This is a genomic window from Microbacterium sp. NPDC058389, assembly GCF_042722305.1.
Classification (GTDB): Bacteria; Actinomycetota; Actinomycetes; order Actinomycetales; family Microbacteriaceae; genus Microbacterium.
The window spans coordinates 56,046-110,706 of the sequence record NZ_JBHXJQ010000002.1; the positions used below are offsets into that span (position 1 = coordinate 56,046).

59 protein-coding genes and 1 pseudogene (2 of these 60 only partly in view) are annotated in these 54,661 nt (G+C 70.9%); 27 read left to right on the forward strand and 33 right to left on the reverse strand.

From position 1 onward, the window contains the following. From ACFWJ8_RS03065 to ACFWJ8_RS03075, 3 genes are all read right to left on the reverse strand, one after another. On the reverse strand, positions 1-44 hold the start of the coding sequence (locus ACFWJ8_RS03065; RefSeq protein ID WP_378808808.1) for a zinc-binding dehydrogenase. It extends 934 nt beyond the left edge of the window; only the first 44 of its 978 coding nucleotides appear in the window; its start codon is at positions 42-44; the stop codon falls past the left edge of the window. 30 nt (positions 45-74) lie between these two features. Further along, on the reverse strand, positions 75-641 hold the full coding sequence (locus ACFWJ8_RS03070) for a dihydrofolate reductase family protein (RefSeq protein ID WP_378808810.1): 567 nt from the start codon (positions 639-641) through the stop codon (positions 75-77). A 74-nt stretch (positions 642-715) separates the two neighbouring features. After that, positions 716-1,669, reverse strand: coding sequence for a DMT family transporter (locus ACFWJ8_RS03075; RefSeq protein WP_378808813.1), 954 nt, complete (start codon positions 1,667-1,669; stop codon positions 716-718). Between the two features lie 65 nt (positions 1,670-1,734). Here ACFWJ8_RS03075 and ACFWJ8_RS03080 point away from each other — a divergent pair, with 65 nt between their 5' ends. After that, positions 1,735-3,129: a PLP-dependent aminotransferase family protein gene (locus ACFWJ8_RS03080; RefSeq protein ID WP_378808816.1), complete on the forward strand. Its 1,395-nt coding sequence runs from the start codon at positions 1,735-1,737 to the stop codon at positions 3,127-3,129. 58 nt (positions 3,130-3,187) lie between these two features. Then, positions 3,188-3,700, forward strand: a complete 513-nt coding sequence (locus tag ACFWJ8_RS03085; protein ID WP_378808818.1) for a GNAT family N-acetyltransferase — start codon at positions 3,188-3,190, stop codon at positions 3,698-3,700. On the opposite strand, the gene ACFWJ8_RS03090 is transcribed toward ACFWJ8_RS03085, so the two are convergent. The 4 genes from ACFWJ8_RS03090 to ACFWJ8_RS03105 all read right to left on the reverse strand — a co-directional run bounded on the left by ACFWJ8_RS03090 (position 3,683) and on the right by ACFWJ8_RS03105 (position 8,531). After that, the gene (locus tag ACFWJ8_RS03090) at positions 3,683-5,410 is read right to left on the reverse strand and encodes a glycoside hydrolase family 13 protein (RefSeq protein WP_378808820.1); all 1,728 of its coding nucleotides are present in this window, start codon (positions 5,408-5,410) and stop codon (positions 3,683-3,685) included. The genes ACFWJ8_RS03085 and ACFWJ8_RS03090 overlap by 18 nt on opposite strands. A 99-nt stretch (positions 5,411-5,509) precedes the next feature. Beyond that, entirely contained in the window at positions 5,510-6,460 is a 951-nt protein-coding gene (locus ACFWJ8_RS03095; protein WP_378808822.1) for a 1-phosphofructokinase family hexose kinase, read from the reverse strand. Positions 6,461-6,540: 80 nt separating this feature from the next. Further along, positions 6,541-7,323, reverse strand: coding sequence for a class I SAM-dependent methyltransferase (locus ACFWJ8_RS03100; protein ID WP_378808824.1), 783 nt, complete (start codon positions 7,321-7,323; stop codon positions 6,541-6,543). Then, complete coding sequence (locus ACFWJ8_RS03105) at positions 7,320-8,531, reverse strand: FAD-dependent monooxygenase (RefSeq protein ID WP_378808826.1); 1,212 nt, start codon at positions 8,529-8,531, stop codon at positions 7,320-7,322. The genes ACFWJ8_RS03100 and ACFWJ8_RS03105 overlap by 4 nt, the downstream gene beginning before the upstream one ends. Positions 8,532-8,626: 95 nt before the next feature. Between ACFWJ8_RS03105 and ACFWJ8_RS03110 the strand changes: the two genes are divergently transcribed. Continuing rightward, on the forward strand, positions 8,627-9,277 hold the full coding sequence (locus ACFWJ8_RS03110) for a TetR/AcrR family transcriptional regulator C-terminal ligand-binding domain-containing protein (protein WP_378808829.1): 651 nt from the start codon (positions 8,627-8,629) through the stop codon (positions 9,275-9,277). Positions 9,278-9,301: 24 nt separating this feature from the next. On the opposite strand, the gene ACFWJ8_RS03115 is transcribed toward ACFWJ8_RS03110, so the two are convergent. After that, positions 9,302-9,613: a hypothetical protein gene (locus ACFWJ8_RS03115; RefSeq protein WP_378808832.1), complete on the reverse strand. Its 312-nt coding sequence runs from the start codon at positions 9,611-9,613 to the stop codon at positions 9,302-9,304. Positions 9,614-9,615: 2 nt separating this feature from the next. Next, entirely contained in the window at positions 9,616-10,362 is a 747-nt protein-coding gene (locus ACFWJ8_RS03120) for an EI24 domain-containing protein (protein ID WP_378808833.1), read from the reverse strand. A gap of 56 nt (positions 10,363-10,418) precedes the next feature. On the opposite strand from ACFWJ8_RS03120, the gene ACFWJ8_RS03125 reads away from it, so the two are divergent. Then, the gene (locus ACFWJ8_RS03125) at positions 10,419-10,802 is read left to right on the forward strand and encodes a hypothetical protein (RefSeq protein ID WP_378808836.1); all 384 of its coding nucleotides are present in this window, start codon (positions 10,419-10,421) and stop codon (positions 10,800-10,802) included. A 46-nt stretch (positions 10,803-10,848) separates the two neighbouring features. Here the strand turns inward: ACFWJ8_RS03125 and ACFWJ8_RS03130 are convergent, their stop codons facing one another. Then, the gene (locus ACFWJ8_RS03130) at positions 10,849-11,517 is read right to left on the reverse strand and encodes a hypothetical protein (protein ID WP_378808838.1); all 669 of its coding nucleotides are present in this window, start codon (positions 11,515-11,517) and stop codon (positions 10,849-10,851) included. A 212-nt stretch (positions 11,518-11,729) separates the two neighbouring features. Between ACFWJ8_RS03130 and ACFWJ8_RS03135 the strand changes: the two genes are divergently transcribed. Further along, a complete protein-coding gene (locus ACFWJ8_RS03135; protein ID WP_378808840.1) occupies positions 11,730-12,347 on the forward strand; it encodes a hypothetical protein in 618 nt (205 codons plus the stop codon). A 58-nt stretch (positions 12,348-12,405) separates the two neighbouring features. On the opposite strand, the gene dnaB is transcribed toward ACFWJ8_RS03135, so the two are convergent. Further along, complete coding sequence (dnaB, locus tag ACFWJ8_RS03140; protein ID WP_378808842.1) at positions 12,406-13,794, reverse strand: replicative DNA helicase; 1,389 nt, start codon at positions 13,792-13,794, stop codon at positions 12,406-12,408. Between the two features lie 493 nt (positions 13,795-14,287). Between dnaB and ACFWJ8_RS03145 the strand changes: the two genes are divergently transcribed. The 3 genes from ACFWJ8_RS03145 (at position 14,288) to eis (ending at position 18,703) form a co-directional block, all read left to right on the forward strand. Further along, positions 14,288-15,340, forward strand: a complete 1,053-nt coding sequence (locus tag ACFWJ8_RS03145; protein ID WP_378808843.1) for a hypothetical protein — start codon at positions 14,288-14,290, stop codon at positions 15,338-15,340. A gap of 133 nt (positions 15,341-15,473) precedes the next feature. Next, complete coding sequence (locus ACFWJ8_RS03150) at positions 15,474-17,111, forward strand: LPXTG cell wall anchor domain-containing protein (protein WP_378808845.1); 1,638 nt, start codon at positions 15,474-15,476, stop codon at positions 17,109-17,111. Positions 17,112-17,428: 317 nt separating this feature from the next. Further along, positions 17,429-18,703, forward strand: a complete 1,275-nt coding sequence (gene eis, locus ACFWJ8_RS03155; RefSeq protein WP_378808847.1) for an enhanced intracellular survival protein Eis — start codon at positions 17,429-17,431, stop codon at positions 18,701-18,703. 100 nt (positions 18,704-18,803) lie between these two features. Here eis and rplI read toward each other — a convergent pair whose 3' ends face one another. From rplI to ACFWJ8_RS03180, 5 genes are all read right to left on the reverse strand, one after another. Then, positions 18,804-19,256 carry a 50S ribosomal protein L9 gene (rplI, locus tag ACFWJ8_RS03160; RefSeq protein WP_345542316.1) on the reverse strand — a complete coding sequence of 151 codons (453 nt, stop codon included), beginning with the start codon at positions 19,254-19,256 and terminating at the stop codon, positions 18,804-18,806. Positions 19,257-19,267: 11 nt separating this feature from the next. Beyond that, positions 19,268-19,522: a 30S ribosomal protein S18 gene (gene rpsR, locus ACFWJ8_RS03165; RefSeq protein WP_045301896.1), complete on the reverse strand. Its 255-nt coding sequence runs from the start codon at positions 19,520-19,522 to the stop codon at positions 19,268-19,270. Positions 19,523-19,588: 66 nt separating this feature from the next. Next, complete coding sequence (locus ACFWJ8_RS03170; protein ID WP_345542315.1) at positions 19,589-20,113, reverse strand: single-stranded DNA-binding protein; 525 nt, start codon at positions 20,111-20,113, stop codon at positions 19,589-19,591. A gap of 5 nt (positions 20,114-20,118) precedes the next feature. Beyond that, positions 20,119-20,487, reverse strand: a complete 369-nt coding sequence (gene rpsF, locus ACFWJ8_RS03175; RefSeq protein WP_018173635.1) for a 30S ribosomal protein S6 — start codon at positions 20,485-20,487, stop codon at positions 20,119-20,121. 150 nt (positions 20,488-20,637) lie between these two features. Beyond that, the gene (locus ACFWJ8_RS03180; protein WP_378808851.1) at positions 20,638-21,837 is read right to left on the reverse strand and encodes an acyl-CoA dehydrogenase family protein; all 1,200 of its coding nucleotides are present in this window, start codon (positions 21,835-21,837) and stop codon (positions 20,638-20,640) included. Positions 21,838-21,868: 31 nt separating this feature from the next. Between ACFWJ8_RS03180 and ACFWJ8_RS03185 the strand changes: the two genes are divergently transcribed. Beyond that, complete coding sequence (locus ACFWJ8_RS03185) at positions 21,869-22,885, forward strand: hypothetical protein (RefSeq protein WP_378808853.1); 1,017 nt, start codon at positions 21,869-21,871, stop codon at positions 22,883-22,885. On the opposite strand, the gene ACFWJ8_RS03190 is transcribed toward ACFWJ8_RS03185, so the two are convergent. Then, the gene (locus tag ACFWJ8_RS03190; protein WP_378808855.1) at positions 22,875-23,669 is read right to left on the reverse strand and encodes a hypothetical protein; all 795 of its coding nucleotides are present in this window, start codon (positions 23,667-23,669) and stop codon (positions 22,875-22,877) included. The two genes, ACFWJ8_RS03185 and ACFWJ8_RS03190, sit on opposite strands and share 11 nt — an antisense overlap. Before the next feature lie 167 nt (positions 23,670-23,836). Between ACFWJ8_RS03190 and ACFWJ8_RS03195 the strand changes: the two genes are divergently transcribed. From ACFWJ8_RS03195 to ACFWJ8_RS03215, 5 genes are all read left to right on the forward strand, one after another. Beyond that, complete coding sequence (locus ACFWJ8_RS03195; RefSeq protein ID WP_378808857.1) at positions 23,837-24,463, forward strand: SGNH/GDSL hydrolase family protein; 627 nt, start codon at positions 23,837-23,839, stop codon at positions 24,461-24,463. Between the two features lie 7 nt (positions 24,464-24,470). Further along, the gene (locus ACFWJ8_RS03200) at positions 24,471-25,136 is read left to right on the forward strand and encodes a GntR family transcriptional regulator (protein WP_378808859.1); all 666 of its coding nucleotides are present in this window, start codon (positions 24,471-24,473) and stop codon (positions 25,134-25,136) included. A gap of 141 nt (positions 25,137-25,277) precedes the next feature. Further along, positions 25,278-25,685 carry a YciI family protein gene (locus ACFWJ8_RS03205; RefSeq protein WP_378808861.1) on the forward strand — a complete coding sequence of 136 codons (408 nt, stop codon included), beginning with the start codon at positions 25,278-25,280 and terminating at the stop codon, positions 25,683-25,685. Positions 25,686-25,747: 62 nt separating this feature from the next. Further along, complete coding sequence (locus ACFWJ8_RS03210) at positions 25,748-27,109, forward strand: RNA polymerase sigma factor (RefSeq protein ID WP_378808864.1); 1,362 nt, start codon at positions 25,748-25,750, stop codon at positions 27,107-27,109. Between the two features lie 452 nt (positions 27,110-27,561). Beyond that, positions 27,562-28,338, forward strand: a complete 777-nt coding sequence (locus ACFWJ8_RS03215; RefSeq protein WP_378809616.1) for a HupE/UreJ family protein — start codon at positions 27,562-27,564, stop codon at positions 28,336-28,338. A 158-nt stretch (positions 28,339-28,496) separates the two neighbouring features. Here the strand turns inward: ACFWJ8_RS03215 and ACFWJ8_RS03220 are convergent, their stop codons facing one another. After that, positions 28,497-29,600, reverse strand: coding sequence for a WxL protein peptidoglycan domain-containing protein (locus ACFWJ8_RS03220; RefSeq protein WP_378808866.1), 1,104 nt, complete (start codon positions 29,598-29,600; stop codon positions 28,497-28,499). An 89-nt stretch (positions 29,601-29,689) separates the two neighbouring features. Beyond that, complete coding sequence (locus ACFWJ8_RS03225; RefSeq protein ID WP_378808868.1) at positions 29,690-31,600, reverse strand: fibronectin type III domain-containing protein; 1,911 nt, start codon at positions 31,598-31,600, stop codon at positions 29,690-29,692. A 222-nt stretch (positions 31,601-31,822) separates the two neighbouring features. Here ACFWJ8_RS03225 and ACFWJ8_RS03230 point away from each other — a divergent pair, with 222 nt between their 5' ends. The 4 genes from ACFWJ8_RS03230 (at position 31,823) to ACFWJ8_RS03245 (ending at position 34,509) form a co-directional block, all read left to right on the forward strand. Next, the gene (locus tag ACFWJ8_RS03230) at positions 31,823-32,482 is read left to right on the forward strand and encodes a hypothetical protein (RefSeq protein ID WP_378808871.1); all 660 of its coding nucleotides are present in this window, start codon (positions 31,823-31,825) and stop codon (positions 32,480-32,482) included. A 252-nt stretch (positions 32,483-32,734) separates the two neighbouring features. After that, on the forward strand, positions 32,735-33,211 hold the full coding sequence (locus ACFWJ8_RS03235) for a hypothetical protein (protein WP_378808874.1): 477 nt from the start codon (positions 32,735-32,737) through the stop codon (positions 33,209-33,211). Between the two features lie 10 nt (positions 33,212-33,221). Further along, on the forward strand, positions 33,222-33,785 hold the full coding sequence (locus ACFWJ8_RS03240; protein WP_378808876.1) for a DUF6578 domain-containing protein: 564 nt from the start codon (positions 33,222-33,224) through the stop codon (positions 33,783-33,785). Positions 33,786-33,927: 142 nt separating this feature from the next. Then, entirely contained in the window at positions 33,928-34,509 is a 582-nt protein-coding gene (locus ACFWJ8_RS03245) for a dihydrofolate reductase family protein (protein ID WP_378808878.1), read from the forward strand. 27 nt (positions 34,510-34,536) lie between these two features. Here ACFWJ8_RS03245 and ACFWJ8_RS03250 read toward each other — a convergent pair whose 3' ends face one another. Further along, positions 34,537-35,553 carry a helix-turn-helix transcriptional regulator gene (locus ACFWJ8_RS03250; RefSeq protein ID WP_378808881.1) on the reverse strand — a complete coding sequence of 339 codons (1,017 nt, stop codon included), beginning with the start codon at positions 35,551-35,553 and terminating at the stop codon, positions 34,537-34,539. A 62-nt stretch (positions 35,554-35,615) separates the two neighbouring features. Here ACFWJ8_RS03250 and ACFWJ8_RS03255 point away from each other — a divergent pair, with 62 nt between their 5' ends. From ACFWJ8_RS03255 to ACFWJ8_RS03265, 3 genes are all read left to right on the forward strand, one after another. Continuing rightward, positions 35,616-36,812, forward strand: a complete 1,197-nt coding sequence (locus tag ACFWJ8_RS03255; RefSeq protein WP_378808884.1) for an epoxide hydrolase family protein — start codon at positions 35,616-35,618, stop codon at positions 36,810-36,812. Positions 36,813-37,180: 368 nt separating this feature from the next. Further along, positions 37,181-37,423, forward strand: coding sequence for a hypothetical protein (locus tag ACFWJ8_RS03260; RefSeq protein WP_378808886.1), 243 nt, complete (start codon positions 37,181-37,183; stop codon positions 37,421-37,423). A gap of 115 nt (positions 37,424-37,538) precedes the next feature. Next, entirely contained in the window at positions 37,539-37,907 is a 369-nt protein-coding gene (locus tag ACFWJ8_RS03265; protein ID WP_378808889.1) for a low affinity iron permease family protein, read from the forward strand. Positions 37,908-37,957: 50 nt separating this feature from the next. On the opposite strand, the gene ACFWJ8_RS03270 is transcribed toward ACFWJ8_RS03265, so the two are convergent. Continuing rightward, positions 37,958-38,575 (reverse strand): sugar O-acetyltransferase, encoded by a 618-nt coding sequence (locus ACFWJ8_RS03270; protein ID WP_378808891.1) that lies wholly within the window; start codon positions 38,573-38,575, stop codon positions 37,958-37,960. Between the two features lie 75 nt (positions 38,576-38,650). Between ACFWJ8_RS03270 and ACFWJ8_RS03275 the strand changes: the two genes are divergently transcribed. After that, entirely contained in the window at positions 38,651-39,406 is a 756-nt protein-coding gene (locus tag ACFWJ8_RS03275; protein ID WP_378808894.1) for a class I SAM-dependent methyltransferase, read from the forward strand. A gap of 92 nt (positions 39,407-39,498) precedes the next feature. Beyond that, positions 39,499-40,077, forward strand: coding sequence for a VanZ family protein (locus tag ACFWJ8_RS03280; protein ID WP_378808896.1), 579 nt, complete (start codon positions 39,499-39,501; stop codon positions 40,075-40,077). A gap of 26 nt (positions 40,078-40,103) precedes the next feature. Here ACFWJ8_RS03280 and ACFWJ8_RS03285 read toward each other — a convergent pair whose 3' ends face one another. Both ACFWJ8_RS03285 and ACFWJ8_RS03290 read right to left on the reverse strand, forming a co-directional pair. After that, positions 40,104-40,409, reverse strand: a complete 306-nt coding sequence (locus ACFWJ8_RS03285) for an NIPSNAP family protein (RefSeq protein WP_378808899.1) — start codon at positions 40,407-40,409, stop codon at positions 40,104-40,106. 161 nt (positions 40,410-40,570) lie between these two features. Then, positions 40,571-41,281 (reverse strand): SDR family NAD(P)-dependent oxidoreductase, encoded by a 711-nt coding sequence (locus ACFWJ8_RS03290; RefSeq protein WP_378808902.1) that lies wholly within the window; start codon positions 41,279-41,281, stop codon positions 40,571-40,573. 101 nt (positions 41,282-41,382) lie between these two features. Between ACFWJ8_RS03290 and ACFWJ8_RS03295 the strand changes: the two are divergent. Continuing rightward, positions 41,383-41,574, forward strand: a pseudogene (locus ACFWJ8_RS03295) (helix-turn-helix domain-containing protein); the annotation flags it as partial. A 188-nt stretch (positions 41,575-41,762) separates the two neighbouring features. After that, the gene (locus ACFWJ8_RS03300; RefSeq protein WP_378809617.1) at positions 41,763-42,227 is read left to right on the forward strand and encodes a hypothetical protein; all 465 of its coding nucleotides are present in this window, start codon (positions 41,763-41,765) and stop codon (positions 42,225-42,227) included. Positions 42,228-42,325: 98 nt separating this feature from the next. On the opposite strand, the gene ACFWJ8_RS03305 is transcribed toward ACFWJ8_RS03300, so the two are convergent. From ACFWJ8_RS03305 to ACFWJ8_RS03350, 10 genes are all read right to left on the reverse strand, one after another. Beyond that, positions 42,326-43,036 carry a lysophospholipid acyltransferase family protein gene (locus tag ACFWJ8_RS03305; protein ID WP_378808905.1) on the reverse strand — a complete coding sequence of 237 codons (711 nt, stop codon included), beginning with the start codon at positions 43,034-43,036 and terminating at the stop codon, positions 42,326-42,328. A gap of 84 nt (positions 43,037-43,120) precedes the next feature. Further along, positions 43,121-43,315, reverse strand: coding sequence for a hypothetical protein (locus tag ACFWJ8_RS03310; protein ID WP_378808908.1), 195 nt, complete (start codon positions 43,313-43,315; stop codon positions 43,121-43,123). Positions 43,316-43,466: 151 nt separating this feature from the next. Then, on the reverse strand, positions 43,467-44,258 hold the full coding sequence (locus ACFWJ8_RS03315) for an amidohydrolase family protein (RefSeq protein WP_378808911.1): 792 nt from the start codon (positions 44,256-44,258) through the stop codon (positions 43,467-43,469). Beyond that, positions 44,255-45,196, reverse strand: a complete 942-nt coding sequence (locus ACFWJ8_RS03320) for an aldo/keto reductase (protein WP_378808913.1) — start codon at positions 45,194-45,196, stop codon at positions 44,255-44,257. The genes ACFWJ8_RS03315 and ACFWJ8_RS03320 overlap by 4 nt, the downstream gene beginning before the upstream one ends. Next, entirely contained in the window at positions 45,166-45,957 is a 792-nt protein-coding gene (locus ACFWJ8_RS03325) for a ribonuclease activity regulator RraA (RefSeq protein WP_378808915.1), read from the reverse strand. The genes ACFWJ8_RS03320 and ACFWJ8_RS03325 overlap by 31 nt, the downstream gene beginning before the upstream one ends. Beyond that, entirely contained in the window at positions 45,950-47,989 is a 2,040-nt protein-coding gene (locus ACFWJ8_RS03330) for a hypothetical protein (RefSeq protein ID WP_378808917.1), read from the reverse strand. Before ACFWJ8_RS03330 ends, ACFWJ8_RS03325 begins: the two co-directional genes overlap by 8 nt. A gap of 3 nt (positions 47,990-47,992) precedes the next feature. Further along, positions 47,993-48,946, reverse strand: a complete 954-nt coding sequence (locus tag ACFWJ8_RS03335) for a carbohydrate ABC transporter permease (protein WP_378808920.1) — start codon at positions 48,944-48,946, stop codon at positions 47,993-47,995. Continuing rightward, a complete protein-coding gene (locus ACFWJ8_RS03340) occupies positions 48,943-49,896 on the reverse strand; it encodes a carbohydrate ABC transporter permease (protein WP_378808922.1) in 954 nt (317 codons plus the stop codon). The genes ACFWJ8_RS03335 and ACFWJ8_RS03340 overlap by 4 nt, the downstream gene beginning before the upstream one ends. 92 nt (positions 49,897-49,988) lie before the next feature. Then, positions 49,989-51,257 carry an ABC transporter substrate-binding protein gene (locus tag ACFWJ8_RS03345; RefSeq protein WP_378808925.1) on the reverse strand — a complete coding sequence of 423 codons (1,269 nt, stop codon included), beginning with the start codon at positions 51,255-51,257 and terminating at the stop codon, positions 49,989-49,991. Positions 51,258-51,336: 79 nt separating this feature from the next. Further along, positions 51,337-52,662, reverse strand: a complete 1,326-nt coding sequence (locus ACFWJ8_RS03350; RefSeq protein WP_378808928.1) for an alpha-L-fucosidase — start codon at positions 52,660-52,662, stop codon at positions 51,337-51,339. A 101-nt stretch (positions 52,663-52,763) separates the two neighbouring features. Between ACFWJ8_RS03350 and ACFWJ8_RS03355 the strand changes: the two genes are divergently transcribed. Both ACFWJ8_RS03355 and ACFWJ8_RS03360 read left to right on the forward strand, forming a co-directional pair. Further along, the gene (locus ACFWJ8_RS03355; RefSeq protein ID WP_378808930.1) at positions 52,764-54,014 is read left to right on the forward strand and encodes a hypothetical protein; all 1,251 of its coding nucleotides are present in this window, start codon (positions 52,764-52,766) and stop codon (positions 54,012-54,014) included. A 247-nt stretch (positions 54,015-54,261) separates the two neighbouring features. Further along, a protein-coding gene (locus ACFWJ8_RS03360; protein ID WP_378808933.1) for an FBP domain-containing protein crosses the window boundary here: on the forward strand, positions 54,262-54,661 show its 5' portion. 89 nt of this gene lie beyond the right edge of the window; the window shows 400 of its 489 coding nt (coding positions 1-400); the start codon lies at positions 54,262-54,264; its stop codon lies off the right edge, out of view.

A 54,661-nucleotide genomic window follows, 5' to 3' on the forward strand; every position in this document is an offset into this window, starting at 1 on the left:
ACCTGGGCCGGGTCGCCGAACTCGTGATGGACGATCGCACGCACGGGCAGAGCCTACGCTCCGCGGCTGGGCGGTCAGCCGAGCGGCGGCCGGTCGAGCACCGTCGGCACGTACTCCAGCAGCTGGCTGCGGCGGTCGAACGTGCGCGCCTCGACGAGGTCGAGCCGCACGTCGGGGTAGCCGTCGAAGATGCGCTCCTGCCCGGTCGCGCCCGTGATCACGGGGAACACCACGACGCGATAGCGGTCGACGAGCCCCGCCGTCAGCAGCGACCGGCACAGCGACACGCTGCCGAGTGTGCGCAGCGGGCGGTCGGACTCCTCCTTGAGCCGCCGGACGAACACGGCCGCATCCTCGCGCACGAGGGTGGAGTTCTGCCACGTCAACGGGTCTTCGAGCGTCGACGAGAACACGTACTTCTGCACGTCGTCGAGCACGTCGGTGCCCTCTTCGCCTCCGGCCGTGAGCTCGGACATCACCCGGTAGGTGGTCGCCCCCATGAGGATCGGCGCGTCCTGGTCGGGCAGTTGCTCCAGCCAGCCCAGGTAGTCGGGACCTTCGAGGCCCCACCAGCCCGGCCATCCCTCCGCGGCGCCGTAGCCGTCGAGCGACATGATGAAGTCGATCGTCAAGGTCTGCATCCGAGCCTCCTTCGCGGGCGGTTCCCCGCCTCTCGCGTGGGAACCTCGGTCGTGCGGCTGCCTCGCGCCCGAGCCTAGGCCGGTGTCCGGCGGCGCATAACCCCGGCCCGGGGCGACGGGCGTCGTTCATCGAACGTGGGCGCGGCGGACTCGTCGGACCTCGCGGCGGTCCAGCGGAAGCCGATGACGAGGCCCGCGACGATCAGCATCAGGCCCGCCCCTACGAGCGGTGCCGGCGCTGGTGCGCCCAGCAGCATCGCGGTGAGGACGGATGCCGGCGCCGCGGCCCCCGCGCACAGCCCGGCGCGGTCGGCGCCGAGCCGGGCGACCGCGGCGAACCACAGCACGAACGCGGCGGCGGTGACGGCGAGGCCGAGGTAGAGGACCGGCACGATGCTCCGCAGCAGCGCGGCAGCGTCCGGCCGCTCGACCACGACGGCGAGTGCGCCGAACGCGGCGGCCGCGACGATGCACGTCCACAGGGTGTAGGCCACGGAGCCGAGACGGGCGGCGCCGCGCCCGGCGCACAGCGTGAACGCCGCCTCGCACACGACGAGCCCGACCGCGCACAGCACGCCGACCGCGTCGGTGCGACCCCACCCGGTGACGAGCACAGCGCCCGCCGACACGACGAGCCCGCCCACCACGAGCCGCCCCGAGGGCGCTCGTCCGGCCGCCAGCGGCCCCGCGACGGCGAGCACGAGCGGTATGCAGGCGACCGCCGAGCCGAGCACGGCGGGCTCTGCGTGGCGGACGCCGACCAGCATCACGAGGTTGAACCCGACGAGTCCCACCGCGGCCCCCGCGACCGCCCACCCGACGTCGGCGAGCGCCGGTCGTGGCAGACCGGCGCCGGTGCGGCCTACGCGCCACCCCAGTGCCGCCGCGACGACGGTCGCGGCGAGCGCATAGCGGGCGGCCTGCAGCGAGAACGAAGGCAGGGCGCCGGTCGCGCCGATCACGGCGACGCTGCTGCCCGTGAGGGCCATGGCGAGGATGCCGCTGAGAGCGGCGGGCTTGGTGCGCATGCCTCCAACGTGGCGTCGGTCTGGTTCACTGACCAGGGCCACCGAGGGGTCGATAATCTGGTCCAGTGATCCTCGGACTCGACCCCGGAGATGCGCCGCGGGTGCGACGCGCGGACTGGTTGACTGCTCGGCTGCGTGCCGCGATCACCGATGGCACGCTCGCTGTCGGCTCATACGTGCCGGCCAGTCGTGCCCTCGCCGTGGACCTCGGCTGCGCCCGGGGCACGGTCGTCGAGGCGTACCAGCGCCTGGTCGAGGAGACCTTGCTCGTCGCCGAACCGCGTCGCGGAATCCGGGTCGCGGCGCGACCCGAGACGATGCATGCCGCGGACGGAATGAACCCCGCGACCTCCGCATGCCCGACCGCCGCGCCGTTCATCGATCTCGCGCACGGCGTGCCCGACGTGACCGCCTTCCCCCGCGCCGCGTGGCTGCGGGCCGAGCGCGAGGTGCTGGAGGCCGCGACCGTCGCACAGCTCGGGTACCCCGACCCCGCGGGCGCGCCCGAGCTGCGCACCGCCCTGGCCGAGTGGCTCGCGCGTTCGCGCGGGGTTGTGGCGCACCCCGACCTCATCCTCGTCACCGGCGGCGTCGCGGGTTCGCTCAGTCTGCTCGCGCAGGTGCTCGCGGCCCGCGGCGAGCGCTCGGTGGCGCTGGAGGATCCCGGTGCCGCCGGCTCGCGCCTCCTGCTCAGGCGATGGATGCCGCACCTCGACGGCGTCGCGGTCGACGAGGACGGGATCCAGGTCGATGCCCTGGCGACGACCGGTGCGCGCACCGCCGTCGTGACTCCCGCGCATCAGTACCCGACCGGCGTCGTGCTCGCGCCCGAGCGCCGCCGCGGGCTGCTCGGCTGGGCTCGCACGGTCGACGGCCTGATCGTCGAGGACGACTACGACGCCGAGCACCGCTACGACCGCCGCCCGGTGCGCGCGCTCCAGCCCGCCGAACCCGGACGGGTCGCGTACACCTCGAGCCTGTCCAAGACGCTGGCTCCCGCGCTCCGGATGGGCTGGCTCGTCCCGCCCGCGGGGCTGCACGCCGAGTTGCTCGACCTCCGGCGGGCGACCGACCTGGGACCACCGGCGATCCCGCAGCTCGCACTGGCCCTGCTGCTGCGCCGCGGCGTGATCGAGCGGCACCTGCGGACCGTCCGGGTCCGGCACCGTCGTCGCCGCGACGCGCTCGTGGCCGGACTGCGCGCCGGCCTGCCTGACATGCGGATCGGCGGTGTCGCCGCGGGACTGCACCTCCTCGTCGACGCCGCGGACGCCGACGACGTGGAGCTCGCCGCGCGACTCGCCGCGGAGGGAGTCGCGGTGCAGCCGCTGTCGCAGTTGTACGCCGACGCAGCACCGCGCTCCGGTCTCGTCCTGCACTACGGCGGGCAGCCGGAGCACGTGCTGGCCGCCGCATCCGTCCGCATCGCGTCCGCGCTGCGAGCCTCGCCGCCCGCGTGAGTCAGGACCCGACAGCACCGCCGCTCGTGTTGTCGGCGCTCCGGCGTAGCGTGTCAGCGTGACCTCGATCATCACGCTCCGCCCGTGGACGGATGCCGACCTCGGCATCCTCGTCGCCAACAACGCGCCCGAGATGACGGTCTATCTCGGCGGCCCCGAGACCGCCGACAAGGTGGAGCGACGACACCAGGTGATCCTCGACGGCTGGGCCAACGACGAGACGTGGTTCTTCGCGATCCTGGCCGACGGTGAGCCGATCGGATCGGTCGGGTACTGGCCGCGACTGCACGACGATACGCCGGTCTTCGAAGCCGGCTGGTCCGTGCACCCGGCATTCCAGGGGCGTGGCCACGGCGCCGCAGCGCTGGCCCTGTGCATCGAGGATGCCCGTACGCGCGCGACCGTCGATCGCCGCCTGCTCTACGCCTTCCCGCGGATCGACAACGGCCCCTCGAACCGCATCTGCGCGAAGGCGGGCATGACGAACACGGGACCGGTGCCCTTCGAATATCCGAAGGGCGTCCCGATCACGTGCCACGCGTGGGTGGTCGACCTACTCCCCGTCGGCTGAACGAGACCGGGCCGGCGCGAGCCACACCGTCGTCTCGCCGGCGACGACCCCGGCGGGCGTGTCACCGCTGGCCAGGACGACCTCGCCCTCGTCGAGCGGGTACGGTGCGACGCCGAAGTTCGTCACCACCCGCCATCCGTTGGGACGGGCGAAGGCGAGCACGTCGGCTCGGCCCGTCTCCAGCCACTCCAGGCGCTCGTCCGTCTGCAGCTCGTGCCGCAGCAGCAGCGCCCGGCGGTACAGCGCCAGCGTCGAGTCCGGATCGGCCTCCTCGACATCGACGGCGTGGCGGCCGAACCATTCGGGCTGCGGCAGATGGGATCCGTCGGACCCGAACCCGAACGCGGCGCCGTCGGCACGCCAGGGCAGCGGGACGCGGCATCCATCCCGTCCGATCTCGGCTCCCGCCGTACGGAAGAACGTCGGATCCTGACGGGCGGATGCCTCGATCTCGACGACCTCGTGCAGCCCGAGCTCCTCGCCCTGGTACAGGTACGTCGATCCCGGCAGGCCGAGCAGGAACAGCGTCGCAGCCGAGGCGCGACGCCGACCCTTCGCGCGGTCGAGCGGGGGCTCCGTGCCGCCCGAGAGCAGCCACGCGCCGCCGGGGCGCTCGTCGTCGTGCCGCCTGCCGTCGGCGTCCGCCGTGTTCGGCAGGCCGTAGCGGGTCGCGTGGCGCACGACGTCGTGGTTGGACAGCACCCACGTGCTCGACGAACCGGACTGCGCGGCCAGCGCGAGGTTGTCGGAGATGATGCGACGGAACTGTCCGGCGTCGAAGTCCGCGACCAGCAGGTCGAAGTTGAACGCCTGCCCGAGGCTCTCCGGCCGCGCATACAGGTGGATGCGCGTCGGGTGCACCCACGCCTCGGCTACGGCGGTGCGCGGCGGGTCGTACGAGTCGAACACCGCGCGCCACTCGGCGTAGATCTCGTGCACGTCGTCGCGGTCGATGAGCGGATGGTTGCCGTCCTGCGGGATCAGCGCCAGCTGATCACGCGAGGGGAGGGGTTCGGTGAGGTCCTTCGTGAGCATGTGCGCGACGTCGATCCGGAATCCGTCGACCCCACGGTCCGACCAGAAGCGCAGCGTGGTGAGGAAATCCTCGTGCACCTCGGGGTGGTCCCAGTCGAGGTCGGGCTGCTCCTTCGCGAAGTTGTGCAGGTACCACTGCCCGGGCGAGCCGTCGGGCTCGGTGACACGCTCCCACGCCGATCCGCCGAACACCGACAGCCAGTCCGTGGGCGGCTCGGCGCCGTCCGGCCCGCTGCCCTCGCGGAAGATGTACCGCTCGCGCGCGGCCGATCCGCGCCCGGCGGCCAGCGCCTCCTGGAACCAGACGTGCTGGTCGGACGTGTGGTTGGGCACGATGTCGACGACGACCTTGATGCCGTGCTCGTGCAGGGCCGCCAGCATCCGGTCGAAGTCCTCGAGGCTGCCCAGGCGCGGGTCGACGTCGCGGTAGTCGGCGACGTCGTACCCGCCGTCGGCGAGCGCCGACGGGTAGAACGGGCTCAGCCACACCGCGTCGATGCCGAGCTCGCTCAAGTAGTCGATGCGCGACGTGATGCCGGGCAGGTCGCCGATCCCGTCGCCGTTCGCATCGGCGAAGCTGCGCGGATAGATCTGGTAGACGACGGCCTGACGCCACCACGGTGCGGCATCTCCGGCGGGGCGGGTGTCGAGGGCGAGGTCGGGGGTGTTCGTCACGAAGGGTCCTTTCGAGTGCGTGCCGGAGGAGGAGTGGGCGGATGCCGACGGGTCAGCCCTCGACGGCACTGACGGCGCTGCGCGTCGGCGTCCCCTCCGTCACACGGGCGTGGGCTCGAGGCCCTGCTCCAGCCGCTCGACGTCCTCGGCACGGCACAGGTCTGTTGCGGGCAGCGACGACGTCGCGGAGCCGGCCGCGACGCCCGAGACGAACGCGTCGACCAGCGAGCGACCCTGTGCGAGCCGCAGCACGAGGGCGCCGAGAAAGCTGTCACCCGCGCCGACGGTGCTCTGCACCTCGACCTGGGGAGTGGGCAGGCGCAGCGCGCCCTCGGCGGTGACGAGCACCGCGCCGGCGCCGCCGAGCGTGAGCGCGACGACCTCGCACGAGCCGCGGCCGACGAGCTCGCGGGCAGCCTCGATGAGTCCGATCTCGTCGGACTCGGGGGCGCCGACCAGCTCGCGCAGCTCGCGCTTGCTGGGCTTGATGAGGTAGACGCCTTCGTCGAGGGCGGCCTGGAGCGCCTCTCCCGATGTGTCGACGACGCACCGGGTGTCGTGGTCGCGGGCGACACGGGCGATCTGCGCGTACAGGTCGGCCGGCACGCCCTGCGGCAGACTGCCGCTGTTCACGACGTACCCTCCGACCGGGAAGTCGTCCGCGACCGCCGACAGCAGCGCACGCCACTCCGGCTCGGACAGGTCGGGCCCCTGCAGCACGAACCGGAACTGCTCGCCCGTGAGCGTCTCGTCGACGGTGAAGCCTTCGCGGGTGGCATCCGCGATCCCCACCATGCGACTGGCGATGCCCTCGCGATCGAGCAGCTGCCGGTAGGCCTGCCCGGTCGGGCCGCCTGCCGTGTAGACGGCCAGCGAGCGCCCGCCGAGGTTGCGCACGACCCGCGAGACGTTGACGCCGCCACCGCCCGGATCGAGCCGCGTCGGCCCGCAGCGCATCTTGCTCTCGCGCATGACGCGCGGTGTCGACGTCGACACATCGAGCGCGGGGTTGGGCGTGACGGTCAGGATCGGCGAGTGCGCGAGAGCCATGGCCACAGACTACGAGGGGATGCCGCCTTCCGCGCCCCCTCCTGTGCGGGCGAGTTGCGCGAACCTGAGAAGGCCGGCACCTACCTCGGCTGCGGCTGAGCGACGATCAGCCGCAGCGACCCGTCGAACTCGGGGGTGGAGCGCAGGGCACCCCACCGCGCGTCCCAGGTCCCGCTCGCCAGGTCGGCGGCGAGCGCCCGGACGAAGCGCTCCTCCACGTCGGGTCCGACGAAGCTCCAGGCCGAGTTGGCGCGCCGGGCGCCGGCGTCCAGCAGCGCTTCGGGGCGACCGTAGTACGCCTCGCCGAACCCGTCCGTGCAGTCGAGCGGGATGGGGACGGGCACGACCTCGACCCGGCCGCCGAGCGCCGCGGCGATCCGGGCAGGCGTCGGGTACCGCGACGCCTCGGTCGCGATCACCTCCGGCGCGTACTCCGCCAGCCAGAACCGGTCGAGTGCCGCGGGGTCGCACGTCAGCACCACGACCGGGCCTCGCGTGACCCGGCGCAGCTCGCCCAGCCCCGCCTCGAGGTCTGCCCACTGGTGCACCGTGAACGACGCGAGCGCCGCGTCGAACGACGCGTCGGGAAACGGCAGCGCCTCTGCCGTCGCATCGACCGCCGGAGCGAGGGCCGAGGGGCGCTGCGCGCGCATCGAGGCGCTCGGCTCGACCGGGGTGACCTCGCGATCCACCGGCTCGTACGACCCCGCGCCGGCGCCGACGTTCACGATCGTCCGCGCCCCGCCGAACGCCTCGACGATCGCAGCGAGGATCCGCCGATCGGGCTGCCGGTAGGTCGTGTACCCCGCGCCGATCGCGCCGTAGTCGGCGTCGCCGGCGCTGCCATCGAGGCGACGGGTCATGTCACCACTGTAGGGGCGGGGGCGCTCTCGGCTTCGGCGCGGCCGTACCCCGCGATCAGCCGGCCGATCACCGCGGCGACGGGTCGCGTCTGCAGCACACGCATCACCAGCAGCATCATGCGGATGCCACGGCGCGTGCGAGGGGCGAACGACCGCACCCGGCCCGGATACATCCGCTGCGCGGCCTCGGCCCGCGGGCGCATGGATGCCTCGTACGCGGCGAGTGCGGCATCCATCCGCTGCGGCGTATGGTCGCCGAGCACGCGGGCGAGCGACGCGGCGCCCTGCAATGCAAGCGCGGTGCCGAGTCCGCTGAGCGGACTGGCGCACCACGCGCTGTCGCCGAGCAGCACGATGCGGCCGTCGTGCCAGGTGTCCATGACGACCTGGTCGTACGTGTCGAGGGCGAAGTCCTCCGCACGCCGGGCTGCCGCGAGCAGCTCTCGGGTGCGCCAGCCGGTGTCGGCGAACATCTCGTCGAGCAGCGCGAACCGCGCCGCCCGGTCGTCGCGCGCCGGCAGCGCGTCGGCGGGGAACGTGAATCCCACTTCCTGCTCGCCGGGATGCCCCGGCCGTGCCTCGACCACGCGGGCGCCGACGGCGTTGTGCATGAGGAACCAGCCGTCGACTCCTGGCGTGCCCGGCTCCTCGCGCAGCGTGAACCACGCATGTGCGAGACCGAGCGGGCGACGGAACCGTTCCTCCGGCCCGAACACCAGCGCCCGCACGCGCGAGTGTGCGCCATCGGCTCCGACGACGAGGTCGAACTCCTCGGGGGCGTGTTGACGGAACGCGACCGTGACGCCGCCCTCGTGCGGCGAGAGGTCGGTGACGGTGTCGCCGAACCGGTGCACGGTGCGCGGACCCGACGCGGAGTGCAGGGTGCGCGCGAGGTCGGTGCGCAGCAGTTCCTCGGTCGACACGAACCCGGCGCCGCCGAAGGCCTCGACCGGCATCTCGACGAGGTGGCGCCCCGTCGCATCGATCCACGCGAGACCTCGCTGATCGACCAGTTGCGCGCGGCACTCGTCGAGCAGGCCGAGGTCGGCCAGCACCCCGCCGCTGTCGCCGCGCAGGTCGACGGTCTGGCCGCCGGATCGCAGCGCCGGTGCGATCTCGACGACGGTGACGTCCCAGCCCTGCCGGTCGAGCATGACGGCGAGCGCATCCCCGCCGATGCCCGCGCCCACGATGAGCACCCGTGACATGTGCATCCTCTTCCTGTTCACGCGAATTGCTTCGCGTTATGCACGGTAGACCTTCTCTCCGCTTCGCGCAACATGCTTCGCGTTAGACTCGAGCCATGGATACACCCGCGCCCTCCGCCGGCCCGAACCCTGAGGCATCCCCCGACGGATCGGCGCTGCAGGCCGTGGGCACGACCCGGCCGGGCGGGCGCACCGCGCGCACGCGCACAGCGGTGCTGGCGGCGGTGCGCGAGCTGATCGCCGAGACGGGCGAGGCGATGCCCGGCATCCCCTCCGTCGCCGAACGCTCCGGCGTCCACGCCGCCACCATCTACCGGCGCTGGCGCACTCCTGAGGCGTTGCTGATCGACGTGGCCCTCGCCGATGTGAACGAGCGGTCGCCCATCCCCGTCACCGGCGACCTGCGAGCCGACCTCACGGCGTACACGACGCAGCTCATCGGCGACGCCACACGCCCGGGCGGACTCAGCTTCCTGCACGCCCTGGCGGCTGCAGCCGAGAACCCCGACGTCGGCGCCGCCGCCCTGCCGAGCCTCGTCGAGCCCCGCATGGAGCAGTTCCAGCGCATGCTCGACGCGGGCGGGGCGACCCGGCTCACTCCGATGGACCTGCTCAGTCTCCTCATCGCCCCCGTCTCGCTCGGCACCATGCTCGGCGCACTGCCGGAGGATGTGGATGCCGCGGCCGCCCAGCTCGTCGACAACGTCATCGCCGTGGAGGAGCACCGTCGGCGAGGCCGCCGCTGAGTCGGCCCGCCGACACAGGCCCGGTCAGGCGGGATGCGTGAACGAGACCGGCTTGCCGGTGGCCTCGGCGTACGCGATCTCTCGTCTCGTGGACTCGCCGATGTATCCGCCGGGGTTGACGACCAGCACGCGATCGGCGAGGTCGATCTTGCGGAGGTGCAGGGCATCCAGCGCGGTCTTCTGCTCATCGGTGATCGGCTCGGCGGTCGCGTGGGCGAACACGCCCGGCGCCAGGACGATGATCCCGGCGAACGTCAGCACGCGGTTCGCCTCGCGCATCTCGTCGGCGAACCGGGTCGAGCCGCAGATGCAGACGATCTCTGGCCTGTCCGGCACGGTCACTCCCTCGCTCCGGCGGGATGCGACTCCAGCAGCGAGCGAGCGAGCAGCGTCGAGCCGGCGACCGCGGCAGGCATCGACGCGACGGCCCCCAGCGGGACGAGGAAGCACAACTGCGTCGCGACACCGAAGCCGAGCACACGCGCCGCGTGCCCGCGCCGAAGCCTCCGGCGTTCGACGGCGCTCAGCCCGCGCGCGGTGAGTCCTCGCGAGCTCAGCTCGTCGGCGACGACCCACCCGGTGAGGGTGACGCCGACGATCGCGCTCAGCACTCCTCCCACGACGGGGATGAAACCCAGCGCGAGAGCGAGGACGGCGATCAAGACGCCCCGCCCGAACAGCGACAGCGCGTCGCCGATCGAGCGCCAGAACCCGTACGGGGCGTCGATGCTGTCATCGCCCTCGCCCGCCTCGACCGCCCTCCAGATGCGCTCGTAGAAGGGCTCGCCGAGCAGGAGCGTCAGCGCGGTGAACGAGATCGCGACCAGTACGAGCGCCGCGCCGACCACGGCGGTCCCGATAGTGATGCGCACGACCGTCGCCCACACCGACGGCCAGCCGTCGGTGAAGGGGGTGAGCGCCTCGGTCAGGCCCGGGAGGAAGGCACCGAGCGTGATCAGCCCGCCGAGCAGCAGCAGGCCGACGATGAGCGCCGGCACCAGACCGAGCAGCATGAGCCCCGGACGCCGCCCCCAGTACGCGAACCCCCGGACGAGCATCCCCGCCCCCCGAAAGAACTCGCGCATCGCTCCAGCGTAGATCGCCGCGACGCACCGGCGAGCCGGCTGGATACCCTGGGCGGATGACGACCGACCCCGCAGCACCCTGGCCCCCGGCGGCACCGCCGCGGTCACCGAACGGCGCGAAGAAGGTGGGGTCCGCCGTGATCTCGTCGGTGATGCTGCTGTTCGGGCTCGTGTTCACCCCGGTCGCGCTCGTCGCCGTCGCCCACGCAGAGCCGCTGGGATCGGCGTGGTCCACGGGTTCGAACATGATCAACGTCGTGTTCACGTGGATCCTCGGATTCGCGCTGCTCCTGTTCGGCGCGATCGCCCTTGTCGCCGCCTTCCTCGCGAGGTCCGCGAGGAGCGCAGGACTGTTCGTCTATGCCCTCGTCGTGACGGCGATCGTCCTCATCGGGGCGGTCGCGATGCTGGTGGCGGGAGCGATCGCCGTCTCCGGCTGACCGTCGGCGACGCCGCGACGGGGCACCGGTGTGTCCCGTCGCCGAATCACCTCGATCTCGTCACCCTGGAAGCGGTCTGCGGATCGCGCGCGAGGTGGCCGTTCTGAATGCGCTGGACCCCGCCGAACTGGCCGACGCAGACCGTTCCGAACAGCACGGCCCACCCCAGCCATAGCGTGAGCTCCCACGCCGGCGCTGCGATGACGACACTGCGGACGCCGACGGATGCGGCGAAGATCGCGACCAGCCCGGCCAGCGCGGACGTGGTCAGTCGCAGGAAGAGGTCGGCCGAGAATCCGAGGAACCGCACGGCGAACCAGTCGCCGCGCCTGGGGGCGCGCAGGCCCTGAAGGTGGGGAAGCGCGGCCCAGTACCCGGCGGCCCGCGCGAGCCGGCGACCCGAGCGATGCAGGCTCAGCAGCAGCCAGCCCGATGGGGTGCCCGCAACGAGCGCGACGAGGATCAGGATGCTCGCGGAGAGCGCGGACGCGATGGCGGCGCCGCCGGCGGTCGCCATGTTCACGGCGCCCGCGACGAGAAGCATCGCGATGGCCGTGCCGGCCGTGCCGAGGAGTCCCCACAGCCACCGCGAGACTCTGCCGTAGTCCGCGCGGGTTCGTGCGGCGGCGGCATCCGCTTCGAAGGCTCGCGCGTCGGCTTCAGCCTCCGCGGCCACCACGTCGGGCAGGGTCTCCGGCAGGATCATCCGATACATGCGCGCTCCATGTCACTCCGCGTCCCGTCGGCGAGCCTCATCGGCGCGGAGGTCAGGGCCTCGCTTCTGCACCGGCCGGCGGCGGTTCGCCCCCTCGATCATGGCGCACCGGAACACCGTCTGCAGGCTCGGTCCGCCCGTGCGTGGTGCGCTTTCGCCGTAGGGTGGGTCGGCGAAGTCCACCGACCGCTGGAACCTTCCGATCGGAGCGTATGCGCACATCGTCCCGGGCCCTCGCGATGGCACTGATCGCGGTGACCACTGCCGTCATGACGACGGGTTGCTTCATGGGGCCGCTGCTCGACAGCCGTTCGCCGTTCGACGATCCGGCGAATGCGAGCCGCTCCGAGGTCGACGACGCGCTGACCGCGATGCAGCCCGCACTCGAACGCGTCGGCACGGTCGATCCCGCCTGGCGTGCCGTCGCCCAGCTGGCCGCCGACAACTGCGAAGGCGCGTGCAACCTGCACGTTCAAGTGAGCATCGAGCCGGCAGACCCGACCGGCCTCACCGAACTCGACAGGCCTGACCTCATCGACAACGGGTTCCAGCGGTATGCGGTGCCGGAGGACGTGCTGGAAGCCGCGCTCGTCGCGGCCGTGCCAGTTGCCGAGCAGCACAGAGTGGATGTGTACGTCGTCCCGGGACTGGGTGATCCGAACGGAGAGGTCGACCCGCTGGCCGACCTGTCTGCCGCCGTCGAAGGGCTCTTCGCCGATGACGCCGATGCGACCGCATTCGCCGTCAGCTTCGGCGAAGGCAGCGAAGGATGGGTGAGGGCCTTCACCCGCACCCGGTCCGACGTGCTGGCGGCGATGGGTCTCGGCTGACGTCGTCAGAACTCGGAGGACCGTGAGGCCTGCGCCTGAGCTCGGCGGGATCCAGCGACTACCCGAAGTCGCCCGGCGCCATGTCGGTGAAGCGCGAGAAGTGACCCTGGAACGCGACCGTGATGGTGTCGGTCGGACCGTTGCGGTGCTTGGCGACGATGAGGTCGGCCTCGCCGGCGCGGGGGGAGTCCTTCTCGTAAGCGGCCTCGCGGTGCAGCAGCACCACCATGTCGGCGTCCTGCTCGATCGAGCCCGACTCACGCAGATCCGACAGCGCGGGCTTCTTGTCGGCGCGCTGCTCGGCACCACGGTTCAGCTGCGAGAGCGCGATGACCGGCACCTGGAGCTCCTTCGCCAGGAGCTTCAGGGCACGCGAGAACTCCGAGACCTCCTGCTGTCGTGACTCGACGCGCTTGCCCGAGGTCATGAGCTGCAGGTAGTCGATCACCACGAGCTTGAGACCGGCACGCTGCTTGAGGCGCCGGCACTTGGCGCGGATCTCGACGAGCGTCATGTTGGGGCTGTCGTCGATGTACAGCGGCGCGTCGTTGATGCGGCCGCGCGTCGCCGCGACCGTGGTCCAGTCTCGCGAGTCGAGCGTGCCCTTGCGCATGGACTGCAGCGGGATCGCGCCCTCGGCACTCAGAAGGCGCATCGCGATCTCGCTGCGCCCCATCTCGAGCGAGAAGAAGATCGTGGGCATGTCGTGTTTGACCGCCGCCGAGCGGGCGAAGTCGAGCGCGAGCGTCGACTTACCCATCGCGGGTCGCGCCGCGATGATGATCATCTGCCCGGGGTGCAGACCGTTGGTGAGCTGGTCAAGACCCGAGAAGCCGGTCGGGATGCCGGTCATCTGACCGTCGCGGCCACGAGCGGCCTCGATCTCTTCGACCGCGGCATCCACCGCGATCGTCAGCGGCACGTAGTCCTCGGCCTGCTCGGCACCCGTGACGGAGTAGATCTCGGCCTGGGCGTTGTTGACGAGGTCGAGCGCCTCACCCTGGCCCGAGTACCCCATCTGCACGATGCGCGTGCCGGCCTCGACGAGACGGCGCAGGAGCGCGCGCTCCGACACGATGGACGCGTAGTAGCCGGCGTTGGCCGCGGTCGGGACGATCGAGGTGAGCGTGTGCAGGTAGTCCGCGCCGCCGGCCCGCTGCAGGTCGCCGGTCTTGATGAGCTCGTCGGTGACGGCGACGACGTCGGTCGGCTCGCCGTGCGAGTAGAGGGTGAGGATCGCCTCGAAGATCAGCTCGTGCTTCGGGATGTAGAAGTCGGTCCCGCGGAGTGTCTCGATGACGTCGGCGACGGCATCCTTCGAGAGCAGCATTCCGCCGAGCGCGCTCTGCTCGGCGAGGAGGTCGTGCGGGGGAGTGCGCTCGTACTCGCCGCGGCCGCCCTCTCGGGGGCCTCCCATGCGCTCTTCGGAGATGTCGGCGATCGACATAGGCGGGGCGCCCCTTTCGCTCGCTGCATCGTCCGGACGCGCGCGTATGCATGCACCCCCGGGTGGCCGTTGACCACGCTATGGACGGCCTCCGACACTCGCAACACGCCCTGTGGATAACTGTGTGGAAAGCCTGAGAGAAACGCCGTGACACCTGTGAAGAAACTCTGTGGAGAACTACCGGAGTATCTGGGGGATATATCGCCGAAAGTGCCTCTGATCAGGCATCCACGATTCCACACCCTGTGGAGGGATTCGTGGTTGAACCCAAGGTTGAAGGTTTGGCGTGACGCCGTGGCCTGTGCACAATTCCGGGGACACAGGATTCTCCCCGCGCGCGAAAGGGTCACAGCGGTACGCGACGGAAGAGCCTCTGGACACGGCTACGGACCTCGCGCTAGCCTCGGAGCTCCAGGCACCCTCACGCACGATCCGTTCGGCCGTTCCACGATCCGAATCCGGGAGTGCGGCTTATTCGTCGTGGGAGGTGAACGTGGAGATCACAACCTCGCAGCTGCCGAGGATCGTGCGGCTGGGCCTGATCGGGACCGGCGCCGCGTTCGCCTGGATCGTCGTCTCGCTCGTCCTGGGCCTCGGGCTCGGACAGGCGCACGCTGACGACGACGACCACGGCGGACTGCTCGGGGGTGCCCTCGGCGCCGTGACCTCGGCGGTCGACGCGACCGCCTCGACGCTCACGGACACCGTCACCAGCACCGTCTCGGCCACCACGACCGCTGTCACCGGCGCCGTCAACACGGTGGTCGCCGTCGCGCCGGCGCCAGTCCAGCAGCCGGTCGGCGAGGTCGTCCAGTCCGTCGGCGCCGTCGTGACGAACACCGTCACCACCGTCACGGCACCCGTCACCCAGGTGGTCTCAGGGGGAGTCGTCAGCGGCATCACGGAGCCCGTCGTCGACATCGTGACGCAGGTGCCCGTGGTCGGCGGCATCGTCTCAGCAGTCGGCCTCGACGACGCCGTGAACGATCTCGGCGGAACGGTCGATGACACGCTCGGCGGCGTCGTGGGCGGTGTGGTCGATGCGGTCGACGAGACGGGCTCCACCATCGGCCAGCCGTCGACCGGCCTTCCCGGCACCGGCATCGAGCTTCCTGCTCTTCCCGGCCTCCCCGACGTTCCCGGCCTTCCGGGGCCCTCCGATTCCTCCGATCAGCCCGCCGCGGACGTCGATGTCGTCGACACCGTCCTCGTCGGGCCGACGGATGCCGCCGCCGTGACGCAGTCGTCGGCGGTGGTCGCCCGTGGCACCTGGAGCGCGGCCAGTGCTGCGGATTCCGGGGCGCCCGAGGCTGTCATCTCCTCCTCCGCCATCGCGCTGGGCACGGGCGGGGCGACGAGCAGCGGGGGCGGACTCTGCCTCCCCGCGTCTTCTTCTGCGGGACCCGGCGGTGCGGGTCCCGGCGCCTGGGCGTTCGTCGCCCTCGATCCTCTCGATGCAGACCGTGCCTGGGTGCGTCGAGCAGGACCCGAGGACGAACTCGCGCCTCCGGCGCCCGTGGCATCCACCGACGTCTCCCCCGACTGATCGGCTCGCGGCCGTCGCCCGTGCTCACCTGAGCCGGCCCTGACGGCACAGCTCCGGCACGCCGACGCGTGCCAGGCAGCGCTGAGCGTCTTCTCTCGCGCTGCGAACCGATCAATCCATGAAGGGGAACATCATGCGCACTTTCTACAAGCGCGCCCTCTTGGGCACGCTCATCGCCGGCGGCATCACGCTGTTCGGCGCGACGGTCGCGAACGCGGCCGAGACTCCCATCGATCCGGACGTGCTGTCGTCGGCGGTCGCCGACAACGGACTCGTCGACTCGATCGTCGGGGACGGCATCGTCGACCCGCTCCTCGGCGACGACGGTGCCGCGGCACCCGTGACCGACGCGGTCGCCGCGGTGGTCGATGGTGTCACGGGCACGACCGCGGGCACCGTGGTCACCGAGGCGCTCACGGGCGACGACAGCGCGGCGAACGACGTCGTCGGCGACGGCGCCCTCGTCGAGGGCGGCACGGTCGGCAACCTGGCCTCGAACGGCGACGCCGTGCTGAACGACGTCGCCGCCGGTGACGTCGAGGCCGCCGTCACCGACCTCGGCACCACGGTCGAAGACCTGGGTGCGGATGTCGGGCAGACGGTGACGACCGCCGCCGCCAACACCGATGACCAGGTCGTCGACGGTGTGCTGGCCGACGCGATCACCGAAGTGGTCGGCATCCTGAACGGCGATGACCCGGCCGCCGGCCTCGGCACGCTCGTGCAGGACCTGGGCGACAACACGGCGGATGCCACCGACACGACCGGCCTCGCGGAGGACGCCCTGGAGCAGACGCTCGAAGGCGGCCCGACGTCGACCCCGGCCACGCCGGTGGATGACGCCGACGGCCTGCTGACCGGCCTCACCGAGGACGACGGCCTGGTGGACGGCCTCGTCGGCGACAGCGTGCTCGACCCGATCCTGGGCGAGGACGGCGCGCTCGAGCCGGCGACCGACGCCGTCGGCGACCTGCTCGACGGGCTCACCGGCACGACTGCCGGAAGCGGCCTGCTCGACGGCCTGCTCGGTGAGGACTCCGGCCTGAACGACGTCGTGGGCGACGGCATCCTGGTCGAGGGCGGGCTCGTCGGCAACGCCGTCGACAATCTCGACAACACGATCGACGACCTGCTCGACGGCGACGTGGACGGCGTGGTCGAAGACCTCGGCTCGACGGTGTCCGACCTCGGTTCCGACGTCGGCACCACGGTGACGAACGCGACGGCCAACACCGCCGACCAGGTCATGGACGGCCTTGTGAACGACGCGGTCGGCGATGCCGGCAGCATCGTCGACGAGCTGCTGAGCGGTGGCGACGTCGTGGGTGCCGTGACCGACACCGTGCAGCACGCCGGCGACAACCTGACCGACGCCGTCGACAACACCGGTCTCGTCGATGACCTGCTCACTGATGTGCTCGGCGACACGGACCCGACCGACCCCACGGATCCCACGGACCCGACCGACCCCACGGATCCCACGGACCCGACCGACCCGACCGACCCGACGGACCCGACGGACCCGACCGACCCGACCGACCCGACGGACCCGACGAACCCCACCGACCCCGGTGACAGCGGCTCGAACGGTGACAACGGCGGCAACGGCTCGAACGGCGGCACGCACGCCACGGGATCCACGGCGGACGCCGGCACGGCCACCACACTCGCTGCGACAGGAGGGGCGGACGCGTTCCCGTTCCTGCTGCTGGGACTTCTGCTCCTGGCGGCGGGCGCGATCGCGCGCACGTCGCGGCGCCGCTCCGCGTGACCCGGCGGGGCAAGTCGACGTTCCCCAGACGCCCCTCGCCCCGACGCGCGTGAGCAGGCGGGAGGACCGTCCCCAGCGGTCCTCCCGCCACTGGACCACCCCCGGTCGTGACCGGGCTCTTGCCTGGATCCGGCCGCGGCCGGGGGTGCCACCTGTCTCGCTCCGTGCCCGTCCGTCACTGCCTGGACCGGACGCCACGGCCCGAGATGCAGAGAGCGGATGCCGCGACCCGGGGGGCTCGCGGCATCCGCTCACGCATGTGCGGGCATCCTGCTGCCGGCATTGCGACGCCGCCGCACGGTCGCCAGAGTGGAGGGATGCCGTTCCCCGAGCCCTACCGCCTCATCCCGATCCCCGCCGACCGTCACGATGACGTCCTCGCCCTCGACCTGTGGGCCTTCCCGAGCGGTGAGACCATCGAGGCGCTGCGAGAGCTGCCCAGCCCGCTCAGCTGGGACCGCACGTACGGCGTGATCCGCAGCGGCGACGACGACCTGCTCGCGGGCTTCCACGGCGCCTACCCGCTGCGGGCGTACCCCGTCCCCGGAGCCGAGGTGTCGTGCGGCTGGCTGACGTGGGTCGGCGTGCATCCCGCACACCGGCGGCGCGGCATCCTTCGCGGCATGATCGAGCACCACTTCGCCGACTGCCTCGCGCACGGCGAGGCGATCTCGGGCCTCATGGCCGCCGAGACCCCGATCTACGGGCGCTTCGGGTACGGCATGGCCTCGGCCCAGGTGAGCCTCACGATCCCGCGCGGCGCGGCCCTGCGCCCGGTGGCAGGGGCCGCCGATCTCGACGTCGCACTGGAGGTGTGGGATGCCGCGGCCCACGGCGACCTCGTCGCCGGGATCCACCGTGATTACGCGCGGCTGCCGATGGGCCTCGGCCGGCCGGGATGGGCGACGCGCGAGACGCCGGGCCAGCGCGAGTCGCGCGACACCGACGCCCCGTCGCGCCGCGGCGGCAGGGAGGCCCTGCGCGTGCTGCTGGTGCGTGACGAGACCGGCACGGCCGTCGCCTATGCCACCTTCCGCCGGTCGAGCGAATGGTTGCGCGGCGGCGCCGAAGGCACCGTGCACGTGCGCGAGGCCGTCGCGCTCACGGCGGCGGCGGCGCATCGCATGTGGTCGGTCCTGCTCGATCTCGACCTGACCTCGAAGGTGCAGATCGCCAACCTGCCCGTCGACGACCCGATCGTGTCGCTCCTGGTCGACGTCCGCGGTGCGGTGCCCGACTATCAGGACAACAGCTGGCTCCGCATCCTCGACCTGCCCGCGGCCCTCTCGCAGCGCGCGTACGCGGGCGAGGTCGACGTGGTGCTCGAGGTCGCCGACGCGATGCTGCCCGCCAACGCGGGGCGGTGGCGCGTGCGCGCGGCGGCGTGGGGGTACGCCGACGTGACGGCATCCGACGACGAACCCGACCTCGTGCTCGACATCCGAGAGCTGAGCGCCGCCCACCTCGGCTCGGTGTCGCTCTCGTCGCTCGCCCAGGCAGGCCTCATCCAGGCCCGCACGCCGGAGGCGCTGCGCGCGGCGACCGCGGCCTGGTCGTGGCCGGTCGCCGCGGCCGCGAACTGGATCTTCTGACCCTTCGACGGGCTGGGGCCCGGGAACGACGGATGCCGCAGACCCGAGGGTCTGCGGCATCCGTGATTCGACAGGCTCACCGACCGGTGAGCCTTCCGCCTTACTTGGCGGCGACCACCTGCAGGGTGATCACGGCGGTGAGGTCGTCACGCAGGCGAATGGTCGCCTCGTGCTCGCCCACCGACTTGATCGGGGAGGTGATGTGGATCTTGCGCTTGTCGAGGTCACCGAGACCGGCGGCCTTGACCGCGTCAGCCACGTCGACCGTCTTGACCGCACCGAACAGACGGCCCTCGGCGCCGGCCTTGACAGCCAGGCGGACCTTGTTCGACTCGAGGTTGTTCTTCAGCGCCACAGCCTCTTCGTGGTCGTGGATCGCGCGCGCCTCGCGGGCGGCGCGGATCGACGCCACCTGCTTCTCGCCACCGCGGGTCCACGCGACCGCGAAGCCCTGGGGGATGAGGTAGTTGCGGGCGTACCCGTTCTTGACCTCGACCACGTCACCGGCGCTACCGAGCCCGGCGACCTCGTTCGTGAGAATGAGCTTTGCCATGTGGGTACTCCTTAGCGGCCAGCGCCGGCGTAAGGCAGGAGCGCCATTTCGCGCGCGTTCTTGATCGCCTTGGCGATCAGACGCTGCTCCTGCACCGAGACACCGGTGATACGACGGGCGCGGATCTTCCCGCGCTCCGAGATGAACTTGCGGAGGGTGGCGACGTCCTTGTAGTCGATGAGACCGACACGGATCGCCTTCGCGGGGGCGGCGTTCTTCGCGCCCTTCCGCGGCTTCCGGCGATCGCCGGTTGCCTTTCCAGCCATGGTGTTTCCTTTACGTTTTGCTGATCGGATGCCTCGTCACGAGGCATCCGGAATCTGTTTCTGAGATCAGAACGGGGTGTCGTCGCCGTAGGCGCCCGGAGCCGCCCACGCGTCGCCGGCAGGCGCGCCGTTCGAGGAGCCGGGCGTCGACCACGGCTCGTCGGCGACCTGTGCCGGACGCGACTGACCGCCGCCGCCGAAGCTGCCTCCGCCACCGCCGGAACCGCCCGCTGCGCGGGTGACCGAAGCGGTCGCGTAGCGCAGCGACGGGCCGATCTCATCGACCTCGAGCTCGATCGCGGTGCGGTTGTTGCCCTCGCGGTCCTGGTAGCTGCGCTGCTTGAGGCGGCCGGTCGCGATGACCCGCATGCCCTTGGTCAGCGAGCCGGCCACGTGCTCAGCGAACTCGCGCCACACCGACGCGCGGAGGAACAGCGCTTCGCCGTCCTTCCACTCGTTGCTCTGACGGTCGAAGTTGCGGGGCGTCGACGCGATCGTGAAGTTCGCGACGGGGAGACCGTTCTGCGTGTAACGCAGCTCGGGATCAGCCGTGAGGTTGCCCACGACGGTGATGATCGTCTCGCCGGCCATCTGCCTTACGCCTTCGCAGCCTTGGCGGTCTTGCGGGCGGCACGCTCGTCGGCGCGCTGCTTCTCGGACGCGATCATGGCGATCGCCTCTTCGGCGCGGAGGACCTTGGTGCGCATGATCTGCTCGCTGAGGTTCAGCTGGCGGTCAAGCTCCTGCGTGGTCTCGGCGGTAGCCGTGAAGTTGACGACGGCGTAGATGCCCTCGTTCTTCTTCTGGATCTCGTAAGCAAGACGGCGCTTGCCCCAGATGTCGATGTTCTCGATGGTGCCGCCGTCGGTCGTGATGACCTTCAGGAACTTGTCGAGGTTGGCGCCGACCTGGCGCTCGTCGATCTCGGGGTTCAGGATGACCATGAGCTCGTACTGGTGCGTCACTAACCCACCTCCTTCGGACTAGAACGGCTGTCGGGCATTTCCCGGCAGCAGGAGGGTGTGTTGCACGTCATCCGCGGGCACGCAGGCGCGCACTCACACGGACAACCCTCCTATGGTACCGGATGCGGCAACCACCGCCCAATCGAGCCGTCAGCGGAACGCGCTCAGCCCCGTGAGGTGCTGGCCGAGGATCAGGGTGTGCACCTCGTCAGTGCCCTCGTAGGTGCGCACCGACTCCAGGTTCGCGGCGTGGCGGATCGGCGGGTTCTCCAGCAGCACGCCCTCGCCGCCGAGGATCGTGCGCGCCTCGCGGGCGATCGCGATGGCCTCGCGGACGTTGTTGAGCTTGCCGAGCGAGACCATCGCGGGGGTGAGGGTGCCGGCATCCTTCGCGCGCCCGAGCTGCAGCGCGAGCAGCGCGCCCTTCTGCAGTTCGACGACCATGTCGACCAGCTTGCGCTGCGTCAGCTGGAACCCCGCGATCGGCCGGCCGAACTGCTCGCGTCTCAGCGCGTGCCGGAGCGCCGCCTCGTAGCTGTCGCGCGCCGCGCCGAGCGCGCCCCACACGATGCCGTAGCGCGCCTCGTTCAACGCCGAGAAGGGTCCACGCAGCCCGCGCGCCCCGGGAAGGAGAGCGGATGCCGGCACCCGCACCCCGTCGAAGGTGAGGTGCGTCTGCACCGACGCCCGCATCGAGCCCTTCGGCTCGAGTACGGCGATGTCGAGCCCCGACGCGTCGGTCGGAACGAGGAAGCCGCGAACGCCTTCGTCGGTCTGCGCCCACACCACCGCCACCTGCGCGATCGACGCGAGCCCGATCCAGCGCTTGGCGCCCTCGATGATCCAGTCCGCCCCGTCGCGTCGCGCGTACGTCGTCATGCTCGCAGGGTCGGAGCCGGCGCCGGGCTCCGTGAGGGCGAAGCTGCCGATGACCTCGCCCGCCGCCATGCGTGGCAGCCACTCCTGCTTCTGCTCGTCCGAGCCCCATCGATGGATCGAGCCCATCGCGAGCGAGCCCTGCACCGACACGAACGTGCGGATGCCCGAGTCGCCGGCCTCGAGCTCCAGCGCGGCCAGACCGTACTCGACGGCACCGGCGTGGCGGCATCCATAGCCCTCCAGGGTCATGCCGAGCACACCGAGGCGTCCCAGAGCGGGGGCGAGCTCTGCAGGGAAGACGCCGCGGTCGAACCACTCCGCGATGTTCGGGCGGATCTCGGCGTCGACGTACGCCCGCACGCCGTCGCGGGTCTCGCGTTCGGCCGGCGTCAGCAAGGTGTCGATGCCGAGGACGTCGGATGCCGCCCGCAGCGCGGTGAGGTCGTCGGGGTCACGCGTGACATCGGTCATGGCACCGATTCTGCCCGGGTAGCGTGTGCGCATGGAGTGGACCGGCGACACCGCGGCAGGCGACTGGCTGCGCGAGGGCATCGACGTGCCGTGGCGCGGGACGATGCACGACATCGTGCCCCGCGGGTTCGCGGCCTACGCACGGGTGTTCCACCCCGTGACGCGTGAGCGGCCGGTCGGGCGGTCGTGGCCGACAGGGCGCGACCCTCGTGAGTGGGACGACGTCGCGAACGGAGGCGTCGACGTCGAACGCGTCCGCTGGGCCGACGCCGCGATCGCCTTCGGCACCACCATGCATGCCGGCGCGCAGTGGCACCGGCTGGTGCGCGGCGACCGCGACGCGCGCGGCACCGAGCCGATCGACGATGGCGGCTGGCGGTACTCCGAGCCGCAGGAGGGATGCCTCGACCCCGAGTCGGTCGCCGTGCTCGCCGCCCTGGCGGCCGCGCACACGACGACCGCCGACGACGCGTACGTCGCGGTGTGGGAGGGGTGGGGAGGCATCGTCGGGTTCATGGGCACCGCCTCGGCCTCCACCGCCCTCTGGTACCGCTCCTCCTTCGAGGACGGCGAAGCGCCCGAGCCCGGCTCGGGCGCCGCGATGCGCGAGGCGGAGGAGCAGGCCGCTCTCGCCGATCACCACCGGCGCATGCTCGGGCAGAGCATCGGCGACCCGTTCAACAACGTGTTCCGCAAGCCGACGTGGCAGCCGGGGCTGCTCGCGGACGAGGTCTCGCGAGGGCCGCGCCTCGAGCTGCCGGGGCGCGATCACGTGCTGTTCCGTGCGCGGCTCGACGAGCTGGCGACGCCGGAGTGGGCGGCGCGCGTGCCGTGGGCGGACCGCACGCCGGAGTGGACGGCATCCCCGAGCTGGATCTGGCCCGCAGACCACGCCCTCGCGATCGCGACCGAGGTGGACTGGGACTCGACGATCGTGGCCGGGTCGAACGAGTTCGTGCGGGCCGTGTGCACGCATCCTGCGCTGGAGGCGCTGCCGATCCGCGAGGACACGGCGCTGACGTGGGACGCCGACGACCTCAACCGCTGACGCGGGCGGTCCGCCGGCGGGCGGCGACGAGCCCCACCACCTGCGTCGCCGCCAGCTGCGCTGCGACCGCGCCGGCGACCCCGGCGACGAACGCGGGCCAGCCCCACGGCACGACCGCCAGCGCCACGACGACGCAGAACGTCGCAAGGCCCACCATGCCGGTCAGCGCGCCGGCCACGGTCGCGCGCACGTGCGCGGCGCCGGACTGCGCGTGCACGAAGGCGGCGATGATGCTCACACCGATGGGGAACGGGGCGAGGATGCCGGTCCAGTACGGTCCGAGGGCGCCCGCGGCCGATGTCACGGCGAGCACGAGCGCGCCGGTCGCGACCGCGCGGGCCGCGAGATCCCAGCGGGGCGGAGGCGCCGGCATCCCGAGGTCTCCGTCCGCCGGCGGCAGCAGTGCGCGGGCGATCGCGATCGCCGCCAGCGCCACGCCGACCGCCGCGAGCGGGGTGAACGAGGCTCCGGCGGTGGCGGCATCCACCCCGAGCACCACGAGCCAGCCGACGAGGAGGGTCAGAGCCCACGGCAGGCGCCGCGCGACCCAGGCGTAGACGAATGCGAAGGTCGCCAATGCGGCGACGCCCGTGAGCGATGCCGTCGCGGCGCCGCTCGTGAAGGTCGCTCCGTGCTGCACGAAGACGATGAAGAGGATGGGTCCGGCGACGACCGGCTGCCCGATCAGGAGGCCCGAGACGCGGGGACCCCAACGGCGGCCCGCCAGGGTGGAGCCGACCACGAGAGCCGGGGCGAGCAGCAGTTTGAGCAGCAGGGCTTCCACTTGCAGTCAGTATTCCAGGGGCGATGTGTCGCCGCGTGCGCGCTGCTCGCCACGGAAGCCCGCGAGACGATATGTTCACGACAGCCGCGGCGCTGCGGGTCACTGGGGACCGCGCAAGCGATTATCGATTAGGCTGACGGAACACGCTCCAACGATGGGAAGCACGGATGCCTCGCACGACCACTCTCGTCTTCGCCGGCGATTCGATCACCGACTCCGGCCGCGACCGCGACGACCTCGGCTCACTGGGGGACGGCTACGTCCAGCTGATCGCCGAAGCCGTCGCCGACCGCGGCGAGACCGTCGTCAACAAGGGCATCTCAGGCAACCGCGCCGTCGACCTCGAGGCCCGGTGGGACGACATCCTCGCCGCCGGTCCCGACGTGCTGACCGTCTACATCGGCGTCAACGACATGTGGCGCCGCTTCGACGCCGACGACCCCACGTCGGTCGAGGACTTCGAGGCGACCGTCACGGGCCTGCTGCAGGCGGCTCGGGATGCCGGCGTCGAGCGCATCCTCCTCATCGAGCCGTTCTTCGTGCCCGTGCGCGACGACCAGGTGTCGTGGCTCGACGACCTGAACCCCAAGCGCGACGCCGTCCGCCGCCTCGCGGAGCGGTTCGACGCGACGCTGATCGAGCTGCACGACACCGTGACCGCCGCGGCCGCCGAGCATGGCGCCGCCGCGATCGTGCCCGACGGCGTGCACCCGACACCGCAGGGCTCGGCGATCATCGCCGACGCGTGGCTCGCCGCCCACCTGGGCGCGGCGGCCGAGACCTCGGGAAAGTAGGTTCCCCATGACCGATGCCCTCAGCTCCGTCACCGAACTCAAGCGCGGCCTGCTGTCGGATCAGATCTACGAGCTCGTCAAGACGATGATCAAGGACGGCTCGCTCGAGCCGGGCGAGCAGCTCGTCGAGTCGCAGCTGGCCCGCCGCCTGCAGGTCAGCCAGGCGCCGGTGCGCGACGCGCTCAAGCAGCTGGTGCACGAGGGCCTCGTCACGCACGTGCGCCACCAGGGCAGCTTCGTCACGAGCTACACCGACGAAGAGGTCGCGCAGGCCCGCCAGGCGCGCGCCGAACTGGAGTCGATCGTCGGCCGCCTGACGTGCGGCACGCTGTCGGCCGAGACCCGCGCCGGCCTCGAGGACATCATCGCGAAGATGCACGACGCCGCCGACGAGAAGGACCTGGGCGCGTTCCGCGAACTCGACTTCGCGTTCCACCGCTCGGTCGTCGAGGCCAGCGGCAACGTGTACCTCCCGCGCATGTGGGACATCATCGAGCCGAGCCTCCGGTCCTTCCATGTGCTCGCCGACCCCGACTATCCGGGCGACTGGCACGTCGCCGCGGACTGGCACAAGAGCCTCGTCGAAGCGCTCGACGCCGGCGACCCCGAGGGCGCCGCACAGCTCTTCTACGCGCACGCCGCCGGCACTCTGCTGCCCGACGAGCAGGAGTAGGACCTCCGGATCCGGGATGCCGCGGCCGCCGGCATCCCGGATCTCCGCACTTTCTTCGACGCCGATGTCGAGAACGCCCGCGTCTGTTCCGTCTCCTAACCGAAGCGGCCAGAATGGGCCGCACCGGAACGGGAGGCTGTCATGGCCAAGTATCTGATGCTCAAGCACTACCGGGGCGGCCGGCCGGCCGTGAACGAGACGCCGATGGAGCAACTCACGCCGCAGGAGTGGGCCGCGCACGTGCAGTACATGCAGGACATGGAGCGGAGGCTCTTCGACTCGGGAGAGCTGCTCTCGTCGGAGGCGCTCACGATGGGCGGCTCCTGGGTACGCTTCGACGGTGAGGGACGCCCGCCGGTGGTCGACGGCCCGTTCGCCGAGACCAAGGATCTCATCGCAGGGTTCATGCTCCTCGAGGTCGACTCTCACGAGCGCGCGCTCGAGCTCACCTCGGAGATGTCTGCAGCGCCGTGGGCCGGCGGCAAGCCGCTCGGCGAGTGGCTCGAGCTGCGCGAAGTGATGAGCGCGGTGCCCACCGACGTCGAATGACACCGGTGGTCCCCACGCCCTCTCCAGATGCCGCTGACGCGTCATCCGGAGCCTCGGGGCGCGTGGGCCCAGCGACGGCACTGCGCCGCGCGATCCCCGAGGTCGTCGGCATCCTCGTCCGGCGCGGCGCGGACTTCGCGTCGGCCGAGGATGCCGTTCAGACCGCGCTTCTCCGCGCGGTCGAGCGGCCGCCCGGCGAGGACGTGCGCGACGTCCGCGCCTGGCTGGTTACCGTCGCCTGGCGGGTGTTCCTCGACCAGGTGCGCAGCGACTCCGCGCGAGCGGCCCGCGAGGAGCGACTGGCGCGGGAGCCCGACCCGGGGTCGGTGCCGCAGCACGACGACACCCTCGGGCTCTACTTCCTCTGCACGCACCCCACGCTCACCGCCACGTCGGCGACCGCGCTCACGCTGCGCGCGGTCGCGGGCCTCACGACACGGCAGATCGCGGACGCGTTCCTCGTGCCCGAGGCCACGATGGCGCAGCGCATCACCCGCGCGAAGCAGCGGCTCGTCGGCATCCCCCTGGACCAGCCGGGCGACCTGTCGCGCGTGATGCGCGTGCTCTACCTGCTCTTCAACGAGGGCTACTCGGGAGAGATCGACATCGCGGCCGAGGCGATCCGAGTCACGCGGCAGCTCGCGACGCTCACCGACGAGCCGGAGGTCGCGGGGCTCCTCGCGCTCATGCTGCTGCACCACGCGAGACGCCCGGCGCGCGTCGTGGACGGGCGGCTCGTGCCGCTCGGCGAGCAGGACCGCGCGCTGTGGGACGTGCCGGCGATCACCGAGGGCGTCGGCATCCTGCAGTCCGCCCTCGCCCGGGATCGGCTGGGGCAGTACCAGGCGCAGGCCGCGATCGCCGCGCTGCACGCGGATGCGTCGAACGCGGCCGAGACCGACTGGGTGCAGATCGTCGAGTGGTACGACGAGCTGCTGGTGTTCGGCGATTCGCCGGTCATCCGGCTGGGCCGGGCGGTGGCGGTCGGCGAGGCCGACGGCCGCAGGCCGGCCTGGCCGCACTGGACGGGGTGGGCGCAGACGTGCCGCGCTATCACGCGGCGCTCGCGTACCTGCATGAACGGGCAGGCGAGGAGGATGCCGCCGCCGCCGAGTACGCGGAGGCTGCGCGCCGCGCAACCAGCGCCCTCGAACAGCAGCACCTGCTGCGGCAGGCGGAGCGCCTGCGGCGCACCTGACGCCGGCATCCGCGCTCGTCACCGTCAGTTCTCCTGCTGTTCCCCCGCGGTCACTAACGTCGCGGGGTGCTCTCTGCCGTCCCCCACCTCACCCGTCCCGTCCTCCTCGGCCTCGCGGCCCTGTTCGCCGCGCTGCTCGTGCTGCTGCCGGCGACCGACGCCTCCGCGCACCCGGTGGGGAGCACGGGCGTGTTCGTCACCGTCCAGTCCGACGCCGTCGACGTGAAGATGCAGATCCAGAAGGCCGGCTTCGTCGCCGCCACGGGCTACGAGCTGGCGACGGAGCAGGCCGAGCTGGATGCCGTCTCCGACAACCTCATGACGTTCATCCTCAACCGGGTCACGATGAAGGACGACGTGTCGGCACTCGCGCCGACGGTGACCGAGAAGCCCCGGTTCGTGACGGTCAACGGGGAGGACTCGATCGAGACGACGGTCCGCTTCGCCGACGGCGAGCGGCCCCTCGAGGGCGCCGTCACGCTCGACTACGACTTCATCCTCGACGTCGTGCCCTCGCACCAGGTGTACGTCGCGCTCGTGAGCGACTGGAACAACGGCCAGGTCGCGGAGGGCGACCCCGAGGTCGTCGGCGTGCTCGGCGGTGGCGTCACCGAGATCACCCTCGACCGGGACCAGCAGACGCCCCTGCACGGCTTCTTCTCCGTCGTGTGGCTGGGGATGCTCCACATCGCCGAGGGCACCGACCACCTGCTGTTCCTCACGACGCTGCTGATCGTCGCGCCGTCGCTGGCGGTGCGTTCGCGGCGCGGGTTCCGGTGGACGCAGCCCATCCCCACCAAGCGTGCGGTGCTGCGGGCGACGCTCATCATCACGTCGTTCACGGTCGGCCACCTCATCACGCTGGCCCTGGTGTCGCTGGGCGTGATCTCGTTCCCGACCAAGCCGGTCGAGATCCTCGTGGCAGTCTCGATCGTCGTGGCGGCGATCCATGCGATCAAGCCGCTCATGCCCCGCGGTGAGCTGATCATCGCCGGTGTTTTCGGTCTCGTCCACGGCACGGCGTTCGCGACGACCATCCTCGACCTCAACCTCGGGTTCGCCGAGAAGCTCGTCGCCATCCTGGGGTTCAACATCGGCGTCGAGCTGGCCCAGCTGTGTGCCGCAGTGCTCGTGCTGCCCCTGCTGATCTGGCTCTCGCACGCCCGCGCGTACACCCCCTTCCGCAACGTGATCGCGGCGCTGGCGATCGTCGCCGCCTCGGCGTGGATCATCGCCATCAGCGTCGACGGCACCACCGTGCTGCAGCCCGTCTTCGACGGCATCGCCCGCGTCCCCGTGGTCTGCTACCTCGTCCTGGTCGCCGTGGTGGCGGTGCTCTGGTACTTCACCCGGGACCGTGTGGATGCCGCATCCCTCTCCGGCTCGACGGTCTCCGACGCCCCGGCCATGGAACCTGAGCCAAGCATCCCGGTCGTTGAGCGGAGCGCGCTCTAGCGCGCGAAGACGAAACGCGGCGGAACGAGGCCGACCGTGCGCCCCTCGCGTTTCGTCTCGCTCCTTCGTCGCTCGCTCAATGACCGGTGGCCCCCACACGACGGAGCGCCCCGCCGGCAGCCTGGGCTGCGGCGGGGCGCTTCGTGCGCGGGGACGGATCAGTCGGCGGCGCCGACCGGGGCCTTCGCCCGCTCCTCTTCGAGTGCCTGAGCGACGGCCTCGCTGATACGGGCGTCCTCGCGCTCCTGCGCTTCGGCCTTGGTCCGGCCTCGGCGGCGGAGCACCAGCACGACCGCCGCGGCGACGAGGGCGAGGATGATGAGCAGCATCCAGGGCACCGCCAGGCCGACAGCGGAGGCGGACACCTCGGCGATCGGGGAGCGGGAGCCGGCGGCATCCGTCACCAGAGGAGTCACCGTGGTCGACCCGATCAGGGCGAACAGCGCCGGCACGTCCGGGACGACGACCGTCTGGGTCAGGCTCTCGCCCGGCAGCAGCTCGGGCACCGCGTCGGCCGCGGGAGCATCGACCGCGAGCAGGCCGAAGACGCCGCCCACCTTCGCGGCCGTCGCAGCCGCGATCGCCGCGTTGCCGGTGTTGTGCAGCGTGTAGGTGACAGTGGCGTCGCCGCCCGCGAACGGGTTCAGCCCGCCGTTCCACGAGACCGACAGGTCCTCGACCGCGAGTGACGGTGCGAGCTCGCCGCCCACGCGCAGGTCGACGCGGATCCCGAGGCGGCGGTCGACGTTCACACCGGTCTCGGCGTCGGGCACCGTCAGCGACGTGACGATGCCGCCTGCATAGTCGCCGGGCGTCGCGTCGTCGGGGATGCTGACGGTGAACGGGATGCTGGCGGTCTCGCCGGGGCCGACGGTGACGGACTCCTCGTCGGCGCTGATCCAGGCACCGACAGCCGTGGACTCCTCGCCCGCGACGACGAGCGAGAGCGCACCGTCCTCGGACGTGAAGCCGTCGGCGGCGTAGACCTTGAGATCGACGGGCTCCTGGCCGTGGTTCGCGACGACGATGCCGTCGGTGACCGAGCCGCCCGGGTCGATCGTGTAGCCGTAGCTGGTGCGGTCGGAGCCGAAGTTGTTGGATTCGGTGCGGACGGTCCAGTTGACGTCGTCGGTTCCGGCGGCGCCGTCGGTCGCCGCCGAAGCCGGTGCGGCGGGCAGTGCGAGGGCGAGCGCGACGAGGGCGGCCGCGCCCAGGGCGCTGAGGCGACGACGCGGTCGGGGGGAGGCAGGGCGAGCGTTCACGGGTGGGCTTTCGGGGTGGAGCGGAAACGGGACGGTCCGTGGGAGAGAGCACAGGCTCTCTCCCACGGACGCGGGGTGACAGTGATCGATCAGCCGGCGAGGGCCGTGATCGTCAGCGTCGCGCGGTAGCTGCCGGTCTGGGTCTCGGTCGGCAGCTTGAGGTCGAGGTTCGCACCGAGGAGCGCCTCGCCCTTGTCGTGGCCCTGCACGGCGGCACCGAGCACGCGGGTCACCGAGAGACCGGCGCCCCCGTCGAAGCCCGAGGCGACCGCCGCGCCCGCGACCGCACCGGCGCCCGGCGTGACGACCTTCGGAGTCCAGCCGAGGTAGCTGCCCGAGAACGTCTTGCCGCCGTCGGCGAAGTCGCCGAGCACCGAGGTGATCGACCACGGCGCGAGCGACGAACGCGTGTCCGACACGGTGATCGGGTTGATCTCGCCGGTCGCCTCGAAGTAGCCGTCCTTCTCCTCGGCGGTGCCGAGGTCGACGAGGCCGTTCTCACCGTCGATGGTCCAGCCGAACTCGCCCGGCGCCGCGGTCGGGACGATGACCTGAAGGTCCTCGCCGCCGTCGGCGTGGTGCGGGTGGATGGTGACCGAGTCGATCTTCGACTCCACGCCGCCGTTCGCCGACGCCTGCGAGCGGATACCCTCGACGACGAGCTCGTCGGCCTTGACCTGCACCTTGACGTAGCTGCGGGTCTTCTCCTGGCTCTGCACCGAGTTGTACCAGTAGCTGCCCGGGTTCAGCGGGTCGGCGCCGTTGCCGGCACCGCTCGTACCGGTGTTGTCGGGCGCGGTGATGTCGTAGTACTTCGAGCCGGAGGCCGAGTTGGCCGTCATGTAGATGACCCCACCCTCGCCGACGAACACGTCGTTGGCGCCCGGCTGCTCGTCCGCGTTGGCCTTCTGGCCGTCCTTGATCTCGTAGCTGCGGGTGTACACGTGGTCGTGACCCTGCAGCACGAGGTCGACGCCGAGCTCCGAGAACGTCGTCGGGAAGTCGACGCGACGCACCTTGTTGTCGGCGTCCTTCGCGTGCGAAGCGGCCGAGTAGATCGAGTGGTGGTACACGAGGACGGTGTACTTCGCGTCGGCGCCGTGGGCGTTCACGACATCGGTCACGTACTGCACGTGGGCCTCGTCGCCGCCGCCCGTGGCGTCGTTGTAGCTGTTGCTGTTCAGGTCGATGAACAGCACGTCCTTGTAGATGTACCAGTAGTCGCCGCCGGACTCGGTGGCCGTGTTGCCCGAGCGGTAGTAGTCCGCCGAGTAGTCGGTGTTGGGCGTGTAGAAGTGCTGCTCGTACGCCTTGCCGCCCACGTCGTGGTTGCCGATGGTCGCGGCCCACGGGTAGGAGCGCAGCTGAGCGGGCGCGAGGAACGCGTCCCACTGCGCCTCGGTGTTCGCCGTCTCGACCTGGTCGCCGCCCGAGACGAGCAGTTCGGCGTTCGGGTTGGCGTTGAGTGCGACGTTCATCGTGTCGACCCAGCCGGCCTGGTCGTTCGCCACGTTCCCGGAGGCGCCGATCTGCGGGTCGCCGAAGAACAGGAAGTCGAAGTCGCCCTCGAACGACTGCGTCTTGAACGAGGAGGTCGTCGACCAGTTGCCGTCCGAGCCCACGCGGTACGAGTACTGCGTGTTCTCCTGCAGGCCCGAGATGGTCGCGTGACGGTTGAAGCCGCCGCTCGACGCGATGTTCGCGGCGCCGGTGGCGGAGAAGGTCGTCACCGAGGCCACGAACTCGCCGTTCACGAGCGCGGAGGTGGGGGCGACCTGGACGACCTGCGCGCTGTCGGCCGAGGTGTACCAGGTGACCGTGCGCTGGGCTTCGTCCGCCCCGACGCCGAGCACGATGCCCGTGTAGGCGGCGGTGGTGGCCGCCTGGGCGCCGGCCGGGGCGACGAGGACGCCGCTGAAGGCCAGTGCCGCGCTCACTGCGGCGGCAGAGAGCCACAGGGCCGCGCGGCCGGAGGGCCGCGAGGTTGCTTCCGAAAGCATGTGTCTTCCGTTCTGTATGGAAGCGGGTGGGGGAATGGCGTCGGGTATCGCCCGGCTCCGACAGACGAGCCTCGCCACCCCACGTGACGGTCGGCGTCCGGCTTCGTGAACGGGCGCCGCCGGCAAAGCGAACAGTGGGCAAACGGGCCCGCCTCCGGGGGATTCCGGTGGGCGCTGTCGCGCATGCTGGAAGCATCCCGCCCTCCATCCGCTAGGACGACTGTGCTTCTCCGCGCCCTCGCAGCGACGACCGCCGCTGCCGTGCTCCTGCTCACGCTGACCGCCTGCGCCACCGACGACTGGAGCACTCCTCGCGCCGACCCGACGGTCGTCGGCACTCCGGCGGCGGGCTTCCATCCCCAGACGGCCCCGTCGCCCGAGGCGACGGTGGTGCCCGCGGACGGCTCGTGGCACGGTGTCTCGCCCTCGCCCGGCTACCGCGTCGTTCTGCTCACGAGCGGTTCGGATTCCACGACGGGTGTGCTCAACGCGGCCGTCGAAGAGTGGTCGTCGGACGAGCAGGTCAGCCTGCGCACCGTCACGGCCGACGACGCGAACCCGATCCGGGCGATCGTCGACGCGATGGAGATGAAGCCCGACCTCATCGTCAGCACCGGCGAGGCGCTCGTCGACGCGCTCGCGATGGTCACCCCGAACCACCTGGACGTGTCGTTCCTCGTGCTCGGCGCGGAACTGGCCGAGCCCACCTACAACGTCACCGCCGTCGACTGGACCGGCGCCGGCTTCCGCGGCGAGGGCCTGGGCTCGGCCACGCACTTCGACGAGGCGTCCTTCACCCCCGAGCGCAGCGACGCCGCCATCCGCGCCGGCGCGACGGCCGTGTTGACCGGCATGACCGGCGTGGTGCTCTGGATCGACTGATCCGGGATGCCGGCGGCCCGGGAATCAGCGGTGCTCGGGGGGATCGCCGACCTGCGAAGTACCGGCTTCGTCACGCGGATAATGCGTGATCGCGCGAACTGACGGCCGTGACTCCGGGGAGGCAGGACATCACGCACCCCTTCGCGCTGCCAAGGGGATTTCCGGCGATTGACCTGGCTGTTCTTTCGCTATGCTCACGGCAGGCGCTGTGAGGCGCAACCGGAGGTGAGGATGCATACCGTTCGCCACGCCGTGACGATCTCGACCCTCGCGCTGTTGATCGCTACGAGCCTGGCGGGATGCGCGACATCGTCGTCGGGCAGTCGGCACGCGCTGTACGACAGCCTGGACTCGCTGGCCGCCGACAGCACCGACATCGTCGTCGGGACGGTGCAGGACTCGGGTATCGACGGTGACGCGACCGTGGCGACCATCGAGGTCGAGAATGCTCCGACCAACCCGTCGCTCGGGTCGAACGTCGACGCAGACGCCGGCACGATCGAGGTCGGCGACGTGATCGAGGTGCGCCAGCAGACCGACGAGAAGCTCAGCACGGGAGCCCAATACCTGCTGTACGTCACCCCCACGATGCTTTCGGGCGACGCCGCCGACCAGTACTACATCACCGGTGCCGTGGCAGGGATGTATGTGCGCGATGGCGATGTGTTCCAGCGCGTGGTGCCCGACAGCGGCGACACGCTCCCCGAGACGTTCTCGATCTCAGAGTGACGGGGAGTGCATGGCGGTCATGACCCGGGTGTGGCTGACGGACTGGGAATGGCTCTGCTGCGGCGATCCGTTCGCGGTCGGCGATGAGGTCGACTTCGGCATCAGGTCTCGCGCGCCCGGCGAGCACCTCGTCGAGTTGCTCGGTCCGGCGCTTGCCGTGACGGTGGATGGAATCGAGTCGCATCACGAGGAGGAGTACCCCGATCGCCTGCGAGGCCGTGTTGTCGCGATCTACTCGGTGGCACACGAGATCATCGAGCGGCGGACGCTGCGCCGCCCCGGCCATGGCGCGCCGCCGACCGCGACGATGCCTGCCGAGGGCGAGGACTGGCCGATGACGGGCAAGGACCTCGGGAACGGGGTCTTCGTCGGCACACGCCCGACGCGATACGTCGTCGAGACCGTGCCCGTCCCGGATTCGGCATCGCTCGAACCGGTCCGCGGCGTGCGTCTGCCCGAGGCGCAGCAAGACCCGCCCGACGCGTACGTCGCCGAGCCGGCCGATGATGCGCCGGGAGAGCGACGCGCCCGTTCGCTCGCCGGATGGCTGGTCGACGTCGAGGAGCGCGCCTGAAATGCGATGCGTCCGCGCGCTGCGGCGCCGGGAACTGCTCGACTGACCCGGGATGCCGGGGGCCCCGGCATCCCGATCGCTCCAGGGTGCGAAGCCGACGGCTCGCGCGTAGCGTGGAGGCACCCCGAGCGAGGAGGCCGGCGTGGGCAGAGTCGTCATGTACGCGTCAGTGTCGGTGGACGGCTTCATCGCAGACGAGGAGGACCAGCCCGGCCCGCTGTTCGACTGGCTCGTGAGCGGTGACGTCCCGCTCGACGACAGCGGCGTGCTGAAGGTGTCACAGGCCTCGTACGACCATGTGCGGCCGTATTGGGACCAGATCGCCGTGACAATCGCCGGCCGCCGCGTCTTCGATCTGACCGACGGCTGGGACGGTGAGCCTCCGAGCGGCGTCGACCACGTGATCGTCGTGACGCACCGGCCCCCGCCCGACGGCTGGGACTCGGCGGCGCCGTTCCACTTCGTCGACGGCGTCGAGCAGGCCGTCGCCCTGGCGCAGGAGCTTGCAGACGACCGGATCGTCGAAGTCGCCGCCGGCGACGTGGGCGGCCAGCTGCTCGCCGCAGGTCTGGTCGACGAGGTGCGCATGGACGTGGCGCCCGTCGTGCTCGGTTCGGGCAGACGCTTCTTCGGGTCGGCTCAGGGCCGGCACCTGTTGGAGGATCCCGACGTGGTGATCCAGGGCGAGCGAGTGCTGCACCTGCGGTTCGCCGTGCGGCGCTGAATCCCGCCGATCAGCACCCGCTGTTCGTCACTCCGACGCCGCTCGCGGACCGTCGTCACCAGGATCTGCGGCCGCAAGGTAGCGCTCCCCGAGGGCGCGCAGGTGCGATCTGAGCTCAGCCGGCTCATCGACGGTGAAGCCGAGTCCGAGCATGCCGAGGTACGCCGCGATCCGCTCCAGGCTGTCGGCCCCGGTGACGAGTGCCGAGGTCGACTCGTCGAGCAGTTCCACGGTGCCGACCGTCGCGTCGATGCGGGTAAGCACCTCGGCTGCGGGTGCCTGGACGATGACGCGGGCGTGGGCGCGCCAGCCGGCACCTGCGACGCCGCGCAGGACGAGGGTCGAGGCATCCGTCGGCATCTCCCGGGCGGCGAACCGGCGGAAGGTACGCGGGCCGAGCTGCATCCGGTCAGCACGGAACGTACGCCAATCGTCACGGTCGAGGTCATAGGCGACGAGATACCAGCGGCTGTTCCAGGCGACGAGCCGGTACGGCTCGACGTGCCGCTTCTCCGCGGTGCCGGGAACGTCGCCGAGGGTGGCCTTGGCGTAGCCGAACCGGCACCACTCGGACTCCTGGATCGCCGTCGCGAGTCCCGCGAGCACGTCGGGCGCGACAGGGGTCTCGTGGCCGCGGGCGCGCGCGGGCGCCTGCGGTGTCTCCGTCGCGTGGCGCAGCGCGGCCACCTGCTGCCGCAGCCGTGACGGGATGACCTGGTCGAGCTTCGCGAGCGCACGCGAGGCGCTCTCGTCGACGCCGGCGACGAGCTGCGGTGCGAGGGCAGACAGGCTGATCGCGATGGCGATCGCCTCGTCGTCGTCCAGCAGCAGGGGCGGCATCCGCGCACCCGCCTCGAGGCGATAGCCGCCGTGGACGCCGCGCTCCGTGGCGACGGGGTAGCCGAGTTCGCGCAGCCGATCGATGTCGGTGCGGATGGTGCGACCGGAGACGCCGAGCCGTTCGGCGAGTGCTGGGCCGGTCCACGTCGGGCGCGCTTGCATGAGCGACAGCAGTCCCAGCAGGCGCACGGCGGTCGTGGACATTTCTCGAGCATGCCAGATGAATCAGGAAGCACCCTCGCCTGTTTCGCTCCTACCTTCGGACCATGAGCGAAACCACCACTCCGGTCCTGTCCACCACCGCCACCGCTGCCGTCGTGCAGGGCGAGACGGATGCCTCGATCCACCCGTTCCGCATCGAGATCCCCGAGGCCGAGGTCGCCGACCTCCGCGCTCGGCTCGCGAATGCCCGCTTCGCGCCGCCGGCACCCGGCGACGACTGGTCCTACGGCGCACCCACCTCCTGGGTGCAGCAGATGGCCGAGCAGTGGCGGGACGACTTCGACTGGCGCGCCGTCGAGTCGAGGATCAACGCGTACCCGCAGTTCCTCACCGACATCGACGGACAGCGCATCCATTTCTTCCACGTGCCCTCGGCCGAGGCCGACGCTCTGCCGATCGTGCTCAGTCACGGCTGGCCCGGATCGTTCCTCGAGTACGTCGACCTCATCGACCTCCTGACCGACCCGGTCGCGCACGGCGGGCGGGCCGAGGACGCGTTCCACGTCGTCATCCCGTCGGTGCCGGGATACGGCTTCAGCTCGCCGCTGACCACGGGCGGCTGGTCGTCGGCGAAGGTCGCGGCCACCTGGGACACGCTCATGAAGCGCCTCGGCTACGAGCGGTACGGCGCGCACGGCGGCGACGGCGGCTCGCTCATCGGCCGCGAGCTCGGCCTGCTCGCGCCGGAGGGGCTGGTCGGCACGCACGTGCTGCAGCTGTTCTCGTTCCCTTCGGGCGATCCGGCCGAGTTCGAACGCCTGACGCCGAAGGACCACGAGGCCCTCGGCATCCTCGCGAACTTCCAGGCCCGCGCCGGGTTCTCGGCGATGCAGTCGACGCGTCCGCAGACGGTCGCGCACGCTCTCGCCGACTCCCCGGTCGGGCTCCTCGCGTGGAACGAGCTGATCGTCGGCTTCGGCGACGGCAACCTCCTCACGACCGACCAGGTGCTCGCCAACGCGTCGGTGTACTGGTTCACCAACACGTCGGGTTCGGCCGCGCGCCAGTACTACGAAGACGCCCGCATCGCGCAGCACGGTCAGCCGGCACCGGTCAACCACACGCCGACCGGGGTGTCGGTGTTCGCGAACGACTTCCGCACGATCCGCGCATTCGCCGAGCGCGACAACGACAACATCGTGTTCTGGACGGAGCACGAGCAGGGCGGACACTTCGCGGCGATGGAGGTGCCCGCGGCGCTGTGCAGTGACATCCGCGAGTTCTTCGCACCCCTGCGCTGACCCGTCGCACGACCCCGACGGGGCGGCGCGACGAATCCGTCGACGATCGCCGCCCCGTGCGGGAGCCGCCTCCTGTCTCCCCCCAGGTCCCCCGAGACAGGAGGCAGCCCTCACGGTGAGCGCCGGTCTCGCCGTGGCTGCGCCCGGTGCCGGTGGCAGTCGGCGACAACGCGCCGATCCACGCCGGTGACAACCCGATTCGCAGCATGCCAGCGGTCCGGCGACCGCTGAACGCCCGGTGACGGACCCTGCTCGGGTTCAGGCCGTCTTCCCGGCGTCTAAGGAGACTCTATTGGCCCGCTATGCGTCTGGTAAAGACGCCCTAAGCATGCTCTCAGCGGTCTCACTGCGCGTGCTAAGGTGCCGCCATGGCTCGTCCTTACCAAGACCCGGTAGAGATCATCACGGCGCCGGTTCCCGCGCAGTCTCCGTTCATCCCCGCCGACGCCAAGATCGTCGTCGGCGCCGTCGCGCCCGCCTCGCCGGATCCGATCCCGATCGTGCTGCTGCCCGGCTTCGAATACCGGCTGCACGAATGGCGGCATCCCACCACCCACGAGATCCACTGGCGCCTCGAGCGGCGCAGAGCGGGACGCCCCGGCGACGCGTGACTCTCCGTCCACGCGCCCGAGGACGTCCCGCCCATCGCCTCGCTTAAGTCAAGGGGCTCGTCACCGGGTTCGAACACCCTCCATCGTTGACGTGTCAGCGAGCATCGAGGGAGCTATGGCAGCGAAGCAGGACGGCGAGTTGGGCTGGTTCGATCGATTCGCGACGGCCGCGTCGAAGTTCGTGAGTCGCGCCTGGTTCTTCGCCTGCTGCGTGCTGCTCGTCGTGGTGTGGGCTCCCTCAATCCTCATCTTCCGCGACCTCGACACGTGGCAGCTGATCATCAACACGCTGACCACGATCGTGACGTTCCTGCTGGTCGCGCTGCTGCAGAACACGCAGGAGCGCGCGGATGCCGCGACGCAGGACAAACTGAACGCGATTGCCGACTCGCTCAGCCACCTGATGAGTGCGCAAGGGCTCGAGCGAGAGGCCGCCGAACTGCGTGACGCCGTCGGACTGGAGAAGCGCGAGAGCAGCAGCTAGGAGCGCGACGTCCGGCTCGTGTTCGCGATGTCTGTCGCTGAGGATCCGCCTCAGGCGAGCTCGCGGATCACCCGCGCGGGGTTGCCGACGGCGAGCACGTTCGGCGGAAGGTCCCGCGTCACGACGGCGCCCGCGCCGACCACGGTGTTGTCGCCGATCGTGACGCCCGGGCACACGATGACGCCGCCGCCCAGCCAGACGTTGTCGCCGATCGTGATCGGTTCGGCCGCCTCCAGCTTGTCGCGCCGGCGCTGGGCATCGAGGGGATGGGTCGGGGTGAGCAGCTGCACGTTCGGCCCGATCTGGCAGTCCTCACCGATCGTGATCGCCGCGACATCGAGCGCCGTCAGATTCGAGTTGATGAACGTGCGCGCCCCGATGTGGATGTTCCGGCCGAGATCGACGAACAGCGGCGGCTTGAGCCAGACGCCCTCTCCGAGGGTTCCGACGAGCTCGGCGAGGATCCGCTCCGCCGCGCCGTCGTCGGCGACCACCGACTGTTCGTACTCGCGCACGAGGCGGACGGCCCGGAGCACGGCAACGCCGATGTCGGGGTCGTCGGCGATGTAGAAGTCCCCTGCGAGCATCCGCTCGTAGTTCGTCCGGTCGTCGCCGGCGAAGTAGTCCGTATCGATGATGGCCTCCTGGATGCCGCTGCCGAGCCACATCGTAACTCGATGAGGCTCTCCTGCTCGGCGAGGGCATTCGTACCGCTCGCCGCGTCCCGGCCTAGCATCGGGTTCGTGACTGATGCCGAGCTCGCCGCGACATTCCTGACGATCGGCGAGGAGTACGAACGGTTCCGACCCGGGTTCCCCGCCGAGATCGCCGCGGCGGTCGCGCCCAGCCGCGTGAGCTCGGCGCTCGACCTCGCCGCGGGCACGGGCAAGTTCACGGAGCAACTCGTCTCCCGCGCAGACCGCGTCATCGCTGTCGATCCCTCGGAGCCGATGCTCGCCGAGCTGCGTCGGAAGCTGCCCGACGTGACCGCGCTGATCGGCACTGCCGAGGCGATCCCGCTCGCCGACGCCGGCTGCGATCTCGTCACCGTCGCCCAGGCCTATCACTGGTTCGACCCGGAACCCGCATCGCGCGAGATCCGCCGTGTGCTGACCGCCGCGGGCAGACTCGCGCTGATCTGGAACGGCCCGGATCCTCGTTGCACCTGGGACTCTGACACCTACCTGATCGCTCACCCCCATCAGGATGACGAACCGGCCGATGCCGACCATGACGCCGACGCCTTGCCCCGACGGGACGTGCCGGGATTCACCCAGGTCGACAGCATCCGACTCTCCTGGTCCGAACGGATCACGCGCGCGGACTATCTGAACCGGTGGATGACGGTCAGCACGTTCCTGGCGGCCGACGAACAGCAACGCCGCGAGCTCGTGCGCAGAGTCGAGGCCGTGCTCGACGCGCACCCTGACACCCGGGGCCGGCACACCCTGCACCTCCCGCAAGTCACAGACGCGCTGATCTACGAGCCGACGGTCTGAAGTCCGACTTCGGAACGGATCGCGGGCGGCCGCCGTCGGACGATCGCTCGACGCAGCTCGGCGGTTCAGGGGATCTCGCGAGAGGATGCCGTGTGACCACTTCGGCCAGACGTCCCTCGCGCCGCAGCCGCGGCATCCTCATCGTCGCGTTCGCGGTCTATCTCGCGCTGCTGGCGTGGGTCGTGCTGTTCAAGCTCGAGGTGCCCTGGATCGGGGCCGCAGCAGGGCTGACCCGGCCGATCAAGCTGGTGCCGTTCGTGCCGAGCGGAGACGCGGGGGCGAGCACGCCGGCCGAGATGCTGATCAACCTGGTGCTCTTCGTGCCGTTCGGTCTCTTCGTCGGGGCGCTCGCGCCGACCTGGTCGTGGTTCCGGGCCGGCGCCGCCGCGCTCGTGACGAGCCTCGTGCTCGAGGCGGTGCAGCACCTCCTGTCGACCGGAAGCTTCGACACCACCGACCTCATCGTCAACACCTCCGGCGCGCTCATCGGATGGGCGATCTTCGTCGTCGTCCGCCGGATGACGGGCGAGCGTTCGTCGGTCGTCATGACCCGCATCTGCGTGATCGTCGCGGCGCTCGCCCTGGTGGCCGCGGTCGCCTTCGTCGCCTCTCCACTGAACTACGGCCCTCAACGCGACGTCGTCGTGGAGCATCCGACCCCGACGCGATAGCACCGGATCCGAGGCCGACGCGCCGGCTACGAGAACACGGGAGCCAGGAAGCGACGCTCGTAGCGTCGGATGCATCCGGTCCTGCGCGCGAACTCGAACGCTTCCTGGCACTCGGGATCGGTCTTCGAGGCGTTCCGGTAGAGCTCGTACTCGGCCAGCGACGGGAAGGTGAACAAGGCGAACGCCTCATCGCTGTCACCTTCGCTGGGCATGAAGTAGCCGTGGTGGGTGCCGCCGAGCTTGTTGACGAGCCGGATCCACGCGCGGCCGTACTCAGTGAAGTCGTCGAGCTTGTGAGGGTCGATCTCGTATCGAAGATGAACGGTGATCATCGGGGTTCCTTTGCGATCGGGCCTACCCCCGTAGTCTCGCCCACGAGCAATCGGGGCGACGACGACCACCGACCTGCGTGCGAAGAGTGGCGGAGAATGCGCGCAAACATGGCGGGCCGCGCGCCTCGTCTTCCCTGCCCGAGTCTGTCGAGGCCGGCCGGTCACCAGCCCAGTTCGCCCTGGTCCTCCTGGAACGTGCCGGTCGGCCCACCTGGGCCGATCATCGCCAGCTTCGCAACGACCTGCGCGCTGGTGGACGCGGGGCGCCCGGGGTGGCTGCCGGGGTCCCCGCCGCCGAGCTCGGTCGCCGTGATCCCCGGCTCGACGGCGTTGAACTTCACCTTCGTGTGCGCCCGCGCGTACTGGACGGTGAGCATCGAGACGGCGGCCTTGCTCGACCCGTAGACGAGCGAGACGAAGTGCGACGCGGGCCGCGACGGCTCGTGCGTCGCCCAGAACGAGCCGAGGGCGCTCGAGACGTTGACGACGACGGGGTTCGCCGACTGCTCGAGGAGCGGCAGCGCCGCCTCGGTCACCCGGACGATCCCGACGACGTTCGTGTCGAAGACCTCGAGCACGCTCGCACTGTCGAGCGCTTCGGTCATGCCTCCGCCGCGCTTGGCGATGCCGGCGTTGTTGACGAGCACGTCGAGCCCCGTGCCCGCATCCGCGATGGTCGTCATGGCCGCGTCGACGGAGGCGTCGTCCGTCACGTCGAGCTGCACGAAGCGTGCGCCGACCTCGTCGGCCGCTGCCCGTCCGCGTTCGCTGTCGCGAGCGCCGAGCCACACCGCGTGGCCCGCATCGACGAGCACGCGTGCGGTCTCCTTGCCGAGGCCCTTGTTCGCCCCGGTGATGAGTGTCGTTGTCATGCGTCCAGCGTGCGCCGCCGCCGCGGGCACAGGCAGTCGTCGCGTTCTCCTAGGACTCGCAGTACCAGGACAACGCCGCCCGCAGCGCGCACACTTGGTGCATGGAAGCCTGGGAGTTCGGAAGCGCTGTGCGCCGCTGGCGCGACCGCGTGTCTCCCGATGCCGTCGGCATCCCTCAGGGCGGCCGACGCCGCGCGGCGGGGCTTCGGCGCGAAGAACTCGCGACGCTCGCGGGGATCTCGGTCGACTACCTGACCCGCCTCGAGCAGGGCCGCGCGACCGCACCGTCGGAGCAGGTGATCGAGGCCCTCGCCCGCGCCCTGCGGCTCTCGGACGCCGAGCGCGACCTCCTCTTCCAGCTGGCCGGGCGCAGCGCCCCGGGCCCGGGAATCGTCTCGACGCGGATTCCGGCGAGCGTCCAGCGCCTTTCGACAGGTTCGACGGCATCCCTGTCGTCGTCTACGACGCGGCCTGGAACCTCATCGTCGCGAATGCGCCGTACGACGCGCTCATGGGGTCGACGGCCGAGCTGCGCGGCAACGAGCGCAACGGAGTCTGGCGCAACGTCGTGGGTCCCCGTTCCCGTGCGCGGCAGAGCACCGAGGAGCACGCCGAACAGGTCGCGCGGCTCGTCGCCGATCTGCGCACGACCGTCGCCCGCTATCCCCAGGACGCGCGTCTGCGCCGCCTCGTCGTCGACCTTCGTGCCGCAAGTCCCGACTTCGAGACGCTCTGGAATACGGTGACGGATGCCGCACCCGCCGAGCAGTCGCGCCACAAGATCATCGACCACCCGTCCGTCGGGCCCATCACCGTCGACTGCGACACCCTCGTCGTGGCGCAGGACGACCTGCGGATCATGGTCTACACGGCGGCGCCGGGCACCGACGACGCCGAGCGCCTCCAGCTGGCGATCGTCCTCGGCACGCAGTCGCTCGTCGAATAGCGGTCCCACCTGCACCCGCTTTCTCGGTCGTTCGGCGGCGGGATCCGGGATGCGGCGGCCCGGCATCCCGGTCCCGGACGTCGCGAGGAACGGCGTCTTCAGTCGCGCGAGGTCGCGTTCACGCTGCCGGAGCGTTCCTGTCCGCTCAGGCGTGCGATGGCGGCCATCATGCGCTCGGTGATCTCACGCCGGGCCTTTCCGTCGGGCACGCCCTCCAGATCGGCGAGGTCGAGCGGCTCACCGAAGTGCACCTCGACACGCGGTCTGCCCGGCAGCAGATGGCTCAGCGGCTTGACGGTGCCGGTCCCGATCAGGCCGACGGGGACGACCGCCGCGCCCGTGTCGCGCGCCATCCATGCCGCGCCGCCGTGACCCTCGTGCAGCTTTCCGTCGCGTGAGCGGGTTCCCTCGGGGAACACCGCGAACACGCTCCCCGCCCGCAGGATGCTGCTGCCGGCGTCCAGTGCGGCACGGGCGTCGCGGCCCGTCGCCCGATACACCGGGACGCCGCCGATCGAGGTGAAGAACCACCTCTTGAACCGGCCGAGCATCCCGGAGCCTGTGAAGTACGACGACTTGATGAGGAACTGGACGGGCCGCGCCGCGGATGTCGGGATGATGACCGTGTCGAGTGAGGCCAGGTGGTTGCTCGCCAGCAGCACCGGCCCACGCTCGGGCACGTTCGCACGGCCGACGATGCGCGGGCGGTACATCAGCCAGAACAGCGGCCGCAGGATCACCCGCCCGACGAAGTAGACGGCGCCCGGCCGCGGCGCAGGGGAAGGGCTCGACGGAGCAGGCGCGATCACCTGGCCACACTATCCGTCATCGTCGGGTGCGATCCCCGCCTCCCAGCATCCGTCCATCGACGACGCCGTCGCCGACGCAGTGGTTCAGTCTTCCGACTTCGCCTTGTGCCGTGCCCTCAGCGCGGCGAACCCCCACACCAGTCCGAAGAGCACGGAGCCGACTCCCCAGGCGATCTGGCCGGTGAGGAGACCCCACACACCGAGACCGGTGAACCCGGCGGCGAACACGAGCATGCCGACCCAGCCGACCCGGCTGCCGTCCTTCTCCTGCTCGTTCATGCCGCTCTCCTCACGGTCAGGACCTCGCGATCGGGCACATGTCGCCCTCACCCGACTGTAGGACTGTAGGGCGCATCCGTCGTGCGACGCCGTGACCGTGCGCCGCAGCCGTGTCGTCGGGAGCGTTCAGGACCCCGCCGACGTCGATGCCTCACATGCCGTAGAGCTGCCTGACGACGGCGCCCCAGAACCTGTCGGAGCGGCTGCCCCACGCGCGCTCCACCTGATCGACCAGGCGTGGATACCCATCGACGCGGGCCGACATCGGCCAGTCGCTGCCGAACATCAGCCGATCGGCGCCGAAGGCGTCGAGGGCCGTGGCGGCGAGAGTGTGCAGGCGCCCGGCGGCACCCGCCGCGGTCGCCAGGCCGGAGAACTTCGCGGCCGTGTTGGCTTCGGCCGCCACGCGCCGCAGCGAGTCCTCCCACTCCGGCGACGGATCCGCGGCCCCGAGCCCGAGGTGACACAGCACGAAGGTCGTGCGCGGATGCCGCGCCGCGACGAGCGCGACCGCGTCGAGCTGCTCCGGGCGCACCAGCAATTCGACAACGCGACCTGACACGGCGGCGCCCTCGCACAGCGCGTCGAGCCCGGGGACATCCGAGAGGTCGGCCGCGCCGCCGGGGGTCGCCACGCGAATGCCCCGCACGCGGTCGTTCAGCACGGCCGTGGCGAGGCCGGCCCAGCCTTCGCGCTCGGGCACGTACTGGAGCACCACCGACCCGACGACGGGGTCGATCGCAGCCACCTGCTGCAGCCACTGCATCTCGGCCAGGGTGTCGCCGGCCTGCACGGCGATCGCGGCGGTGACCGGACGCGTTTCGGCGACGGCCCGGAAGTCCGCGGCCGACGCCACACGCGGCAGGTCCAGGCCGTCGCGGAACCACGAGAGCGAGAAGCGCGAAAGGTCCCACAGGTGGATGTGGGCGTCGACGATCGTCACAGCCGGTCGAGCTCGGCCCAGAGCTCATCCGGGATCGGGGCGCGCTCGGCGCCCGCGAAGTCCGCGACCTCGGCGGCCGTGCGGGCGCCCACCACCACGGCCTCGACCGCGGGCAGGCGCAGCGGATACCGTGCCGCGACGTGTCGCAGCTCCACCCCGGATCGCGCGCACAGCGCCGACAGCTCGCGCGCCTGCGCCTGCATCACCGGCGGCGCCTCCCGGTAGTCGAAGTACGGCGTACCGACGGGGTCGGCGAGGATGCCCGAGTTGAACACCCCGGCCGCCACCACCCCCACCCCGCGCTCCGCGGCCGCGGGCAGCAGTTCGGACTCGCCCCGGTGGTCGAGCAGGGTCGTGCGGCCGGCGATCATCACCACGTCGATGTCGGCCTCGCGCACGAAGCGGGTCAGCGGATCGGGCCACACCATCCCGACGCCGATCGCCCGCACGACGCCCTCTGCACGCAGCTGAACGAGCGCGGGCATCGCAGTGCGCAGCGCCTCATCCACATCCATCGGGTCGTGCAGGTACAGCAGGTCGATCCGGTCCGTGCCCAGACGCGACAGGCTGCCCTCCAGACTGCGCAGCACCCCGTCGCGCGACAGGTCCGCCACCGTGTCCGCGCCGACCGCGCCCGACGGCACGCCGTTGCCCCCGGCATCCACGATCCTTCGACCCACCTTCGTCGCGATCGCGACCGAGTCCCGCGCCACCCCGGCGAGTGCACGCCCCAGCCGGGCCTCGCTCGCCCCCGCGCCGTAGTGCGGGGCCGTGTCGAAGAACCGGATGCCGGCGTCCAGGGCCACCGCGACGGTCGCGTCGGCGTCCGCATCGGCGACCGCCGTGAAGAGGTTGCCGATGGGCGCGCAGCCCAGACCGAAGGTGTCGGAGGCGCCCGGCGTCGGCGTCAGCGGGCGAAGGCCTGCGCGGAACGCCACAGCTCGTACTCCTCACGCGAGTCGGGCGTCAGGGGGTAGTAGTCGCTGAGGCGCGCGCCCTCGTCGAGGCGACGGCGGCTGAAGGCCTCCCAGTCCTCGTGGTCCGCGGCGGATTCGAGCACGGCACCGGCCATCGCCTGCGGCACGATGACAGGTCCGTCGCCGTCGGCGATCACGACGTCGCCGGGCATGCACAGGGCGCCGCCGACGGCGACCGGCACGTCGTACGCCCAGGGGAACAGCTCGGTCTGCGACGCGTAGTGCGGTGTCGTGCCCGTCGACCACACGGGCAGGCCGAGCTCCTTGATGCGGTCGGAGTCGCGGATGCGTCCGTCGACCACGATGCCCACGCCGCCCTTCTTGACGAAGTAGCGCGCCAGGATGTCGCCGATGCAGCCGGAGTACTTGCTGCCGAACGCCTGGATCACCAGCACGTCGCCCGGCTTCACCTCTTCGAGCACGTGCCACAGGGCCGTGTGCCGCTCGACGTACTCCTGGCCGTGGCCCGACGCGAGGTCCTCGCGCTGGGGCATGAACTGCAGCGTGATCGCCGAGCCGACGATGCGCTGCCCCTCGGCGAGCGGCCGCGGGCCCTCGACGAACGAGCGCGTGATGCCCATGCCGTGCAGCTTCGCGCACGCGGTGGCCGACGACACGCGTTCCAGCTCGCGCAGGGTCTGCGGGTCGGCGCGCCGGTAGGCGTCGCCGCGCACCGGGAGGTCGAACGCCGGCCGCGGGAACGGGGCAGCAGGATCAGACATGGGTCGCTCCTTCGAGGGGGACAGACAGGGGGGACTCCGACAGCGCTCCGGTTGCTGAGCGCCCTTCATCTCGGTCGCCGGCGCTCCCCAGCTCAGGGACCGCCGCGTCAGCGACGAGACGAAGCGCCCGGTGCCGCGGCGTCGCGCCGGAGGTCACCGTGTGCAGGGTCAGGTCGGCGCGGTGCGCGGGCGGCAGCGTGATCACGAGGGCGTCATCGCCGGGGGCGAGCTCGTACGCACGCATGATCGGCGAACCCGGGGTGGCCGCGTACGCGGTGCTGCGCCCGGGGTAGACGCCGTCCGCCTCGGTGCGCACCGTGACCGAGGCGATGCGCCGCTCGCCGAAGCGCGAGGCCCGCACCACGACGCGGCGAGCGCGCGTGGCGGACGTGTTGACGAGGGCGAGGTCGAGGTCGCCGCCGTCCAGGCGCGACACGAGGGCCGCGACATCACGGGGCAGGCCGGGGCGCCCGGCATCGGCATCCTCGTACGTCACGGCCGCGAACGGCAGGCCGCCGTTGTAGAGCACCTGCGGAGTGCCCGAGATCAGCTGGCTCAGGACCTCGGTCACGACCGGGTTCACCCGCTGCCAGAAGTGCAGGTGCGCGGCATCCGGATCCGTCGCGGCGCCCTGCATCAGCGCGACGCGACGGGCCACCTGGCCGAGCGCCATCTCGAGCGCACGCTCGGGGTAGTCGGGCAGGTCGCCGTCGAGGAACGCCAGCCACGGCGCCTCGTGCCCCGCCTCGGCCTTGTCGCGGAACGGCTTGACCGGGTCGGCCATGGCCGGAAGGCCCTCGACCGCACGGCGCAGGCGCGCGAGGTCGTCGTCGCGACGGGACCACCACCACACCCACAGCGGCAGCTCGAGGGGCATCGGGCCGTAGTCGAACCAGCCGTGGCGGCCGAAGCGGTGGGGGACGAGCATCGCCGGGGTGGCGGCATCCACTCCCCAGCGGGCGAGCCAGCCGCCCCGCAGACTGAACGGGGTCTCGGCGATGGGGGCGACGATCGCGTGGTCGAGCACGGTGTCCAGCACGGTGCGCGCCATGTCGAGCGCGGAGTCGTCACCGGTGACGAAGGCCTCGTTGATGCCGGCGATGACCGTGGCCATGCCGACGGAGGGGAGTCCGTGCGGCCACGTCCAGCCGTAGTGACCGCCGTGCCAGCGCCCGTCGTGCAGACCGCCGACGACACCGTCGGGCGACACGTTGTCGGGCACGAGCCCGGCGTTCTCGGCGGCGCGGGCGCGCCACCCGTCGACGTAGGTGCGCAGCCAGGCGGCCGACGCCTCGTCGCCGTCGTACAGCCAGCGGTTGGTGACGAGGCTCGTCGCGGCGAGGTTCACGGCGACATCGCCCGCGGCGGCGCGGTGCATCGCCTCGCCCATCGCGGTCGCCAGCGCCGGATCGGCCAGGTCGTCCCACTCATCGACGCCGGACACGTACTCCAGCGGCAGTCCGTACGGGCGCATCTCGCGGCGATCGGCCGAGTACGGCTCTGCGGTGTCGCTGAGGCCCGGGCGCGGACCGAGCGCGCCGTTGTGGGGCGCCGTGATGATGTTGTGGATGCCGTCGTAGTTGCCGTGCGCGGCATCCACGTACAGCTCGGCGAACCGGCGGGCCCGCTCGGCGAAGGCGGGATCGGCCGGGTCGGCGGCGCACAGCGCGTAGAAGAAGATGAGCGACTCGCCCTGGTGGAACCAGTCGTAGCCGTTCTCGTACTCGCCGGTGACCATGCCGGCCTCGGCGAGCTGAGCGGTCACGCCCTCCCAGTGGCGCTTGGCCGCCGCGAGCACATCGTCGCTGCCGCCGAGCAGGTAGAACGCCGGCCAGTTGAAGAACGGCTCGTACAGGTCGTCGACGCCGTCACGGTCCTCGAAGACCGCGTCGAACCGGATGCGGCCGTCGGGCTCGGTGAAGTCGCGGGCGAACAGGCGCCAGGCGTCCTCGATCTCGTCGAACAGGCGGCGCTGCAGCACGGCCCACGCGGGGATCGCCGACATCGGCCGGGCGACGATGGGTTCCGGCATCCCTCAGCCCTTCGTCGCCCCGGCGGCCAGGCCGCCGATGATGTGCCGCTGCATGATGATGAAGAAGACCACGGCGGGCGCGATCGCCAGCAGCAGCGTCGGGAACAGCACGGTGTAGTCGGTGGAGTACTCGCCGACCGCCGCATACACGCCGGTGGTCACCGTGTAGATGCCCGAGCCGGGCCCCAGGATGATCTGCGGGCTGACGAAGTCGTTCCACACGCCGATCGAGTTGAGCACGATGATCGTCGCGACCACGGGACGCATGATCGGGAAGATGCACGACCAGAACGCGCGCATGCGGCTCGCGCCGTCGAGCGCCGCGGCCTCGTCGATGTCGCGCGGGATCGTGCGCAGGTACGCCGAGAACAGGAAGATGGTCACCGGCAGGGTCGCCGCCGTCTCGAAGAGGATGAAGCCGGGGATCGTGTTGATGAGCCCCAGCACGCGCAGCACGAACACCACCGGGATGAGCGTCACCTGGCCGGGGATGAACAGGCCCGACACGAACACGACGAGCAGCAGCACGTGCCATCGGGTGCGACCGCGGGCGATCACGTAGGCGACCGGCGCCGACAGCACGATGCAGAAGAAGTTGACGAGCGCGACGAACAGCAGGGTGATGCCGTAGGCGCCGACGACGTTGAACTTCTCGCTCGTGATCGCGTTCCACAGGTAGTCGAACGTGAACATGTCGGGCGTGATCAGCAGGGGATGCAGCACGATGTCGGCCTGCGGCTTGAATGCGCTGATGACCAGGATGTACATCGGCACAAGCATGATCAGCGCGAGGAGGCTGAGCAGCACCCACTTGACGATCGTGACGGCCAGCGGCGTCCGCTCGGAGGCGGAGCCCGGGCCGCGGCGGCGACCGCTGCGACGCGGCTTGCGGCGCACGTCGGCGAGGTAGACCTCGCCTGCGATGCTCGGTCCCGTGGTCTCGGTCGAGATGGTCATGATTCGCTCGCCTTCTGGTCGGCGCCGCGACGGGCGAAGGTCACGGCCAGGCCGATGACCGCGGTCACGACGAGCAGCACGATCGACTGCGCCGCGCCGAACCCGAGGTTCGCGTGCGCGAACGAGTCACGGAGGATCTGGTACACGATCGTCTGCGTCGAGGCGGCAGGGCCGCCGTCCGTCAAGGCCAGGATGATGTCGTACGCCTTGAGCAGGCCCACGAGGGTCAGCACCAGGTTGACGGTGACGACGGGTGCGATGAGGGGCACGGTGATGCTCTTGAACTGCTGCCAGCGGGACGCCCCGTCCACCGTGGCCGCCTCGTAGTACTCGGCGGGCACCGACTTGATGCCGGCGAGGTACAGGATCATGTTGAAGCCGAAGTGCGACCACACGATCGTCAGGATCACGCTGACCTTCGCGAAGGTGACGTCGGTGAGGAAGGGGAGGGGGCTCACGCCGAACTGCGTGAGCAGCGAATTGATCGCCCCCTGCGGCGAGAGGATCGCCGACCAGAGGAACCCGATGATCAGCGCGCTGATGATGTACGGGTAGAAGAAGATCGTGCGCAGCACCGTGTTGCCGCGGCCGTTGCCGGCGATGAGCGCCGCGACGCCGAGACCGATGCCGTTGCACAGGATCGTGCCGGCCACCGCGATGACGGCGGTGAAGGCGGCGGCGTCGATCGTGCGGGGGTTCTTGAACGCCTTGGCGTAGTTGTCGAGCCCGATGAAGTCGAAGTGCAGGCTGTAGCCGTTCCAGTCCGTGAAGCTCAGCACCACCGCCAGCACCATCGGGACGAGGAACATCGCGATGAAGACGATGAGCGCCGGGCCGCCCATGATCACGCCGGCGAGGCGGTCCTGCCACGAGGTGAGCCCGCGGCGGCGGGGGGACGCCAGCGCCCGGGAGCTCGTGGTGCCCGCGAGGCGGGCCACGGTGTCGGCCATGTCACTCTGCTTTCGTGTCGTCATCGATACGAGGGGTGTGCCGCCGCGCCGGTTCGGCGGCGCTCATCGCGTCACCGGCGCGGCGGCAGGTCTCACTGGGCGTTGGCGAGGAACCAGGCGTCCATGGAGCTGTTCACGTCCGCCGCGGGCGTACCGCCGAGCAGCGCCTGCGTCTGCGTGTTGATCTCGCCCGAGTAGCCGTCGGGGAGCTTCTTCTCGCCGTAGCCGCCGCCGGTCGGGGTGTAGGCCGACGCGGGGGTGTCGGACACGATCTGCAGCAGCTCCTTGCCGAGGTCGGTCATGTCGTACTCGTAGCCGTCGCGGTAGTTGCCGTCGACCTCGAGCTGGCTCATGACGGCGTCCTCGTCGGTGACGAGCCACTCGACGAGCTTGGCCGCGGCCTCCTCGTGCTTCGACTCCTTCATGATCACGTAGGGGCTCGCGATGTTCGCGCCCATCGCCGGGTCGTCGACGCCGTCGACCGCCGGACTGCGGAAGACGCCGATCGGCGCCGGGTCGGTCGCCTTCGCCTCGCTGCCGACGAACCAGCTGCCCATGGGGTACAGCGCGGCGCCGCCGCTGAGGAACGTCTGCTCGGCGTCGACGTACTTGACGCCGAGTGCGTCCGCGTTCGTGTAGCCCTTCGAGATCCAGTCGGCGTAGAGGTCGGTGTAGTCGCCGTAGCTCTTCGTGAAGGTGGTCTTGCCGGAGTTCATGTCGGCGTACCAGTCGGGGTTCTCGCCCACGACCGAGGGCAGCGCCAGCGTCTGCAGCGCGTGGCTCGACATCCAGTCGCCGCCGGTCTGGATCGGGGTCCAGCCCGCATCCTTGAGCTTGGCGAGGTCGTCGGTCAGCTCGTCGACTGTGGTGGGCACCTCGTCGATGCCGGCCTCGGCGAAGGCGTCCTTGTTGTAGAACCACAGGCTCTGCAGCTGCACGCCGACGCCGGCCATGTAGTACTTGCCGTCGATCGAGTACTGGTCGGCGAGCGGGCCGCTGGTCGCCCAGTCGTATTCCGACAGGTCGACGAGCTCTTCGGCGAGCTCCGGCGACGGCGACACCGACTGCACGACGTCGGGCGCCTGACCGGCGGCGAGCAGGCGCGGCACCGCGGCGCTGACGCCCTCCTGACCGGGGTTGTCGATCACGACGTCGATGTTCGGGTTGGCCTCTTCGAACGGCGCGACCAGCTCGTTCCACCAGTCCTCGGTGAGGTTCGGCGTCACGTTCACGAGAACGCGCAGCTGGATCTTCTCGTCCTTGCTCTCACCTCCGCTCTGCGGGCTGGAGGAGCAGCCGGCAAGGAGCGTCACGGCGGCCGCTCCGGCGCCGATCGCAGTGAGGGTACGTCTGGTGATCATCGTCGATCCTCTCGTGGGCACATCATCGGGACGAGTCGAACATACACTAATCGATAATCGGTTATCAACAATCCGTCTCTCACACTGTGCGGAATCTCACGACAGCCGGCCCCGTCGGCTCCGCCGGTACGTCGATGACGAGCGTGTCGCCGTCGCGCTCGGCCGCCACCGGCGTCCCGTCGACGGTCACGGCGGTGGCGGCATCCACGCCCACCGGACACACGAGTACGACCCGCCCGCTCGCGTCGATCACCGCGTTGGCGCGGTCGCCCGTGCGCGTCCAGCGCACCCAGGGCTCGTCCGACGCCGGCGCGCCCTGCAGCGGCCTCGAGCCGAACACCGCGTCGCCGTGCCGGGCGTTCCAGGCACCCAGGGCGCGCAGCGTCGCCGCCTGCGGCGGGGAGAGGACCCCGGATGCCGTCGGCCCGACGTTCAGCAGCAGGTTGCCGCCGCGCGACACGACGTCGACGAACAGCCGGATCGCCGCAGCTCCGTCGAGATTGTGCTCCTCTCCTTCGAGGCGGTTGTAGCCGAAGGAGTAGCCGATGCCGCGGCAGTTCTCCCACGCCGCCGACCCTTCGTTCGAGCGACCGCTCTCGTACTCGCTCGTGAGGAAGTCGGCGTGCACGCCGCCCCACCGGTCGTTGACGACGCCGTCGGGCGCAGCCGCGTAGAAGCGCTCGAACACATCGGCGAGACTGAACGGCCCCGGTGCATGCCCGGCGGCGGGCCAGCCGATGTCGCCCCACAGCAAGTCGGGGCGATACCGGTCGATGAGGTCGACCACGTGGTCGTGGGCGTACCGGGCGTACTCGTCGCCCGCGGGAGGCACGAGCTGGGCGTCGGACTCGATGGGCGCCGCCGGTCCCGCGTGCCAGTCGAGGCCGCCGGAGTAGTACGCGCCGAACCGCAGCCCGGCGGCGCGCGTCGCGTCGGCGAACGCGCCGACGAGGTCGCGCCCGGGGCCGCGCGCAACCGTGTTGCGGTCACCGGTGTGCGGGGCATCCCACAGGGCGATGCCGTCGTGGTGCTTCGTCGTCGGCACGACGTAGCGCGCGCCCGCCTGCGCGAACAGCGCGACGAGCGCGTCGGCGTCGAACCGCTCGGCGGTCCAGTCGTCGAGGAACTCGTCGTAGGGCCGCCCGCCGTAGCTCACCCGATGGTGGACGGCGGCCGGGCTGCCCTCGATGCGGATGGTGTTGGCGTACCACTCGGCATAGGGGTTGTGGCGGTACCACCGGGTGTCGTCGATCGTGCCGAGAGCCCCGATCGGCTCGGCCCACGCAGGCACCGAGTAGGCGCCCCAGTGCACGAAGATCCCGAGCTTGGCATCGCGGAACCAGTCCGGCACCGGCCTCTCGAACCGCTCGTACTCGCGGGATCGGTCGTGGGCGTCGTGCGGCATCGCGGCTCCTTCTCACAGACCCGCATCGGCGCGGGCCGAGTCTCGATGCTATCGATAACCGATGAGGGTCGGGATGCCGCGTGCCCGAGTAGCGTGAACGCGTGACGATCCCCACGCCGACCCCGCCGGCCTTCGACGCGCGGCCGCTCGTCGAACCGGTGCCACCGGGAGCCGCACGCGCGTTCGTGCAGGAGCTCAAGCGCAGTGGGCGCCTGCCGAGCGGATCGGCGGCGGTCGTGGTGTTCGTCATCGTCGGCATCGCGGTGCTGTTCGTGTTCGGCTCGGTCGCACTGACCCTCATCGCGGCGGTGTTCGGCGCCATCGCTGCGGCGATGGCGGGCACAGGCGAGGCCGCCGGTTGGGGCGTGCTCGCCGCGTTCCTGCCCCTTCTGTTCATCGGCGGCATCACGACGATCGTGGTCGTGGTGGCCGTGCGCATGGCGCGGGGCGGCGGCGAGCGCATGTACCGCCTCGACCGCTTCGCCCGGGCGAACGGCATGAGCTACGTGCCGCGGTTCGACGACCCCGGGCTCCCCGGCATGATCTTCTCGCTCGGCAGTTCGCGCTACGCGACCGACCTCGTGCGCGGCGACAAGCCGCGGTTCGTCGAGTTCGGCAACCACCAGTACACGACCGGTTCGGGCAAGAACAAGACCACGCACAACTGGGGCTACGTCGCGGTCAAGCTCGACGTGCCGCTGCCCAACATCGTGCTCGACGCGACCAGTAACAACTCGCTGTTCGGTTCGAACCTGCCCGCGGCGTTCGACAAGGACCAGCGCCTCAGCCTCGAGGGCGACTTCGACCGCTACTTCGATCTGTACTGCCCCGCAGGCTACGAGACCGACGCGCTGTACCTCTTCACACCCGACATCATGGCGCGCTTCATCGACCACGCGGCGGCCCTCGACGTCGAGATCGTCGACGACTGGCTCTTCCTCTACGCGCGCCGCGAGTTCTCGACCCTCGATCCCGCCACGTGGGCGTGGCTGTTCTCGGTCGTCGGAGCCCTGCTCGACAAGTTCGCGCAGTGGGCGCGCTGGCGTGACGACCGCCTGGCCTCCCTGCCGCCGTCGCTCCCGGATGCCGTGCCCCAGGGCGCGATGCCGGCTGCGGCCGGTGCCGCCGCAGCCGGCGCGGCCGCAGGTGGGGCGGCCGCGGCATCCCCCGTCCCGTTCGTGGCGCCGCTGGACGCGCTGCGCCCGCCGCCCGGTGTCGCGCCGCAGGGACGCCGCCTGCAGCAGCGGGTGCCGTGGCTGCCGATCATCATCATCGGCGCGTTCGCGCTGTTCTGGATCCTGTCGCAGGCCGGCGTGTTCGGCGCACTGCTGAGCGGCCTGTTCGGCGGCTGATCCGCGGTCGGCGGCGTCCAGCCGGCGCGGAGGCGCTCGGGCGTATGCTGTCGGGCGTGCATACGACGATCACGACGCCCCACGGGCGTAAGGGGGTCCTCGGCGCGTCACGCGCCGAGGGGATGTAGCTGTGCGCGTCGCCCGGTCCTGAACCAGCGGTGACGCGCCCGCATCACCCGCACGCCGTCGGCGTGCGGCATCCCATCGTTCCGCCGCACCCGGCGGTCCCTTCGTGAGTCAAGGAATCATGCACGCATTCACCGAGAAGGACATCCGCGCGTCCTTCATCAACGCCTCGCTCCGCGAGCGCAACTCGCTCATCGTCCCCGATCTGCGCGACATCGACTGGGACAAGCTCGACTACTTCGGCTGGCGCGACCCCAAGCAGCCCCTCGCCGGGTTCCTGGTGGTGCCGGTCGACGACGCCCCCGTCGGCATCCTGCTGCGTCAGACCGAGCAGCGCACGCGCGTGCGCGCCCAGTGCTCGTGGTGCGAGGATGTCACGCTGCCCAACGAGGTCGTGCTGTTCAGCGCCAAGCGGGCCGGCAAGGCCGGCCGCAACGGCGACACCGTCGGCACCCTGCTGTGCGAGAACTTCGAGTGCTCGATCAACGTGCGGCGCCCGGTGCCGCCCGCGTACCTCGGGT

Bases quoted from the DNA above. Each gene is read 5' to 3' on its own strand.
- ACFWJ8_RS03070 (WP_378808810.1), bottom strand. From the start codon at position 641: ATGCAGACCTTGACGATCGACTTCATCATGTCGCTCGACGGCTACGGC.
- ACFWJ8_RS03075 (WP_378808813.1), bottom strand. From the start codon at position 1,669: ATGCGCACCAAGCCCGCCGCTCTCAGCGGCATCCTCGCCATGGCCCTC.
- ACFWJ8_RS03095 (WP_378808822.1), bottom strand. From the start codon at position 6,460: ATGGCTCTCGCGCACTCGCCGATCCTGACCGTCACGCCCAACCCCGCG.
- ACFWJ8_RS03100 (WP_378808824.1), bottom strand. From the start codon at position 7,323: ATGACCCGTCGCCTCGATGGCAGCGCCGGCGACGCCGACTACGGCGCG.
- ACFWJ8_RS03105 (WP_378808826.1), bottom strand. From the start codon at position 8,531: ATGTCACGGGTGCTCATCGTGGGCGCGGGCATCGGCGGGGATGCGCTC.
- ACFWJ8_RS03110 (WP_378808829.1), top strand. From the start codon at position 8,627: ATGGATACACCCGCGCCCTCCGCCGGCCCGAACCCTGAGGCATCCCCC.
- ACFWJ8_RS03120 (WP_378808833.1), bottom strand. From the start codon at position 10,362: ATGCGCGAGTTCTTTCGGGGGGCGGGGATGCTCGTCCGGGGGTTCGCG.
- ACFWJ8_RS03125 (WP_378808836.1), top strand. From the start codon at position 10,419: ATGACGACCGACCCCGCAGCACCCTGGCCCCCGGCGGCACCGCCGCGG.
- ACFWJ8_RS03130 (WP_378808838.1), bottom strand. From the start codon at position 11,517: ATGTATCGGATGATCCTGCCGGAGACCCTGCCCGACGTGGTGGCCGCG.
- ACFWJ8_RS03135 (WP_378808840.1), top strand. From the start codon at position 11,730: ATGCGCACATCGTCCCGGGCCCTCGCGATGGCACTGATCGCGGTGACC.
- dnaB (WP_378808842.1), bottom strand. From the start codon at position 13,794: ATGTCGATCGCCGACATCTCCGAAGAGCGCATGGGAGGCCCCCGAGAG.
- ACFWJ8_RS03150 (WP_378808845.1), top strand. From the start codon at position 15,474: ATGCGCACTTTCTACAAGCGCGCCCTCTTGGGCACGCTCATCGCCGGC.
- eis (WP_378808847.1), top strand. From the start codon at position 17,429: ATGCCGTTCCCCGAGCCCTACCGCCTCATCCCGATCCCCGCCGACCGT.
- rplI (WP_345542316.1), bottom strand. From the start codon at position 19,256: ATGGCAAAGCTCATTCTCACGAACGAGGTCGCCGGGCTCGGTAGCGCC.
- rpsR (WP_045301896.1), bottom strand. From the start codon at position 19,522: ATGGCTGGAAAGGCAACCGGCGATCGCCGGAAGCCGCGGAAGGGCGCG.
- ACFWJ8_RS03170 (WP_345542315.1), bottom strand. From the start codon at position 20,113: ATGGCCGGCGAGACGATCATCACCGTCGTGGGCAACCTCACGGCTGAT.
- ACFWJ8_RS03180 (WP_378808851.1), bottom strand. From the start codon at position 21,837: ATGACCGATGTCACGCGTGACCCCGACGACCTCACCGCGCTGCGGGCG.
- ACFWJ8_RS03185 (WP_378808853.1), top strand. From the start codon at position 21,869: ATGGAGTGGACCGGCGACACCGCGGCAGGCGACTGGCTGCGCGAGGGC.
- ACFWJ8_RS03195 (WP_378808857.1), top strand. From the start codon at position 23,837: ATGCCTCGCACGACCACTCTCGTCTTCGCCGGCGATTCGATCACCGAC.
- ACFWJ8_RS03200 (WP_378808859.1), top strand. From the start codon at position 24,471: ATGACCGATGCCCTCAGCTCCGTCACCGAACTCAAGCGCGGCCTGCTG.
- ACFWJ8_RS03205 (WP_378808861.1), top strand. From the start codon at position 25,278: ATGGCCAAGTATCTGATGCTCAAGCACTACCGGGGCGGCCGGCCGGCC.
- ACFWJ8_RS03215 (WP_378809616.1), top strand. From the start codon at position 27,562: ATGCTCCACATCGCCGAGGGCACCGACCACCTGCTGTTCCTCACGACG.
- ACFWJ8_RS03225 (WP_378808868.1), bottom strand. From the start codon at position 31,600: ATGCTTTCGGAAGCAACCTCGCGGCCCTCCGGCCGCGCGGCCCTGTGG.
- ACFWJ8_RS03240 (WP_378808876.1), top strand. From the start codon at position 33,222: ATGGCGGTCATGACCCGGGTGTGGCTGACGGACTGGGAATGGCTCTGC.
- ACFWJ8_RS03250 (WP_378808881.1), bottom strand. From the start codon at position 35,553: ATGTCCACGACCGCCGTGCGCCTGCTGGGACTGCTGTCGCTCATGCAA.
- ACFWJ8_RS03255 (WP_378808884.1), top strand. From the start codon at position 35,616: ATGAGCGAAACCACCACTCCGGTCCTGTCCACCACCGCCACCGCTGCC.
- ACFWJ8_RS03260 (WP_378808886.1), top strand. From the start codon at position 37,181: ATGGCTCGTCCTTACCAAGACCCGGTAGAGATCATCACGGCGCCGGTT.
- ACFWJ8_RS03265 (WP_378808889.1), top strand. From the start codon at position 37,539: ATGGCAGCGAAGCAGGACGGCGAGTTGGGCTGGTTCGATCGATTCGCG.
- ACFWJ8_RS03270 (WP_378808891.1), bottom strand. From the start codon at position 38,575: ATGTGGCTCGGCAGCGGCATCCAGGAGGCCATCATCGATACGGACTAC.
- ACFWJ8_RS03285 (WP_378808899.1), bottom strand. From the start codon at position 40,409: ATGATCACCGTTCATCTTCGATACGAGATCGACCCTCACAAGCTCGAC.
- ACFWJ8_RS03290 (WP_378808902.1), bottom strand. From the start codon at position 41,281: ATGACAACGACACTCATCACCGGGGCGAACAAGGGCCTCGGCAAGGAG.
- ACFWJ8_RS03310 (WP_378808908.1), bottom strand. From the start codon at position 43,315: ATGAACGAGCAGGAGAAGGACGGCAGCCGGGTCGGCTGGGTCGGCATG.
- ACFWJ8_RS03325 (WP_378808915.1), bottom strand. From the start codon at position 45,957: ATGTCTGATCCTGCTGCCCCGTTCCCGCGGCCGGCGTTCGACCTCCCG.
- ACFWJ8_RS03330 (WP_378808917.1), bottom strand. From the start codon at position 47,989: ATGCCGGAACCCATCGTCGCCCGGCCGATGTCGGCGATCCCCGCGTGG.
- ACFWJ8_RS03335 (WP_378808920.1), bottom strand. From the start codon at position 48,946: ATGACCATCTCGACCGAGACCACGGGACCGAGCATCGCAGGCGAGGTC.
- ACFWJ8_RS03340 (WP_378808922.1), bottom strand. From the start codon at position 49,896: ATGGCCGACACCGTGGCCCGCCTCGCGGGCACCACGAGCTCCCGGGCG.
- ACFWJ8_RS03345 (WP_378808925.1), bottom strand. From the start codon at position 51,257: ATGATCACCAGACGTACCCTCACTGCGATCGGCGCCGGAGCGGCCGCC.
- ACFWJ8_RS03350 (WP_378808928.1), bottom strand. From the start codon at position 52,662: ATGCCGCACGACGCCCACGACCGATCCCGCGAGTACGAGCGGTTCGAG.